At 34.7% G+C, this 56,430-nt stretch carries 67 protein-coding genes, 2 pseudogenes and 1 riboswitch (1 of these 70 running past the window's edge); of the genes and pseudogenes, 21 read left to right on the forward strand and 48 right to left on the reverse strand.

What is annotated here, in order from left to right; all coding sequences use genetic code 11:
- The first annotated feature begins 579 nt into the window (after positions 1–579).
- Positions 580–1,815 carry a dicarboxylate/amino acid:cation symporter gene (locus tag AC3WTI_RS11040; RefSeq protein ID WP_087958023.1) on the forward strand — a complete coding sequence of 412 codons (1,236 nt, stop codon included), beginning with the start codon at positions 580–582 and terminating at the stop codon, positions 1,813–1,815.
- Positions 1,816–1,837: 22 nt separating this feature from the next.
- On the opposite strand, the gene AC3WTI_RS11045 is transcribed toward AC3WTI_RS11040, so the two are convergent.
- Both AC3WTI_RS11045 and AC3WTI_RS11050 read right to left on the reverse strand, forming a co-directional pair.
- Positions 1,838–1,993: a hypothetical protein gene (locus AC3WTI_RS11045; protein WP_042982698.1), complete on the reverse strand. Its 156-nt coding sequence runs from the start codon at positions 1,991–1,993 to the stop codon at positions 1,838–1,840.
- A 136-nt stretch (positions 1,994–2,129) separates the two neighbouring features.
- Positions 2,130–2,549, reverse strand: coding sequence for a MarR family winged helix-turn-helix transcriptional regulator (locus AC3WTI_RS11050; protein ID WP_000081439.1), 420 nt, complete (start codon positions 2,547–2,549; stop codon positions 2,130–2,132).
- Between the two features lie 162 nt (positions 2,550–2,711).
- Here AC3WTI_RS11050 and AC3WTI_RS11055 point away from each other — a divergent pair, with 162 nt between their 5' ends.
- Both AC3WTI_RS11055 and AC3WTI_RS11060 read left to right on the forward strand, forming a co-directional pair.
- Positions 2,712–3,143 carry a YrvL family regulatory protein gene (locus AC3WTI_RS11055; protein ID WP_087958021.1) on the forward strand — a complete coding sequence of 144 codons (432 nt, stop codon included), beginning with the start codon at positions 2,712–2,714 and terminating at the stop codon, positions 3,141–3,143.
- A 33-nt stretch (positions 3,144–3,176) separates the two neighbouring features.
- Positions 3,177–3,764 (forward strand): thioredoxin family protein, encoded by a 588-nt coding sequence (locus AC3WTI_RS11060; RefSeq protein WP_142286626.1) that lies wholly within the window; start codon positions 3,177–3,179, stop codon positions 3,762–3,764.
- A 29-nt stretch (positions 3,765–3,793) separates the two neighbouring features.
- On the opposite strand, the gene uppP is transcribed toward AC3WTI_RS11060, so the two are convergent.
- Entirely contained in the window at positions 3,794–4,585 is a 792-nt protein-coding gene (gene uppP, locus AC3WTI_RS11065; RefSeq protein ID WP_087958019.1) for a bacitracin resistance undecaprenyl-diphosphatase, read from the reverse strand.
- Between the two features lie 180 nt (positions 4,586–4,765).
- On the opposite strand from uppP, the gene AC3WTI_RS11070 reads away from it, so the two are divergent.
- The 3 genes from AC3WTI_RS11070 to AC3WTI_RS11080 all read left to right on the forward strand — a co-directional run bounded on the left by AC3WTI_RS11070 (position 4,766) and on the right by AC3WTI_RS11080 (position 6,541).
- A complete protein-coding gene (locus AC3WTI_RS11070; protein WP_087958017.1) occupies positions 4,766–6,130 on the forward strand; it encodes an MATE family efflux transporter in 1,365 nt (454 codons plus the stop codon).
- A 69-nt stretch (positions 6,131–6,199) separates the two neighbouring features.
- Positions 6,200–6,373 (forward strand): 2-isopropylmalate synthase, encoded by a 174-nt coding sequence (locus tag AC3WTI_RS11075; protein WP_087958015.1) that lies wholly within the window; start codon positions 6,200–6,202, stop codon positions 6,371–6,373.
- Positions 6,374–6,391: 18 nt separating this feature from the next.
- Positions 6,392–6,541 carry a hypothetical protein gene (locus tag AC3WTI_RS11080; RefSeq protein WP_000743738.1) on the forward strand — a complete coding sequence of 50 codons (150 nt, stop codon included), beginning with the start codon at positions 6,392–6,394 and terminating at the stop codon, positions 6,539–6,541.
- A gap of 64 nt (positions 6,542–6,605) precedes the next feature.
- On the opposite strand, the pseudogene AC3WTI_RS11085 reads toward AC3WTI_RS11080, so the two are convergent.
- Positions 6,606–7,124, reverse strand: a pseudogene (locus tag AC3WTI_RS11085) (biotin transporter BioY).
- 83 nt (positions 7,125–7,207) lie between these two features.
- Here AC3WTI_RS11085 and AC3WTI_RS11090 point away from each other — a divergent pair.
- Positions 7,208–8,110 carry an aminoglycoside phosphotransferase family protein gene (locus AC3WTI_RS11090; RefSeq protein ID WP_087958013.1) on the forward strand — a complete coding sequence of 301 codons (903 nt, stop codon included), beginning with the start codon at positions 7,208–7,210 and terminating at the stop codon, positions 8,108–8,110.
- Positions 8,111–8,112: 2 nt separating this feature from the next.
- On the opposite strand, the gene AC3WTI_RS11095 is transcribed toward AC3WTI_RS11090, so the two are convergent.
- The 5 genes from AC3WTI_RS11095 to AC3WTI_RS11115 form a co-directional block, all read right to left on the reverse strand.
- A complete protein-coding gene (locus AC3WTI_RS11095; RefSeq protein ID WP_087958012.1) occupies positions 8,113–8,274 on the reverse strand; it encodes a hypothetical protein in 162 nt (53 codons plus the stop codon).
- Positions 8,275–8,372: 98 nt separating this feature from the next.
- A complete protein-coding gene (locus tag AC3WTI_RS11100; protein WP_087958011.1) occupies positions 8,373–9,146 on the reverse strand; it encodes a hypothetical protein in 774 nt (257 codons plus the stop codon).
- A 24-nt stretch (positions 9,147–9,170) separates the two neighbouring features.
- Entirely contained in the window at positions 9,171–9,617 is a 447-nt protein-coding gene (locus AC3WTI_RS11105) for a flavodoxin (protein WP_087958010.1), read from the reverse strand.
- Positions 9,610–9,786: a hypothetical protein gene (locus AC3WTI_RS11110; protein WP_000929012.1), complete on the reverse strand. Its 177-nt coding sequence runs from the start codon at positions 9,784–9,786 to the stop codon at positions 9,610–9,612. The genes AC3WTI_RS11105 and AC3WTI_RS11110 overlap by 8 nt, the downstream gene beginning before the upstream one ends.
- Positions 9,787–10,012: 226 nt before the next feature.
- Entirely contained in the window at positions 10,013–11,182 is a 1,170-nt protein-coding gene (locus tag AC3WTI_RS11115) for a M20 metallopeptidase family protein (protein ID WP_087958008.1), read from the reverse strand.
- A gap of 336 nt (positions 11,183–11,518) precedes the next feature.
- On the opposite strand from AC3WTI_RS11115, the gene AC3WTI_RS11120 reads away from it, so the two are divergent.
- From AC3WTI_RS11120 to dltD, 5 genes are all read left to right on the forward strand, one after another.
- Positions 11,519–11,665 carry a teichoic acid D-Ala incorporation-associated protein DltX gene (locus tag AC3WTI_RS11120; protein ID WP_000440293.1) on the forward strand — a complete coding sequence of 49 codons (147 nt, stop codon included), beginning with the start codon at positions 11,519–11,521 and terminating at the stop codon, positions 11,663–11,665.
- Between the two features lie 12 nt (positions 11,666–11,677).
- Positions 11,678–13,192 carry a D-alanine--poly(phosphoribitol) ligase subunit DltA gene (gene dltA, locus AC3WTI_RS11125; protein ID WP_087958006.1) on the forward strand — a complete coding sequence of 505 codons (1,515 nt, stop codon included), beginning with the start codon at positions 11,678–11,680 and terminating at the stop codon, positions 13,190–13,192.
- Entirely contained in the window at positions 13,189–14,355 is a 1,167-nt protein-coding gene (dltB, locus tag AC3WTI_RS11130) for a D-alanyl-lipoteichoic acid biosynthesis protein DltB (RefSeq protein WP_000127926.1), read from the forward strand. The genes dltA and dltB overlap by 4 nt, the downstream gene beginning before the upstream one ends.
- Positions 14,356–14,424: 69 nt before the next feature.
- Positions 14,425–14,664: a D-alanine--poly(phosphoribitol) ligase subunit DltC gene (dltC, locus tag AC3WTI_RS11135; protein ID WP_000807310.1), complete on the forward strand. Its 240-nt coding sequence runs from the start codon at positions 14,425–14,427 to the stop codon at positions 14,662–14,664.
- Complete coding sequence (dltD, locus tag AC3WTI_RS11140; RefSeq protein WP_048526833.1) at positions 14,661–15,836, forward strand: D-alanyl-lipoteichoic acid biosynthesis protein DltD; 1,176 nt, start codon at positions 14,661–14,663, stop codon at positions 15,834–15,836. The genes dltC and dltD overlap by 4 nt, the downstream gene beginning before the upstream one ends.
- A 17-nt stretch (positions 15,837–15,853) precedes the next feature.
- On the opposite strand, the gene AC3WTI_RS11145 is transcribed toward dltD, so the two are convergent.
- Entirely contained in the window at positions 15,854–16,948 is a 1,095-nt protein-coding gene (locus tag AC3WTI_RS11145) for an NAD(P)H-dependent flavin oxidoreductase (RefSeq protein ID WP_097840620.1), read from the reverse strand.
- A gap of 115 nt (positions 16,949–17,063) precedes the next feature.
- On the opposite strand from AC3WTI_RS11145, the gene AC3WTI_RS11150 reads away from it, so the two are divergent.
- A complete protein-coding gene (locus AC3WTI_RS11150) occupies positions 17,064–17,984 on the forward strand; it encodes a S66 peptidase family protein (protein ID WP_087958002.1) in 921 nt (306 codons plus the stop codon).
- Between the two features lie 27 nt (positions 17,985–18,011).
- Here AC3WTI_RS11150 and AC3WTI_RS11155 read toward each other — a convergent pair whose 3' ends face one another.
- Genes AC3WTI_RS11155 through AC3WTI_RS11165 form a run of 3 tightly spaced genes read right to left on the reverse strand, consistent with a single transcriptional unit; the run spans position 18,012 to position 19,534 of the window.
- Positions 18,012–18,410: an SseB family protein gene (locus AC3WTI_RS11155; RefSeq protein ID WP_087958001.1), complete on the reverse strand. Its 399-nt coding sequence runs from the start codon at positions 18,408–18,410 to the stop codon at positions 18,012–18,014.
- Positions 18,411–18,462: 52 nt separating this feature from the next.
- Complete coding sequence (locus AC3WTI_RS11160; protein ID WP_142305807.1) at positions 18,463–19,050, reverse strand: cysteine hydrolase family protein; 588 nt, start codon at positions 19,048–19,050, stop codon at positions 18,463–18,465.
- Positions 19,019–19,534, reverse strand: a complete 516-nt coding sequence (locus AC3WTI_RS11165; RefSeq protein WP_142305808.1) for a carboxymuconolactone decarboxylase family protein — start codon at positions 19,532–19,534, stop codon at positions 19,019–19,021. Before AC3WTI_RS11165 ends, AC3WTI_RS11160 begins: the two co-directional genes overlap by 32 nt.
- Positions 19,535–19,597: 63 nt before the next feature.
- Between AC3WTI_RS11165 and AC3WTI_RS11170 the strand changes: the two genes are divergently transcribed.
- Positions 19,598–20,050 (forward strand): Lrp/AsnC family transcriptional regulator, encoded by a 453-nt coding sequence (locus AC3WTI_RS11170; protein WP_087957996.1) that lies wholly within the window; start codon positions 19,598–19,600, stop codon positions 20,048–20,050.
- 100 nt (positions 20,051–20,150) lie between these two features.
- Positions 20,151–20,333: a DUF3913 family protein gene (locus tag AC3WTI_RS11175; RefSeq protein ID WP_030024226.1), complete on the forward strand. Its 183-nt coding sequence runs from the start codon at positions 20,151–20,153 to the stop codon at positions 20,331–20,333.
- A 29-nt stretch (positions 20,334–20,362) separates the two neighbouring features.
- Here AC3WTI_RS11175 and AC3WTI_RS11180 read toward each other — a convergent pair whose 3' ends face one another.
- From AC3WTI_RS11180 to ykzS, 12 genes and pseudogenes are all read right to left on the reverse strand, one after another.
- The gene (locus tag AC3WTI_RS11180; RefSeq protein ID WP_097840623.1) at positions 20,363–21,376 is read right to left on the reverse strand and encodes a CPBP family intramembrane glutamic endopeptidase; all 1,014 of its coding nucleotides are present in this window, start codon (positions 21,374–21,376) and stop codon (positions 20,363–20,365) included.
- Positions 21,377–21,577: 201 nt separating this feature from the next.
- Positions 21,578–22,354, reverse strand: a complete 777-nt coding sequence (locus tag AC3WTI_RS11185) for an ABC transporter permease (protein ID WP_087957992.1) — start codon at positions 22,352–22,354, stop codon at positions 21,578–21,580.
- Positions 22,354–23,256, reverse strand: a complete 903-nt coding sequence (locus AC3WTI_RS11190) for an ABC transporter ATP-binding protein (protein ID WP_087957991.1) — start codon at positions 23,254–23,256, stop codon at positions 22,354–22,356. The genes AC3WTI_RS11185 and AC3WTI_RS11190 overlap by 1 nt, the downstream gene beginning before the upstream one ends.
- Before the next feature lie 14 nt (positions 23,257–23,270).
- Positions 23,271–24,059, reverse strand: coding sequence for an ABC transporter permease (locus tag AC3WTI_RS11195; RefSeq protein ID WP_087957990.1), 789 nt, complete (start codon positions 24,057–24,059; stop codon positions 23,271–23,273).
- Positions 24,056–24,754 (reverse strand): ABC transporter ATP-binding protein, encoded by a 699-nt coding sequence (locus tag AC3WTI_RS11200; protein ID WP_087957989.1) that lies wholly within the window; start codon positions 24,752–24,754, stop codon positions 24,056–24,058. Before AC3WTI_RS11200 ends, AC3WTI_RS11195 begins: the two co-directional genes overlap by 4 nt.
- Complete coding sequence (locus AC3WTI_RS11205; protein ID WP_000687513.1) at positions 24,751–25,131, reverse strand: GntR family transcriptional regulator; 381 nt, start codon at positions 25,129–25,131, stop codon at positions 24,751–24,753. The genes AC3WTI_RS11200 and AC3WTI_RS11205 overlap by 4 nt, the downstream gene beginning before the upstream one ends.
- Positions 25,132–25,347: 216 nt before the next feature.
- Complete coding sequence (gene nrdF, locus AC3WTI_RS11210) at positions 25,348–26,316, reverse strand: class 1b ribonucleoside-diphosphate reductase subunit beta (protein ID WP_048526819.1); 969 nt, start codon at positions 26,314–26,316, stop codon at positions 25,348–25,350.
- A gap of 93 nt (positions 26,317–26,409) precedes the next feature.
- Positions 26,410–27,360, reverse strand: a complete 951-nt coding sequence (locus AC3WTI_RS11215; protein ID WP_306298338.1) for a ribonucleotide reductase barrel domain-containing protein — start codon at positions 27,358–27,360, stop codon at positions 26,410–26,412.
- 382 nt (positions 27,361–27,742) lie between these two features.
- Positions 27,743–28,870, reverse strand: a pseudogene (locus tag AC3WTI_RS11220) (ribonucleotide reductase barrel domain-containing protein); the annotation flags it as partial.
- Positions 28,857–29,216, reverse strand: coding sequence for a class Ib ribonucleoside-diphosphate reductase assembly flavoprotein NrdI (nrdI, locus tag AC3WTI_RS11225; protein ID WP_048526818.1), 360 nt, complete (start codon positions 29,214–29,216; stop codon positions 28,857–28,859). The pseudogene AC3WTI_RS11220 and the gene nrdI, both read right to left, overlap by 14 nt.
- 475 nt (positions 29,217–29,691) lie before the next feature.
- Positions 29,692–30,009 carry a hypothetical protein gene (locus AC3WTI_RS11230; protein ID WP_000502201.1) on the reverse strand — a complete coding sequence of 106 codons (318 nt, stop codon included), beginning with the start codon at positions 30,007–30,009 and terminating at the stop codon, positions 29,692–29,694.
- Between the two features lie 26 nt (positions 30,010–30,035).
- The gene (ykzS, locus tag AC3WTI_RS11235) at positions 30,036–30,230 is read right to left on the reverse strand and encodes a protein YkzS (RefSeq protein ID WP_087957986.1); all 195 of its coding nucleotides are present in this window, start codon (positions 30,228–30,230) and stop codon (positions 30,036–30,038) included.
- Positions 30,231–30,475: 245 nt separating this feature from the next.
- Here ykzS and AC3WTI_RS11240 point away from each other — a divergent pair, with 245 nt between their 5' ends.
- Entirely contained in the window at positions 30,476–31,054 is a 579-nt protein-coding gene (locus tag AC3WTI_RS11240; protein WP_087957984.1) for a GNAT family N-acetyltransferase, read from the forward strand.
- 35 nt (positions 31,055–31,089) lie between these two features.
- Here the strand turns inward: AC3WTI_RS11240 and AC3WTI_RS11245 are convergent, their stop codons facing one another.
- Entirely contained in the window at positions 31,090–31,692 is a 603-nt protein-coding gene (locus AC3WTI_RS11245) for a histidine phosphatase family protein (RefSeq protein ID WP_087957982.1), read from the reverse strand.
- A 90-nt stretch (positions 31,693–31,782) separates the two neighbouring features.
- The gene (locus AC3WTI_RS11250; protein ID WP_087957980.1) at positions 31,783–31,965 is read right to left on the reverse strand and encodes a hypothetical protein; all 183 of its coding nucleotides are present in this window, start codon (positions 31,963–31,965) and stop codon (positions 31,783–31,785) included.
- A 237-nt stretch (positions 31,966–32,202) separates the two neighbouring features.
- Between AC3WTI_RS11250 and AC3WTI_RS11255 the strand changes: the two genes are divergently transcribed.
- On the forward strand, positions 32,203–32,388 hold the full coding sequence (locus tag AC3WTI_RS11255; RefSeq protein ID WP_001165081.1) for a YkvS family protein: 186 nt from the start codon (positions 32,203–32,205) through the stop codon (positions 32,386–32,388).
- Positions 32,389–32,443: 55 nt separating this feature from the next.
- Here AC3WTI_RS11255 and queF read toward each other — a convergent pair whose 3' ends face one another.
- The 4 genes from queF to queC are packed head-to-tail and all read right to left on the reverse strand — an operon-like array spanning position 32,444 to position 34,822.
- Positions 32,444–32,941, reverse strand: a complete 498-nt coding sequence (queF, locus tag AC3WTI_RS11260; protein WP_000918895.1) for a preQ(1) synthase — start codon at positions 32,939–32,941, stop codon at positions 32,444–32,446.
- An 18-nt stretch (positions 32,942–32,959) separates the two neighbouring features.
- Positions 32,960–33,676, reverse strand: coding sequence for a 7-carboxy-7-deazaguanine synthase QueE (gene queE / locus AC3WTI_RS11265; RefSeq protein WP_097840624.1), 717 nt, complete (start codon positions 33,674–33,676; stop codon positions 32,960–32,962).
- Positions 33,669–34,160 carry a 6-carboxytetrahydropterin synthase QueD gene (queD, locus tag AC3WTI_RS11270; RefSeq protein ID WP_048526811.1) on the reverse strand — a complete coding sequence of 164 codons (492 nt, stop codon included), beginning with the start codon at positions 34,158–34,160 and terminating at the stop codon, positions 33,669–33,671. Before queD ends, queE begins: the two co-directional genes overlap by 8 nt.
- Entirely contained in the window at positions 34,160–34,822 is a 663-nt protein-coding gene (queC, locus tag AC3WTI_RS11275; protein ID WP_000711596.1) for a 7-cyano-7-deazaguanine synthase QueC, read from the reverse strand. Before queC ends, queD begins: the two co-directional genes overlap by 1 nt.
- A gap of 93 nt (positions 34,823–34,915) precedes the next feature.
- Positions 34,916–34,959, reverse strand: a riboswitch (PreQ1 riboswitch).
- Between the two features lie 207 nt (positions 34,960–35,166).
- On the opposite strand from queC, the gene kinB reads away from it, so the two are divergent.
- On the forward strand, positions 35,167–36,375 hold the full coding sequence (gene kinB / locus AC3WTI_RS11280; RefSeq protein WP_071722266.1) for a sporulation sensor histidine kinase KinB: 1,209 nt from the start codon (positions 35,167–35,169) through the stop codon (positions 36,373–36,375).
- Between the two features lie 11 nt (positions 36,376–36,386).
- On the opposite strand, the gene AC3WTI_RS11285 is transcribed toward kinB, so the two are convergent.
- The 4 genes from AC3WTI_RS11285 to AC3WTI_RS11300 form a co-directional block, all read right to left on the reverse strand.
- Positions 36,387–36,503, reverse strand: a complete 117-nt coding sequence (locus AC3WTI_RS11285) for a DUF6254 family protein (protein WP_000038254.1) — start codon at positions 36,501–36,503, stop codon at positions 36,387–36,389.
- A gap of 99 nt (positions 36,504–36,602) precedes the next feature.
- Positions 36,603–37,136 carry a DinB family protein gene (locus AC3WTI_RS11290; RefSeq protein ID WP_000941973.1) on the reverse strand — a complete coding sequence of 178 codons (534 nt, stop codon included), beginning with the start codon at positions 37,134–37,136 and terminating at the stop codon, positions 36,603–36,605.
- Positions 37,137–37,275: 139 nt separating this feature from the next.
- Positions 37,276–38,970: a M3 family oligoendopeptidase gene (locus AC3WTI_RS11295; protein ID WP_087957977.1), complete on the reverse strand. Its 1,695-nt coding sequence runs from the start codon at positions 38,968–38,970 to the stop codon at positions 37,276–37,278.
- 161 nt (positions 38,971–39,131) lie between these two features.
- A complete protein-coding gene (locus tag AC3WTI_RS11300; RefSeq protein ID WP_000203340.1) occupies positions 39,132–39,578 on the reverse strand; it encodes a MarR family winged helix-turn-helix transcriptional regulator in 447 nt (148 codons plus the stop codon).
- A 192-nt stretch (positions 39,579–39,770) separates the two neighbouring features.
- Here AC3WTI_RS11300 and AC3WTI_RS11305 point away from each other — a divergent pair, with 192 nt between their 5' ends.
- The gene (locus AC3WTI_RS11305; protein WP_097840625.1) at positions 39,771–41,267 is read left to right on the forward strand and encodes a DUF3149 domain-containing protein; all 1,497 of its coding nucleotides are present in this window, start codon (positions 39,771–39,773) and stop codon (positions 41,265–41,267) included.
- Between the two features lie 29 nt (positions 41,268–41,296).
- On the opposite strand, the gene AC3WTI_RS11310 is transcribed toward AC3WTI_RS11305, so the two are convergent.
- Positions 41,297–41,578: an aspartyl-phosphate phosphatase Spo0E family protein gene (locus AC3WTI_RS11310; protein WP_000495532.1), complete on the reverse strand. Its 282-nt coding sequence runs from the start codon at positions 41,576–41,578 to the stop codon at positions 41,297–41,299.
- Positions 41,579–41,975: 397 nt separating this feature from the next.
- On the opposite strand from AC3WTI_RS11310, the gene AC3WTI_RS11315 reads away from it, so the two are divergent.
- Positions 41,976–42,746: a divergent polysaccharide deacetylase family protein gene (locus AC3WTI_RS11315; protein WP_097840626.1), complete on the forward strand. Its 771-nt coding sequence runs from the start codon at positions 41,976–41,978 to the stop codon at positions 42,744–42,746.
- 69 nt (positions 42,747–42,815) lie between these two features.
- Here the strand turns inward: AC3WTI_RS11315 and cbpA are convergent, their stop codons facing one another.
- The 11 genes from cbpA to ykzP all read right to left on the reverse strand — a co-directional run bounded on the left by cbpA (position 42,816) and on the right by ykzP (position 55,392).
- Positions 42,816–43,439, reverse strand: a complete 624-nt coding sequence (gene cbpA / locus AC3WTI_RS11320; RefSeq protein WP_087957970.1) for a cyclic di-AMP binding protein CbpA — start codon at positions 43,437–43,439, stop codon at positions 42,816–42,818.
- Between the two features lie 125 nt (positions 43,440–43,564).
- Positions 43,565–44,194 carry a class II aldolase/adducin family protein gene (locus AC3WTI_RS11325; protein WP_048526804.1) on the reverse strand — a complete coding sequence of 210 codons (630 nt, stop codon included), beginning with the start codon at positions 44,192–44,194 and terminating at the stop codon, positions 43,565–43,567.
- A 247-nt stretch (positions 44,195–44,441) separates the two neighbouring features.
- On the reverse strand, positions 44,442–46,724 hold the full coding sequence (locus tag AC3WTI_RS11330; protein WP_142305809.1) for an NEAT domain-containing leucine-rich repeat protein: 2,283 nt from the start codon (positions 46,722–46,724) through the stop codon (positions 44,442–44,444).
- A gap of 430 nt (positions 46,725–47,154) precedes the next feature.
- Positions 47,155–47,937 carry a DeoR/GlpR family DNA-binding transcription regulator gene (locus AC3WTI_RS11335; RefSeq protein WP_087957966.1) on the reverse strand — a complete coding sequence of 261 codons (783 nt, stop codon included), beginning with the start codon at positions 47,935–47,937 and terminating at the stop codon, positions 47,155–47,157.
- Between the two features lie 40 nt (positions 47,938–47,977).
- Positions 47,978–49,162, reverse strand: coding sequence for a saccharopine dehydrogenase family protein (locus tag AC3WTI_RS11340; RefSeq protein ID WP_098903691.1), 1,185 nt, complete (start codon positions 49,160–49,162; stop codon positions 47,978–47,980).
- Positions 49,159–50,256, reverse strand: a complete 1,098-nt coding sequence (phnW, locus tag AC3WTI_RS11345) for a 2-aminoethylphosphonate--pyruvate transaminase (RefSeq protein ID WP_097840629.1) — start codon at positions 50,254–50,256, stop codon at positions 49,159–49,161. Before phnW ends, AC3WTI_RS11340 begins: the two co-directional genes overlap by 4 nt.
- A 15-nt stretch (positions 50,257–50,271) precedes the next feature.
- Positions 50,272–51,066, reverse strand: coding sequence for a phosphonoacetaldehyde hydrolase (gene phnX / locus AC3WTI_RS11350; protein WP_087957960.1), 795 nt, complete (start codon positions 51,064–51,066; stop codon positions 50,272–50,274).
- A gap of 88 nt (positions 51,067–51,154) precedes the next feature.
- Positions 51,155–52,912 carry a putative 2-aminoethylphosphonate ABC transporter permease subunit gene (locus AC3WTI_RS11355; RefSeq protein ID WP_142305810.1) on the reverse strand — a complete coding sequence of 586 codons (1,758 nt, stop codon included), beginning with the start codon at positions 52,910–52,912 and terminating at the stop codon, positions 51,155–51,157.
- Positions 52,913–53,914 (reverse strand): putative 2-aminoethylphosphonate ABC transporter ATP-binding protein, encoded by a 1,002-nt coding sequence (locus tag AC3WTI_RS11360; protein WP_071758931.1) that lies wholly within the window; start codon positions 53,912–53,914, stop codon positions 52,913–52,915.
- A gap of 20 nt (positions 53,915–53,934) precedes the next feature.
- The gene (locus AC3WTI_RS11365) at positions 53,935–55,011 is read right to left on the reverse strand and encodes a putative 2-aminoethylphosphonate ABC transporter substrate-binding protein (RefSeq protein ID WP_076536106.1); all 1,077 of its coding nucleotides are present in this window, start codon (positions 55,009–55,011) and stop codon (positions 53,935–53,937) included.
- A gap of 228 nt (positions 55,012–55,239) precedes the next feature.
- Positions 55,240–55,392: a protein YkzP gene (gene ykzP, locus AC3WTI_RS11370; RefSeq protein ID WP_000240799.1), complete on the reverse strand. Its 153-nt coding sequence runs from the start codon at positions 55,390–55,392 to the stop codon at positions 55,240–55,242.
- Positions 55,393–55,538: 146 nt separating this feature from the next.
- On the opposite strand from ykzP, the gene AC3WTI_RS11375 reads away from it, so the two are divergent.
- Entirely contained in the window at positions 55,539–55,874 is a 336-nt protein-coding gene (locus AC3WTI_RS11375; protein ID WP_142286621.1) for a DUF3905 domain-containing protein, read from the forward strand.
- A 38-nt stretch (positions 55,875–55,912) separates the two neighbouring features.
- On the opposite strand, the gene AC3WTI_RS11380 is transcribed toward AC3WTI_RS11375, so the two are convergent.
- Positions 55,913–56,430: the 3' end of a TrkH family potassium uptake protein gene (locus AC3WTI_RS11380; protein ID WP_097840630.1), read on the reverse strand. Its footprint extends 832 nt past the window's final position; only the last 518 of its 1,350 coding nucleotides appear in the window; its start codon lies off the right edge, out of view; the stop codon is at positions 55,913–55,915.

Here is a 56,430-nt window from a genome sequence, read left to right on the forward strand (position 1 = left end):
TACTCTACCATTCATTTAAAACTCCCTCTCTCTTTCACTCTATGTTCACATAAGGGTCACATCCACCTTTTATAGTAAATGTATCGGAGCTGTTCCTCCCTAATTTATAAGACATTCCCCAGTGTCTTGAACAGCTTCCATCCCTAATTAAATTGACATAAATTGTCCCCTTCCTTAGGCCATCATTTGCGATGGTCTTATTTTTTTGTTTACTCTACCATTCATTTAAAACTCCCTCTCTCTTTCACTCTATGTTCACATAAGGGTCACATCCACCTTTTATAGTATATATATCGAAGCTGTTCCTCCCTAATTTATAAGACATTCCCCAGTGTCTTGAATAGCTTCCATCCCTAATTAAATTGACATAAATTGTCCCCTTCCCTAGACCATCCTATGCGATGGTCTATTTTGTTTTCTAAATAGATTATTTAACTTTTTCTGCTTACTTTAGCAAAGGCAATCTATATTTAAATAGATATCTTTATGCTAAATATTCAGAAAATACTGTCAAAAAAGGTGGTTTTTCGGTACAATTAATTTAGAAAGTAATTTCATAAAAATAAGGAGGGGGTTTTATTGAAACAAACGAAAGCAATCTTAATTGCATTATTTCTCGGTTTAGTTGTCGGACTGACTTTAAATTTGGCTGCACCATCCATTTTTGAACCATTAAATCAATATGTGTTCAATCCACTTGGTCAATTGTTTATACGCCTCATTAAAATGCTAGTTGTTCCTGTTGTATTCATTTCTATCGTACTTGGAGCTGCTGGGCTTGGGGACCCGAAGCAACTTGGAAGAATTGGCTTAAAATCAATTTCATTCTTTCTTGTAACTACAGCCGTTGCCATCTCTATTGCAGTTACATTTGCACTTATTATACAACCAGGATCTGGTGGTAATTTTAAAACCGAAGGGCTTAAATATGAAGGTGCAAAAACCGAAACATCTTTCGTTGATACATTGCTAAATATCGTACCAGATAACCCAGCAAAAGCGATGGCTGATGGAAACATGTTACAAATTATTGCCTTTGCCGTATTAATTGGACTTGGTATAGCTATTTTAGGAAAGCGGGTCCAAGGTATTCATTCATTACTTGAACAGGGCAACGAATTAATGATGTACCTTGTTAATCTCGTTATGAAATTAGCTCCAATCGGAACATTTGGGTTGCTTGCTTCATCCGTTGGTAAAATGGGGCTTGCAGGCGTCGCTGCGATGTTCAAGTATATGATTGTCGTTATGCTAGTACTTATTATTCACGGCGTCTTCGTCTATGGCGGATTATTAAAGGTATTAGCAAAAGAAAGCATTGTCCGTTTCTTTAAACATTTCGGACCAGTAATGGCGATTGGATTTAGTACATCTAGCTCTAATGCATCTCTTCCGTTTGCAATGAAAACCGCACAAGAGAAACTTGGCGTTCCAAAAGCGATAAGTTCTTTTGTACAACCACTAGGTGCAACAATTAATATGGATGGTACTGCTATTATGCAAGGTGTAGCAACTGTATTTATCGCTCAAGTGTACGGCGTTGAACTTACACTGACACAATTAGCTGTCGTCGTATTAACTGCTGTACTAGCTAGTATCGGCACTGCGGGTGTACCAGGTGTTGGGCTTGTAATGCTGACGATGGTTTTAAATCAAGTAAATCTACCGGTAGAAGGTATTGCCTTAATTATCGGTATTGACCGAATTCTAGATATGTCACGAACAGCTGTAAATATTTCTGGTGATGCAATTTGCGCAATGATTGTCGCAAAATCAGAAGAAAAATATAATACAGATCAATCTGCAGCATCTTAAATCAAAAAAGGAGTGAAATGATTCACTCCTTTTTTGATTTACTTCCTTTTTTCGAACGATATTCTTTTCCTTTATTATCATTACCAGTCTCAAATTCAGAACTAAACTCTTGCTGAAATTGACCTGATTTCGGTGAGCCTTGATTTCCGCTCCCTTTACTACCATTACGATTTGTCATATTTCTGCCCCCTTTCTTTACTAGTAGTATGTTACATATTTTCTTTTTTATAATCTTTTACATACGAAAGAAGACCTTCCTCATATAAGGAAAGTCTTCACCTTTACTACGTAAGCGTTTTCTTACTAAAAATGACTTAAATAAGTTTTTTAGAAATAGATATCATTATATTCATTTCTTCTTCTGAAAGCGTAGAAAATCTTTCTTGTAAATATTGTTTTTTCGCACCTTCCATTTTCGCAACTAAATCTTTTCCTTGTTCTGTAATCTCCAAATATACAACTCGTCGATCTGACGTAGAACGTGAACGAGTTACAAAACCTTTATTAATTAATTTTTCTGTAACAGCTGTAATATGACTATTCGACACATTTAACTCATTCGCTACACGTGATACCATTTCTTTATTCGTACGATTCAATATTCTAAGGACGATGAACTCATTCCACGGTATGTAACCACCAAATATTTTTCCGATATCATTACGCAACGTGCGGAACATAGCAAATACATTTGTCGATAGTTCTTCCATTAATTGCTCTCGATTTTGAGACAACTTTGACAGCCCCTTTTATTTCATTTAGTTAAATAAAAACCTTATTAATAATTTTACATGAAATCTTACTTTTTGTCACCTTATTTTCCCGTAATTCGTAGTTTTTTAATATATATTTCATGATACAATAATGTTGAATTTCCAGAAAAAGGAGTTGGAATAATGGGGGAAGAAGACAAGTTTTCTAATCTTAATCTAAAAGGTAAGACTTTGATTATTGGTTTTGCTATTCTATTTCTCATTATATTTTTTGCATTTATATTTTTTGTATATGTAGGAATCTTTCATATTACTGGTGTAGAGTATAGGTCGCGCACTTCCTTACTTCTATTTTTTTTATTAATTACTTTCTTAGACGGTATTATATTTTTCATCTTCGGTTTCTTTAAGGCACTGCTATATCCAATGACACAAAACATGCCAAATTGGCTTTCTATTACTCTTTTCGCAATCATTGAAATTACGCTAGATTGGTTTGTCATACATACCGCCGACGAATGGATAGAAAGCGTACAACTGTCCAACATAGCTGAATTATGTGTCGTACTATTCTTTTTCCTATTAAATAAATTATTAAGCGCCAAGAAAGAGTAAGAATACAAGCTTTTCTATATAAAAATTGGTACAATGAAAACAAATTATACTAAAGAGGTGTTATTTATGAACTTACTACAATGGGCTGATAAAGGTATGTCCTTTGATACATATGTGAATGAAATGAAAGTAAATCAATACGAGCTACTGCACATTTACAATAACTTTTTAATTCCAAATGAGTTACTTCCTGTATTAGAAGAACGTCAAAATGATGGCTGGCGTGTTATCGTATTAACAGCTGATTGGTGTGGTGACGCTCTTTTATGCGTACCTGTTATGAAACGAATTTCTGAAGTTGCAAATATTGAAATGTCATTATTAATTCGCGATGAAAACTTAGAATTAATGGATCAATATTTAACAAATGGAACAGCTCGTGCGATTCCAATCTTTATTTTCATTGATAAAGATGGAAATGAACAAGCCGTTTGGGGACCACGCGCTCCAAAAGTACAAGAGTTAGTAACTTCAATGCGCGCTACATTGCCTGAAAAAGAAGATCCAACATTCGAAGAGAAACAAAAAGAAATGTACGCTAATTTCCGTGCTACATTAGCGGATGATACTTCTCTTTGGGAACATGTAATGGAAAGCATGATGGAAAAAGTAGTAAAATAAAAAAACTGCCGAACTCGGCAGTTTTTTTATTACATAATGAAGAAATAGAATACCGCAGCTAAAATGAAACGGTAGTAAGCAAACGGTGTTAGTTTTACACGAGATAATAATTTTAAGAATGAAACAATTGCAAGCATCGCAACAATGAATGCTGTAATAAATCCTGTTGCAAATAATGGTATATCAGTCGCACTTAATATATCCCAGCTTTTAATTAAATCTAAGCCACTTGCAGCTACCATCATTGGTACTGCTAAAATGAATGTATATTCAGCCGCCGCTGTATGTGACACGCGAGCTAATAAACCACCACTTATTGTAGAACCAGAACGAGAAAATCCTGGCCAAAGTGCTAAACATTGGAACATTCCGATTGTAAATGCTTGCTTATATGTGATTTCATCTAATGTTCTTGCTGTACTTGGCTTTGAAAACTTCTCAGCAACAATCATTAAAATACCACCAGCCACTAAGCTAATGACAACTGGGCCTGGCCCAAATAAAACCTCTTTAATTGTACTATGGAACAATACACCAAGTACGCCGGCAGGAATCATCCCGATAATAATATGTAATAAATTTAACGATGGTCCTTCTGTTACTTTTCCTACACCTACTAAAGACCATAGACGCTTCCAAAATATAACGACAACTGCTAAAATCGATCCCAATTGAATAACAACTTCGAAAACTTTCGCTCTCTCGTCGTCAAATCCAAGTAAATGACCTGTTAAAATCATATGTCCTGTTGATGATACTGGTAAAAACTCTGTTAAACCTTCAACAGCACCCATGATTATTCCAATTAACCAATCAGCCACGAGTAGTGCCTCCTTAATAACAAATATGTAATTTTTCACACCTTATCATAATACCTTATCCCCTTTTAAAGTGCATCTTTTTTTTATTGCTTGTACATGTTGTATACGCGTATTTCTTTTCTATTTTTTGATTAAATTGTATGATAATAAGAGTTTGTTTTTTAGCGGAAAGGGGATTTTATGAAAGAAACTAATTCATTCTCACAAAAATTAAAGCAATTTGTATTACTATTTTTCCCGATTTTCGTTACGCAAATGTCATTATTTGCAATGAGTTTTTTCGATACGACAATGTCAGGACATGCAAGCCCTATTGATTTAGCAGGTGTCGCGATTGGAACAAGTATATGGATTCCAGTTAGTACGGGATTAACAGGAATTTTGATGGCCACTACTCCAATTGTTGCGCAGCTCGTCGGATCTAAGAAAAAAGAGGATGTTCCTCACGTTGTTATACAAGCAGTATATTTAGCTATTTGTGCTAGTTTTGTTGTTATCCTTATCGGATTCTTCGCTGTTTCACCTATTTTAAACGGCATGCGATTAGAAGAGCCTGTGGAACGTATTGCAGCACAGTTTTTAAGTATTATTGCAATTGGAATTATTCCTTTATTTACTTACACTGTTTTACGCGGATTTATTGATGCATTAGGAAAAACTCGTACAACGATGATCATTACATTACTATCATTACCAATTAACGTAGTATTAAATTATGTATTAATTTTCGGTCATTTCGGTTTTCCAAAACTCGGTGGTGTCGGGGCAGCAATTGCTTCTGCAGCAACCTATTGGTGCATTTTAATTATTACCGTTATCATTATTCGTACGAAAGAGCCTTTCGCATCTTTCCATATCTTTAAACAATTATATCGTCCTTCTCTTTCGAGTTGGAAAGAATTCTTAAAACTTGGCGTCCCTATCGGATTCGCTATCTTTTTTGAAACGAGTATTTTCGCTGCGGTAACACTTATGATGAGTAATTTTAGTACGACAACAATTGCAGCTCACCAAGCAGCTATGAACTTCGCTTCCTTGTTATATATGACTCCTTTAAGTTTAGCAATGGCAATGACCATCGCTGTTGGATTCGAAGTTGGAGCAAAACGATATAATAACGCAAAACAATATGGATTTATTGGGATTGGCTTAGCACTTGCATTCGCCCTATTATATTCCATTCTTCTTTACTTCTTTGATGATGTAATTGCTTCTATTTATACGACAGATGTACAAGTTCATCATTTAGCAAAAGAATTTCTTATATTTGCGATTTTATTTCAAATTTCAGATGCAATTGCAACGCCTGTACAAGGGGCTCTACGTGGTTATAAAGACGTAAATGTTGCCTTAATTATGACATTAATCGCTTATTGGGTAATAGGTCTCCCTCTCGGTTACATATTAGCAACGTATACGGACTGGGCAGCAAAAGGATATTGGATCGGTCTTATTATCGGTCTAGCATTTGGCGCCATCTTCCTTCTTGTCCGCCTCTTTCAAGTGCAAAGACAATATACTACAGAAAACCACCGCTCGCGATAGAGGGTGGTTTTCTTTATGCATATTTTTTCTATGAACGTATAACATAATGAAAAAGAAAGGTGGATGTATATGGACGAAAAAGAAAAAAAGCAATCATTCGATGAAGAATTCGCCCCTGAAATTTCACCTGGATATCAGCAAGATGTACATAAGCCACCGAAATATAAAAACACTTCGTTTTTAATGGGTATTACCATCTTTGCTGCTGTATTACTCGTGCTTATCATTTTCGTTTATTTTTGATGGAAGGTGATTTATTATATGAAGAAACAAGATTCCAATCGTTCAAAAAGAACTGTAAAAACAGAAAAAGGGTATGCAGGTGATTCTGTTCTTACTCAGAAACAAGTCGAGCAAGGAAATTTATATATTGCTCAAAAAGAAATTGGTCAACAAAATGAAAACCTTTAGAATCCCTCAAAGAACTGGGGGGTTTTTTTATAACGCTATTTATGGTATTGGTTCATGTTTCCCTTTATTGTACGTACTGTTTTTGTTCTAACACTTTAAATATATTATTAACCTTTACAATTTTCATTTCATAATTCAATTTCATTTCGCTTCTCTTACCATTTTCAGTACCCGCAACGTATGCTACAGCTTTCTAGAGAAAACCTTCATCCATCACTTCACGTATATCCTCGTTTATAAATTTATACTCTAAATCCTGAAAACGATTTGGATAATAATTTTTCATTAATTGCTCATACCCTCTATTTACAAATATTTCTTCACCTTTTCGTTTCACATCTTCTTTATTATGAAACGAAAACACTGATAGTTGCTCTGTCACAAAATGTTCTCCTACCTTTTTCATTTCATTATGAGTTAAAGTTCCTATACTTTTGTTCTGTAACCCCTTATTTAATCCGTACTGATCAATCGGTTTATAGCTAGCGAAAACCGCCTCTTTATATGACCAAAACAATCCAAAAGCGATACATAGAGAAATGATTAATAGTCTTTTCTTCGTAATACTCCCACCCTCCTTTATAATGATAGTTATATTTTAACATATAGAAAGAAAATTCTGATATCATAAAGTGGAATAACTTAACTTTGAAATGAGGAACAATGATGGACTCTTACAAACAATATATAAAAGAAGCTTTGCCTAATCTTTCTATACACTCCTATAAGCAAAATGAAGAAGGGTGGGATAATGTAGCGATTATAGTAAATGATGAGCTACTGTTTCGTTTCCCGCGAAAACAAGAATATGCAATGCGCATTCCGTTAGAAAAAGAATTATGCACACGTCTCTCTTATTCACTACATGAAATTGAGGTTCCACAGTATCACCTATTCTATAGAAAAGATACTGATACTATTCCTTTTTGTAGTTACTATACTCTCATTCATGGTGAACCATTAAAAGCAGACATAGTAATTAAGCTTGAGGATAAAGAACTGAAAATAATTATTACACAATTAGCTACCTTCCTTGCGACCCTACATAGTATTCCTTTAAAACAAGGTACCACGTTAGGATTCCCAGTTGAAAAAACACTTACCTACTGGAAAGAGCTGCAAACTAAGTTAAATCAGTATGTTACTAACAGTCTTACTTCGTTCCAGCAATCATCTTTAAATCGTTTGTTCGAAAATTTCTTTACTTGTATCGATACAACCACTTTTCAAAACACAATTATTCACGCTGATTTTACACATCATCACATTTTATTTGATAACCAACATAAAGATATTTCAGGGATTATCGATTTCGGTGATGCTCAAATGGGAGATCCCGCCTTTGACTTTGCTGGGCTATATTATGATTTCGGGCATGAATTTACTGCATCAGTATATGAACAATACTGTACACTTACTTCACACCATGATCCATTACTCATTCACCGCATCACTACCTTTTATCAGTACAGCCCTTTACTACATAATATTATTTATAACTTTGAAACAAAGAATGAACTTGAATTCCTAGCGAGTATAGAACGACTGAAAGTAATACTACAGGGATGAGATTACATTCTCTCCCTAAGCTCTCTCTCCTCATACACCATTAACTTTTTATCCATTTCAACAATGACTTTATACAGTTGAAATGCCTGTAAAATTTGCAGTTGAATTCCAAAAGGAGCATTCTGTTCTTTTAACCATTGAAATACTTGTATTTCATCTTTCATTGATTATTCCTCCCTTTATTAAAATCTGCTATAAATATACGGTAAATGATGAAAAGCTTTTCATGTCAATAACAAAAAAGGATACAAACTTGTATCCTTTAATGTAAGATATTTTTCTTCTGCTTCGCTTCTTTCTGTACTTCTTCCCTTTGGCATTCACTACGAAACGCACAACTTATACACTCTGAACGAAAATGTCGCTCTGTATAATGCTCTGGTTGCTGCAACATTTCTTTCATTCTAGATAAATCAGCCATTCCAGTTATAATATCTTCCTGTTTTGGAATGTACTCATACTTAGTTCCTTCTATTAAATTAATTACTTCAATTTTTCCTGGAAGAATGCCGAAAGCTTTATAACTAAATACTGTCATTAACTTTTGACAAAGAGCAAGCATTTCCTCATCCGCATCGACAACATACTTTTTAATTACAAACGACTCAGTACTCCACTCACCAACTTCTAATGTCAATGACATGTGGACACCTAGCTCTTCCATATATGTTTGAAATTTTTCATATAAAAATAACGGCGGTATCTGACTATCATCTCTTTCAACAAATTGTAATAAGTGGTCTGTTAGCTTCGCTAACACAATATAATACTCCGTCTTCGAAGCAAACATATTAACCCTTACTTTTTTCCAATACTTTTCTATTAATATTAAAAGTACGATTTTCGTTTGTTGGCCCGCAGGTAGTGTGTAATATTCGTTAATAATTCGATTCACAATCATTTGTGCGATTTGTTGCCATTCAAACGAAGAAGGTTCTCTTCTTTTTATATGACGAAAATAAAATTTATGCGGACAACGCATAAAATCATACAAATGATAATCTGTCATCGTTTTGATTGCGATTTTCTCGTGCACTTGCTCTTCATCTCCCTTCTGCCATTAAGAAAGGTGTTTTACAAATTCAACTCCAAACTGTAAACATTTTTCTACATCTTCATCTTCTGGCGTTAATTCTACTTTTAGTCCTTCTAACACAACTGCGGCTCCGCGCTCTTGTAGCTTTTCTATTAAAATGTCCACCGCCACGCCGTACTTCGGATAAGCTGAATCACATGACCCGAATGCTGCCGCTTTTTTCCCAGTTAAATCAATAGAATCCATTGCGTCATAAAAATCTAAGAAATCATCAGGAAGGTCACCATCTCCCCAAGTGTATGCACCTAAAATAATTCCATCATACTGTTCTAGTATAGAAGCTTCTGGTGAATCCATAATATCAATAACTTCAATTTCATGTTCTGTTTCACGAATCACGCCGGCAATATGATCAGCCATTTCCTCTGTATTTCCACTCATACTTGCAAAAATCATTACTAACTTACTCAACTGAACCTCTCCCTTTACTTTGTATCTCTTTTTCTGTCTGAATGCTCTTCTTCTCATCTACATATTCTGAACGAATTACATTTCGTTGCCATTCCATATGCTGATCAACTTCTTTATTTTTATCTTTTAATCCCCTCCGCAGAAGGTGAAATTTTTTTCTCATTAACATGTCGCATCCATCCTATTGATAATAATTATCAATGTCAACTACTTTTAGATTAATTGACATTGATTATCACTGTCAACAACTATTTTTTAAAAAATGATGAAAATGTACAAGCTTGTCCGTTAGCTATTCATATACTATGAATGAGCATAGTTCTTTCTCAGCCCTCTCTGACGGAAAGAAATAAAAGCAACTGCGATAGAGCGCAGTTGCCTTTTTTTATATCTTTCTATGATTTTAGTAGCCTTATCGCTGTCTCTAAAAATAGTTCCACTCCATAAATTAGCGCTGATTCATCTACATCAAATTTTGGATGATGATGCGGGTAGCAAGTATCTATCTTTTTATTACCAGTCCCTAATTTAATGAAACAACCAGGTGCTTTTCTTAAATATGCTGAAAAATCTTCTCCTCCCATAGAAGGTTCAAGCTTCACAACACGCTCATTCCCAAACAAATGTAGTGCACTTTCTTCTACTACTTTCGTAATATATTCATCATTTATAACCGGATCATATCCATATCGATACGAATATGTATACTCCCCTCCATGTGCTTTTGTAATTCCTTCCACGATTTTCTCAATTTTCTCTTCCGCTTCCACCCTTAACGCTTGATTAAATGAACGAACAGTTCCCATTAAAGTTGCTGTGCTAGGAATGATATTATCAGCTATTCCCCCATGAAACTGCGTAACGGAAACGACTCTTTGCATGAAAGCACTTGTATTTCTTGATACGATATGTTGTAGATTTGTAATAATCTGCGCTCCGATAGCAATTGGATCTATCGTTTCTTCTGGCCTCGCTGCATGCCCTCCTTTCCCTTGAATTTCAACTGTAAATACGTCTGGTGCCGCCATCATCGGTCCATACGCAATTCCAATCTTCCCGCTCTCAAGTCCTGACATAACATGTAAACCTATTACATAATCAACACCATCCATCACACCTGCCTCAACCATTTCTTGACCGCCGCCAGGATACACCTCTTCTGCGTGCTGAAAGAATAGGCGGATTTCACCTGCAAAATCTGCCTTTATATTTGATAGTACTTCTGCTGTACTTAACAAAATAGCGGCGTGAGCATCATGTCCACATGCATGCATCACTCCTTTATTTACAGACATATAAGATTTACTTATCTCCTCTTGAATTGGCAAAGCATCTATATCAGCCCGAATCGCAACTACTTTCCCTTGTTCCGTTCCTCTTTTAATTGCTAGTACACTATACTTCGTCGGTCTCGTTACTTCAAAAGAAGAAAATGAGCATAATGTATCATATATAAATTGTGAAGTTTCTTTTTCATGAAATGATAATTCCGGATGTTTATGAAAATACCGTCTCCATTTCATAATGTTTTCTTCTGAAATAAGATCCTTCCACATCTTCTTCATCAGAAATTCCTCCTTTTACGAAACTTTAACAATTCATACATTAACTATGAAAAACTCAAAAATTCAAACAAATATTACATTCCTATCCATTCTCCCAGACCACTTTTATACATTCACACAATCCACTTCCTATTTACATATCAAACCCATTACAAATTGGTGCTGAATGTAATATAATTGCTAAGTTAGGGATTTTCTTTTTTAGTATTTAGTGCTAATATCAGAAAAGAGCCTTTTGACTTATTTTTACCTAAAATGTGGAATTTTGTTTTTTTCACAATAATGTAGGACATGATACCTACAAAGAGCTATTATTTCATTAAGAGAGGGAAAGACATGGAAAGATTAAAAGAGATATGGTCTCGACCACTCACACAATGGGTTGCAAAGACGGTTTATTACCTTGCAATTTTATTTGCATTACTTTGGTTGTATGGATTCCATGATACAAACACAAGTACATTTATTTACAATGAATTCTAGGGTGGGAACGTTATGAAGTTATTAGAACAAATTGAAAAGTGGGCTATTGAAACGCCTGATCAAACTGCTTTTGTTTGGCGAGATGCGAAAATTACGTACAAACAATTAAAGGAAGATTCTGATGCGTTAGCACATTGGATTTCTTCTGCGTATCCAGATGATCGTTCACCAATTATGGTGTATGGCCATATGCAACCTGAAATGATTATTAACTTTTTAGGATGTGTAAAAGCTGGACATGCTTATATTCCTGTAGATTTATCTATCCCAGCTGATCGTGTACAACGTATCGCTGAAAATTCTGGTGCGAAACTACTTTTATCAGGAACAGAAGTAACTGTAACTGATTTACCAGTTCGCATTGTAAGTGAAGACAACTTAAAAGATATTTTCTTTACTCATAAAGGGAACACTCCAAATCCTGAACATGCGGTAAAAGGTGATGAGAACTTCTACATTATTTACACATCAGGAAGCACAGGTAATCCGAAAGGGGTTCAGATTACTTATAACTGCCTTGTAAGCTTTACAAAATGGGCTGTAGAAGATTTCAACTTACAAACAGGGCAAGTATTCTTAAACCAAGCACCTTTCTCATTCGATTTATCTGTCATGGATATTTACCCATCATTAGTAACAGGTGGTACACTTTGGGCAATCGATAAAGATATGATTGCACGTCCAAAAGACTTGTTTGCTTCTTTAGAGCAATCGGATATACAAGTATGGACTTCAACACCATCTTTCGCAGAAATGTGTTTAATGGAAGCATCTTTCTCTGAGAGTATGCTACCGAACATGAAAACATTCTTATTCTGCGGTGAAGTGTTACCAAATGAAGTAGCTAGAAAATTAATTGAGCGTTTCCCGAATGCAACAATCATGAATACGTACGGTCCAACAGAAGCTACTGTCGCTGTAACAGGTATTCACGTTACAGAAGAAGTGCTTGATCAATACAAATCACTTCCAGTTGGCTACTGTAAATCAGACTGCCGCCTTCTTATTATGAAAGAAGATGGTACGCTTGCACCTGATGGTGAAAAAGGTGAAATCGTAATTGTCGGTCCAAGCGTAAGCGTTGGATATTTAGGAAGCCCTGAATTAACAGAAAAAGCATTTACTATGATTGACGGTGAGCGCGCCTATAAAACAGGCGATGCTGGCTATGTTGAAAATGGTCTTCTATTCTATAATGGTCGTCTTGATTTCCAAATTAAGCTGCATGGTTATCGAATGGAATTAGAAGAAATTGAGCATCACCTTCGTGCGTGTTCTTACGTAGAAGGAGCAGTTATCGTTCCAATTAAAAAAGGTGAGAAATACGATTATTTATTAGCGGTTGTTGTTCCTGGAGAACATTCATTTGAAAAAGAATTCAAATTAACATCTGCAATCAAAAAAGAACTCAATGAGCGATTACCAAACTACATGATTCCACGTAAATTCATGTATCAATCTTCTATTCCAATGACACCAAATGGAAAGGTAGATCGCAAAAAATTATTGAGTGAGGTTACAGCATGACCGCATATGGATCATTTTATTTTTTCGCTATAGTGGGCATTTTATTAATACCTACTATCATAGCTGGATTAAAAGGTAAAATGTTGCGTAAATATAATGCCGTATTAACATTAGTCATGATTGCTATTATCTTCTCGGATAAACCGAAGCAAGCAATTATGTTAGCCGCATTTATTATTTGGCAATATGCCCTGATTAAAGGCTATTTATTATTAAGAAAACAAAATAATAGTACATTCATGTTTTGTATAGCTGTTATTTTATCGATTTTGCCACTTATTTTGGCAAAAATCGCACCATTTGTACCTGAATTGCATTTTATTGTTTTCGCAGGTATGTCTTACGTAACATTTAGAGCTGTACAAATGGTCTTTGAAGTTCGTGATAATTTAATTAAAGAACTTTCCTTCTTTAATTTCTGGGAGTTTGTTTTATTCTTCCCTGCGATTTCAAGTGGACCTATTGATCGTTACCGTAGATTCCAAAAAGATATTCAAAAGCCACCTAGCGCTGAGGAATATCAAAAATTACTATATACAGGGCTTAACCGTATTTTCCAAGGTTTTCTGTATAAGTTTATAATCGCACACTTAATAACAACATATCTTGTTAAGGCCGTATTCGCCAATCAAGATACACTTTTATCTAATGTAATTTTTATGTACGCTACTAGTATGCAGTTATTCTTTGACTTTGCAGGTTATAGTGCGTTCGTAATTGGTATCAGTTACATGATGGGAATTAAAACTCCTGAAAACTTTAATAAGCCTTTCCTTAGTCGTAACATTAAAGACTTCTGGAACCGCTGGCACATGAGTTTATCATTCTGGTTCCGTGATTTTATCTACATGCGTTTCGTCTTTTTTGCAACGAAGAAAAAGTTAATTAAAAACCGTTACACAATTTCGTATATCGGGGCATTTTTAAACTTCTTCATTATGGGAATTTGGCACATCCAAGGAAGCGCTGTTGCACAATATGTTATTTATGGTCTCTATCATGCCGCACTGTTCATTTTATTCGATATTTTTGAACGAAAAAACAAGAAGCATAAGTTTTGGCCAAATAATAAATTTACACACGTCCTTGCGATTGTAATTACGTTCCACGTTGTATGTTTCGGTTTCCTAATTTTCTCTGGACACCTTAACAGATACTTTTAATGCACCCTTCTTATAATTAGTAAGAAGTTGCACATATAATATATTTCGGATATAAAGGAGATTTTAAAAATGGCAGAATTCAAAGAGCAAGTATTAGATATTTTAGAAGAAGTATGTGAAAACGATATTGTGAAAGAAAACTTAGATGTTCAATTATTTGAAGAAGGTATTCTTGATTCTTTCGCTGTAGTATCTTTATTAGTTGAATTCCAAGAGCGTTTAGATATTGAAGTTTCTATTTCTGATTTTGACCGTGACGAGTGGGCTACTCCAAACATGGTTATTAAGAAGTTGGAAGAAATCCGATGAACAAAGCAAAATTTGGTCCGATGCTTTTAGCATTGGCCCTTTTTGCTGTATTCTTACTTATTCCAACGCGCTTCCTACTTCCACTTTTAAGTGATGAAAAAGTAGAACAAGCTGCCACTTCTTTAAAAGAAGAAAAGATTCAAAGTATGATTTTACAGCAAAAGATGTTAGCAGACTCGAAATACCTTCCGATGTATGGATCATCGGAGTTCGCACGTATGGATGCTTACCATCCATCAAATTATTTCAAAGTAAAGCCTGAAGGATTCACACCATTCCTACTTGGACGCGGTGGAACACAAGACCTTGTACATGTATTAAACTTTGCATCTACAATGGATCAATTGAAGGATAAGAAAATGGTATTCGTTCTTTCTCCGCAATGGTTTGTTCCACAAGGGATTGATGAAACACACTTTGCACCTAACTTTTCAAAACAACAAGGTTACCACTTCATTTTCAACGATGATGTAAAACCTGAAATGAAAAAACAAATTGCAAAGCGCTTATTAAACTTTGAGATTGTTAAGAAAGAAACTTTACTTAAAATTTCGCTTGAAGGTATCGTTTACGATGATACAAAGCATAAAGTAAAAGCACTTGCTGCTAAACCTTTCGCTTATATTTATCGTAACATTTTAGATCGCAAAGATTTATTTACAGCAATGTTTGATATTAAACCGCATAAAGAAAAGCTTGACCCTTCATTAAAACAAATGAACTGGGATGAAGCTCGTAAACATGCAGATCAAACAGGTGCAGCAGAATCTGGATCTAATGAATATGGTATCGAAGATGGTTACTTCAATAGCAAAATCAAGAAGAAATTAAAGCAACGTGAAGGCTACTTAAAAAATGATGCTTATGATCAATCGCCAGAATATGAAGATTTACAAATTGTACTTGATTTATTAAAACAATCTGGTGCAAAACCACTCTTCATTTCTGTTCCTGTAAAAGGTCCTTGGTACGATTACGCTGGCTTCCCGAAAGAACGCCGCGAATTGTACTATAAGAAAGTTCATGAGCAAATTGAGAAAGCTGGCTATCCAATTGCCGACTTCTCAAATCATGAGTATGATAAATACTTCTTAAAAGATCATATGCACTTAGGTTGGAAAGGCTGGGTTTATATCGATGAAGCCGTCCAACAATTTTATAAAGCAAACTAATGAAAAGACCGCTTGAATTATTCAAGTGGTCTTTTTCTATATACATTTGGTAATTGTTCAATTACATTATCTGCTTCTTTCATCACTCGCTCCACAACATGCTGAGCTGATTCTATTCGTGCTAATGATGAAGCTTGTCCTGCCCAAAGTGACATATATTTTCCTTTATTATGTTTTGCTGCTTCTTGACGTATTTTAGAGGTTAATACATTTTGTACGGGATACATTGGAAGCCCTTCTTCTTTCCCTTCATGCTTCTCTATAAATTCATTACGAATACCCCGTGCATATTTCCCGGAAAACGCACGAGTCACAGTTGTACTTGTATCTGTACTACGTAAAACCGCTTGTTTATATACATCATGCGTAATACTTTCTTCACTCGTTAAAAAAGCAGATCCCATTTGAACAGCTTCTGCCCCCAGTGTAAATGCCGCAACAAGCCCTTGTCCGTTCATTACACCACCCGCTGCTACAATTGGGATATGCGGGACTGCTGCTACTAACTGCGGAATTAATGCGAACGTCCCAATCATAGCGTCCTGTTCTTTTCCGATAAATGTCCCTCTATGTCCTCCTGCTTCGCTACCTTGACCGACAATAATGTCTACTCCTAATTCAGCAAGCACTTTCGCCTCTGCCACATGAGTAGCTGTTCCGATGACTTTTATTCCTCTTCTTTTTAAGTCATTTATTTCTTCTTTTTCTAACGTTTGAAATGCAAAGCTAACGACTGGCACGTTTTCTTCTACTAACACTTGTAATTGATCTTTATAACTTTTTGGAAGCTTTAACTGCTCTTCTTCCTCTATACCGAATTCTCTATTCACTCCGCTAAGTAATCTTTTTGCCAAGATTACCTTCTCTTCTTCTATCTGTATCTCTTTCGTTAACAGTAAGTTAACACCGAAAGGCTTATCCGTTCGTTCCCTTATTTTATAAATTGCGTCACGAATTTGTTCAGGGCTCATATAGCCTGCTCCAAGCGTTCCTAATCCTCCGCTATTACTTACAGCTGCAACAAGTTCTGGCGTCGTAATCGCACCTGCCATACCTGCTTGAATGATTGGATACTTAATTTGTAATATATCTAATACTCGACTTGTAAACATCAATTCTCCTCCTATTCCCCTTATATCTTCTTTATTTGACAAACTTTCCCCTTCTTTTACAAGGGTTGAACTTCCTATGAAGCGAATATATTGAAAGTGAAGGAGGCTGAAAACAATGATATATCCAAAAGCGTTACAACAAGGTGATACAGTAATGATTATTGCACCGTCCGGCCCACCAACAATTGAAAATGTATTAAAAGGTGTAAACGTACTACAAGAAATGGGGTTATCTGTAGTAATCGGAAAAAGTGTTTATGAGAAATATGGATATTTAGCTGGAAGTGATCAAGTTCGGCTCGATGATATACATGAAGCTTTTTCAAATCATGAAGTAAAGGCCATTTTTTGTGCACGAGGTGGTTACGGAAGTGCCCGTCTCCTCCCTCACATTCAATATGAAATCATTAGGCAAAATCCAAAAATCTTTTGGGGATATAGCGATATTACAGCTTTACATACTGCCTTTTCACGTTATGCAAAGCTCGTTACTTTTCATGGCCCAATGGTGGAAGAGTTAGGTAAAGGGGTAGATTCTCTTTCTTTATCTTCTTTCAATCAACTATTTCATCCGTATTCCACCATCTTATCTGCTTCAGAATGTATCGTACCTACCTCTTCCTGTACTGTTACAAGCACGTTGACGGGAGGGAATTTAACTGTATTAACGAGTATAATTGGCTCACCCTATGAGACAAATACGGCTAATAAACTTTTGCTCCTTGAAGATATTGGAGAAGAACCATATCGCATTGACCGTATGTTAAATCAGCTACTTTTATCTGGAAAATTCAATGAATGTAGTGGTGTTATTTTTACAAGTTGTCACAACTGTACCCCTTCTAAACCATCTCAATCATTACAAACAATACTATATGAATATTTCGCACCATATCATATACCTGTTCTATTCGGTTTACCGATCGGTCATATAAGCCCAAACATCGGGATTCCTCTTGGAGCTACAGCGACAATAAATACAAATAATAAAACACTCTCTATTTCCGCTGGCATAGCCACTCCATTTTCAAATTAAAAAGGAAAAGCGATTCCGCTTTTCCTTTTATTTATAATAATTAAAAATTCGTCCAGATGCGATATCTGCAATTTCTTCTGGAATAAATGTTTTACTAATATCAGTGCCAACATTTAATACTGCTGTAGCATCTTTCTCAATGCTACCAAATAACTCTTTCCCACGTATCGTAATAAGGGGCGTTCCTTCTGGCAACACATCTTTTACAAATTCCATTTGTGTAAAGAACGGAACGATCCATCTATCCTCTCCTTGGAAATGACGCAAACGAAGTATTCCTTCTGTTGCCCCGTCCTCTGCTTCTAATGAACCAGCAACATAAAACTCAGTAGATAAGAGCAATTCATAAAATTCCTTTTGCTTCTGTTTATCGTTCCCTGCTACAACAAGTACTTCTTCTATTCTCTTTACCGGAATTTGCTCCATATGATGCCACCCCTATTTCTAAATGATTGTACTTAGATTATACGAAATATTCTTATTTTTTTCTACATAATTCGCAATTATTTTCGTAAAATAATTTTAACACTTCTTTTGTCATCATAATTGTAGCAAACTCTTCATGTAAATTTACAAGTGTCATATTGTGAATGTCTTCTGCACTATACTCTTTACCATCTTGACCTTTACGGTTAAAAGTAGCCGTTGCATCACTCACTACATACGTTGTAAATCCTAAATTTCCTGCCATTCGTGTCGTAGTCTCTACACAATGATTTGTCGTTAATCCTACAACCACTACTGCATTGCATTTGTTCTCTCTTAATCGCTTTTCTAAATTTGTCCCAATGAATGCGCTGTTAACAGATTTCTGAATAACCACTTCATCTGATAGTGGCTGCACTTCTTCTTTAAAGTTTACCGTTTCCGTTCCCTCATAAAACATCGACTGAGCATTTTCTTTATTTACATGTTGAATATGAAAAACTGGTCGTTTTCTTTTTCTCCATTCTTCTAATAAAATTCTCATGTTTTCTTCAGCAAAAAGGTTATTTCTCTCGCCCCAGTATGGTAATTGAAACGCTTTTTGTACATCAATTATAATAAGAGCTATTTGATTCATCATCATTTTCTCCTTCATTCGGCTGTAATTGAAACAGAAAACCAAGTTGTTGTGACGCAGTCATAAAACAAATATAAGCACAAAGCTCTACAATTTCTTTTTCCGTCCAGTATTGTTTCAATATATGAAACATATTATCATCTATCGCTTGCTTATTATGAACAAATGTATGTGCAAAAGTAACGGCTACACTTATTTCTTCTACCTTCTGCATATCATCAGGCCTTCCTTTTGCCATACAGTACGGACATTCATTCCCATAAGCTAATGTTCTTCTTACTTGCTCCTTCAGCTCTGCCGAGAGAGTTCCTTTACTATACAATGTATTCTCTACCATACTCCATGAATGTAATAACTCTGGATTATGCCCTAATAACTTTTGAAACTTTGTATCTCCTATATTTGATAATGAAATTCTCTCCATCATTTCCCCTCCTATTTCCTTCTGTTTTATTGTAAAATAAATAAAGTTCACTTCACATTTCATATGAATCTTAATTTATATTTTTCCTTTACAAAAATCATTATTTTACTGGAGGTATATTTACAAATGCAACTAGACCGTGTTGATCGAAAAATTTTAAATGAATTATATAATGATAGTCGCCTGTCCATGCGCGAATTGGCAAAGCGAGTAAACTTATCTGCTCCATCTACTGCAGAACGTGTTCGTAAACTGGAAAGTGAAGGCGTGATTCAAAAGTACACAATCGATATCGATTATAAAAAAGCAGGACTTGTTTTAGATTGTATTTTAGAAATCACTTTAAAAAATGGTGATACAACACGTATGCAACAGTTTATTCAGTCTTATCCATCTGCAAGTTTTTGTTACCGCGTAACAGGGAGCTTATGCTACATTGTAAAAATTTCTGTTCCTTCACTCGTTGAACTTGAAGAATTTATCAATAATGTTTCCTCATATGCAACGACAGTTTCTCATATCGTATTATCAGAAGTATCTCTTACTCCTGATATTGAACATATCTTCCCAGAAGATTAATTAATTTTTATTCATAAAATATAAAAAAACCCCTTACAATAAGAATAAAAATAATATATTATGTATTAAAATACATAAAGTTCTAGAAAGGGGCTTTACATTGAAAATCTGGTTTTATGAAAAAACGGCACAATTAGATGAATTGCTTGGTATTTGGGATAATGTTCCGACTATCCCTCGAATTGGTGAAAAAGTGGAGATTTTAAAAACAGTCCGCACTGTTACAGATATTAAATATGTAAAGAACGGTAATAATTTTCGTGTAGAAATTATTACAAATTAAAAAGTAGCTCCTAAGGAGCTACTTTTTAATTATCTATCAAGCACTTTCTTTATCACAATTTTATCTCCTTCTACAGATACTGTTACATAATCATTTTCCTCTAACCGAAGCTTATTCACAGCCTCATCTGGCAGCTCTACAGCCATCAACCTATCTGTTACGAACACTTGACTATACTCTTCATTTTCTTGTAATGCACTCACTACTTTTTCCTCATTTATAAAGCGCATCGGCGGCACACCAACTTCTTTTACTGTACGCCATTGTTTCCAAACGTAAGGAATTAACCAAAGTAATCCAACACCTGTAAGACCGATACCGATCCATAAATTACTTTGCGCTTGTAATTCAGGAATTGAAATGGCACTACTCTCTTCGCCACCGACAAATTGCATACTTGTTGCAATGAAATTATTTAGAGCGTGCACAGCGATATTCGTCCATATATTTTTCGTCTTTATGTATAAAAGACACATTACAACACCAAACATGAACGCGCCAATCACATCAAAATGTCCTAGACCAAAAATAAGTGAAGATATGATTACAGCTTTTTTAATTCCCCATTTGTAAGCCATTCGCTGTAAAAAGAATCCCCTAAAAATAACCTCTTCCATAATAGGTGCTAACACACACGCTGAAATAAAAGTAAATATCGTCATATATACGTTACTCGTGTTAATAACATTTCCGTCTTCTAACATAGTAACTAAGAAATTCGGTAACGTATGTGCTAATATGTAAAATTGAATATGAGATATACCAACTGAAAAAATCATTCCCATTATCGTTGCTAATACAATTAATCCCCACGGTAAACGTCCTGGCTTATCAAAAAAACTATTGAATACAACATTATTTTTATTGGTTTTTACGTATAACCAAAATAACGGAAATACAAAAAATATAGTTATTTGTGAAATAACTTCCATCGTATTCTCAGAAACATTTGCTAGACTTAATGGGATCATCGTAAGGAACAATCCTATAATCATCCATCCAAAAAAGCTGCGTAGTCTTATGCGTGAAAATGCATAGTACATATAGAACACCTCCAAAGATAGTAAAAATAATTGGTGTGATAATTAAATTATAATATGAATATAGTTGAAATTCTTCCTATTTTTCTCAAACACTTTCAGACAACATAAATAGTAATTTATTTTACACTTTTCTTTCAGGCGAAATATACGAGAAAGTTATGTAATAAAAATCCCCGTTTTTACAAGCGGGGATTTCTTTTATTATAATACGTCACGTTTTTGGAATAATGCACTTGATGCTACAAGTAATACAACAAAGTATGCAGCTACAAGTAAGAATGAAGTTGTAAATGTAAACTCTGAAAATGTTGGTTCCGCTCCGCCGCTTACTAGTTTATCGCTATCGTACACACTTAAATTTAAATGGAAAAACACTACAAACTTTGCTACACCTTTTGCAAACATCATCAGTACCATATTAATTGGTCCTTGTAAAAAGAAAAGGAACATCGTAATAATTAATGGTAAGACAGACTTTCTAAATACGTTCGCTAAGAAAAATGCAAGCGTCGCAAAGAAGAACGGTGAAAGTACTTGATATAACGTAGATTTCATTACGATTCCTATCGTTAATTCTGTTTTATTACCATCCATTACAATTCCGCCAATTATCATTGAAATGATCGTGTTAGCAAATATGATAAATACTATAGTAAGTAATACTGTAATATATTTAGAGAATAAAACGGTAATTCTTTTTCTTGGACGGATTAATAATTGCTTAATTGTACCTTTTTGGAACTCATCCGTAATCATACGAGTAGCAATCGTAATACCAAAAATTGTTGCAAGTAAAGTAATTAAACCAATATCTGAACTTGCAAAATTTAAATACGATCCTTTAAATTCACTTCCGTCTCCCCATTTCAGCATTGCTAAAACTCCCAAAATCTCCAATACTGCAATAACACCAATTAAAATATACATACCTTTTTTCGCATGCAACTTTAAAAATTCATTTTGAATTAATTTAAACATTACGCTTTCACTCCCCCTGTAATCGCTAAGAACTCATCCTCTAACGTTTTATTTTGAACAGTAACTCCGTATACAAGCACATCGTCATTCACAAGTCTTTTTACAAGTTGCGGGATTTCCTCTTTCGTTACAGATACTGCAATTACATTTCCTTGCGACTTACCTTTAATGATCTCATTTGCTTTCTGTACTTGATCTACTTCAAACGCTACGACGACTGTCTCATCATGTTTCGCTTGTTCATGTAAGTTGTACTCTTGTACAAACTCACCTTGCTTAATAATAACAACGCGATCACACATAAGTTCAATTTCACTTAATAAGTGACTTGATACAATTACAGCAATATTCTCTTCTTTCGCTAAACGTTGTAAATAATCACGAATTTGGCGAATACCAGCTGGATCTAATCCATTTGTCGGCTCATCTAAAATTAAAATTTTCGGCTGATGAAGTAATGCCTGCGCAATTCCTAAACGTTGTTTCATACCAAGTGAATATGTTTTCACTTTTTTATGAATCGCATGCTCTAACTCAACAAGCTTTACAATCTCAGCAATGCGCTCTTTGCTAATTGGTGTAATTGCCATATTCGCAAAATGCTTTAAGTTTTGCATTCCAGTCATATAATCATATAGTTCAGGATTTTCTACGATCGCTCCAATTTGCTCTAACGCCTTTTCACGCTCCGTGCGAATACTATGACCGCAAATTGTAATATCGCCCTCTGTCATTGATATAAGACCTGTCATCATACGAATTGTCGTTGTTTTACCACTACCGTTCGGTCCAAGAAACCCGTACACTTCCCCTTCACGAACTTCAAATGATAAACCGCGAATAATTTCCGTTCCACCAATCTTTTTTCGAACATTCTCTAACTTTACTACTACGTTTCCCAATGTTCATTCCTCCTTTAGACTTCTAGTTTTTTGTCGATTATGCGACCGGTTATATAAACAAGTAGAATAAATATTCCTATAGAAAAACTAAGGCTATATAAATTCATAAGTTTTTCTGGAAATAACATTATATCTGCATCTGGTGATTCATCTATATAAACTAAATTTCTTATTAAGGGTGCTATAGGAGCAAGCCCACCCAACATTTCATATATAATGCTCATAACTTTTGTTACTAATAAAAACAAGAAAAATATAATCGTATATTCAAGCTTCTTCTTTTTCAAAGAAAACATTTTAACGCTAGCTACTGCAAAAAGTAATACTAGCAATATGCTAGATAATTTAAATACATATAACATAGTACTAAAGAGGTGTTTTAGTGGATTGAATACACTTTGGGTAAATAACACTTCATAGAGCTCTGTACCTTTTATTATTTTCATAGAAATACCATATAAAAAAATAGAACCTATTACTTCGAAAATAAGGAGATAAATTACAGCATATAACACTATTGCTAAAACAATCTTTTTACCAGGTGTCGGTGTTAACCGAAATAATGTACTTTCAGTCATTTTCCCAAATGCAGACACTGCTTGAATATATATCATTGCTAAAAAGGTTATATATACTAGAATAACCAAGCTAATTATAATTATTTGCCTTACCTCTCCTGATTCTTGCTTAATGTAATTCCCCAAACTTACGAAAGCTACAGCGACAACAAATATAAATGATAACAAAGAAATAATAATTTGCTTTTTATTTATATTGTATATATATATTAAGCTCGATTTCACTTACTAAACACCTCCTTAAACACATCTGTAACAGCTTTTCCTCGCTGGAAGCGTAATTCTTCTACATTTTCATACAATACAATTTCCCCATCTTTTAAAAAGATTACTTCATCAAAAATATTTTCAACTTCATTTATTAAATGAGTCGCGATTAGTATCGTACAATCTTCGCGATAAAACTGTAATATAAGTTCCAGTACGTGTTCTCTAGAAACGAGATCAATTCCGCCAAGCGGTTCATCTAGTACGTATAACTTCGCTTTCCTCGAAAACGTTAAAATAATTTGTAACTTTTCAACCATACCCTTTGATAAAGCTGTAATTCTTTCTTCTAACGGTATTTTAAATTCCGCAATCGTATCTACCGCTTTTTGAATGTCGAAGTCTTTATAAAAATCTCGATAGAAAAATAAAGAGTCTTTTACCGTCATCCAATCATCAAATACTGGTTTATCCGACATAAAAGAAACAATTTCTTTCGTTTCCAATCCGACCTTTTTACCAGCGATTGTAATACTCCCTTCGGAAGGATGTTGCAGACCGGCAATTATTTTCAATAACGTCGTTTTCCCGCTTCCGTTATCTCCAACGAGTCCTATAATTTTCCCTTCCGTAATCTCTATGTTTAATTCACGAATCACTGCTTTTAATCCGTATCTCTTCCATAAGTTTTCTATTTTTAATAGCTCTGTCATTCGCTCTCCTCCCTCTTCTCATGTAATGAAGAACGAAGGATTGTAAGAATTTCTTCTTCTGAAAAACCTAAATTGTCCATTCCATCTATAAAAGAATGAAGTAATTCTTTGGCCATCTCTTTTCGCAGCTCCATAATTTTCTCCCCTTCATTCGTTACATATCGTCCCATTCCTCTACGTGTTACAACAACTCCGTCCCGTTCTAGCTCTTGAAATGTACGCTGAATCGTATTTGGATTTACTTGTAATTCACTCGCTAATTCACGCACAGAGGGAATTTTATCACCAGGCAACAAATGTCCTGTTACGATTTCTTTTTTTATGTATTCCATTACCTGAATGTAAATTGGTGTATTTGGAGAAAACTCTATTTTCATTTCTTCCCTCCTTTTGTATCGGTGTACTAGTTAAATAATACACTGATACAAAAAGATTGTAAATACCCATTTAATTACAAAAAAGTGCTATCCATTAGCCGAATAGCACTTTTCAAACAAAAATCGTTATACAAAAATAATAGTGTTATGTAAACAAAATCATAAAGAAAAGCTGTCTTATTAATGAATAAGACAGCTTTTCTTTATGATCATATATTAAAAATTAAACACGAAGTCATCATCAGATAACTTTTCAACGTTCGTCGCTTTTACGTAACCATTTCCTTTTACAGAGAAGAAATCATGGTTTTTCGTATCTGTACGTAAACCATTTAAAACGATTGGGTTAATTTCTTCTTCTTCAAACTTCGGCTCAAGTCCTAAGTTCATAAGTCCTTTATTCGCATTATAACGAACGAAACGATTTACATCCTCTACAAGACCGATAGAAGTGTAAATTTCTTCTGTGTATGCCATTTCAATTTCATATAGTTCCATTAATAACTCTTGCGTTTCTTTTTGCACTTCTTGTTGATCTTCTGCAGAAAGTTCCGCGAAGATTTGTTGTGCTAAAATACCGACGAATACGCCGTGAATTGACTCATCACGAATTATTAAGTTGATAATCTCACCACTTGCCGTTAGTTTTCCTTGACCAGCTAAGTAAAGTGGGTAGAAGAATCCACTATAGAATAGGTAACTCTCTAAGAACACACTTGCTACCATTGCCATGTATAACTCTTTTTTCGTTACTTCAGGCTTTAATAAACGACGATAGTAACTTGTAATAATACCAGCCTTTTTCTCAAGTAATGGATGATTGTCTACCCAGTCAAAAATATCATCGATTTCTTCTTCAGTAGCTAACGTTGTGAAAATATGACTGTAACTCTTCGCATGTACTTCTTCCATAGCACCCATGAAAGCTAATACACTTTTCGCTTGTAAATTTTCAAGATGAACAAGTACAAGAGGCATCCCTTCGCCGCCTTGCTTCGTATCTAACAGTGTTAAACCACCTAATACACGCTTATAAGCAATTTGTTCTTCTTTCGATAATTGCACCCAAGTATTTTTGTCAGAAGACACTGCAATTTCTTCCTCTGTCCAAAACTGAGCGATGTTTTGCTTCCAAAACATTAAACTAAAATCATCTTCTTTTTTGTTCCAGTTTACCGCACGCATTCAATCGCCCCTTCTCTAAATAAACATGAAAAATTGATAACTAAGCATGAGCAGGGTTCAGAAAACCCTGCTCATCATGTATCAATTTTTATATTAAACTGTACAAGCCACGCACTCTTCCACGCTTAACTTACGTGTTCTCGTATAATACAGACTCTTTAAGCCTTTTTTATGTGCATAGATGTAGTAACGTGCTAATTCACGTGTTGAAATATCACTATTAACGTAAAGAATTGTACTAATTCCTTGGTCAATATGTTCTTGAATTTCTGCGATTAAATCAATTAATTTAAACTGATTCATATCGTAAGAAGATTTATAGTACCAGAACGTATCTTTTGATAAATACGGCATTGGATAATATGTTGTCGCATTCGCATACGTTCTTGATTCGATTTGACTTACGATTGGCATTACGCTTGAAGTTGCATTTTGAACGTAACTGATCGATTGCGTAGGAGCGATGGCAAGACGATATGAGTTGTATAAACCATTCTTCTGCACTTGCTCTTTTAAACTTGTCCAATCTTCTTTTGTTGGAATATAAATTCCTTCAAATAATTGCTGAACTTTTTCAGTTACTGGACTATAATCAGTCGCTTCATACTTTTCAAAGTATGTGCCGTTCGCATAATCAGACTTATCGAAGTCTTTAAATGTTTCGCCTTTTTCTTTAGCGATTTCCATACTTTTCTCAATAGAGTAGTAATTTAACATCATAAAGAATGTACGAGCGAACTCTTTCGCTTCTGCACTTTCATAAGCGAGTTTATTTTTAGCTAAATATCCGTGTAAGTTCATGGCACCAAGTCCAACTGAATGAAGCTCATCATTAGCTTTTTTCACAGTTGGTGCATTCGGAATGATTGTCATATCAGAAACAGCTGTTAAAGCTTCCATTCCAGCATGAACCGCTTCACGAATTTCTTTATTTTCCATTACATTTACGATATTTAACGATCCTAAGTTACAGTTAATATCACGACGGATAATGTCATCTGTACCGTAATCATTTATTTCAGAAGTTTCTTGAAGCTGGAAGATTTCTGTCTCGAATGTTCAACCGAGTTCGCTATTCCTCAGTCCGTTGCTCATGCAACTGCTGTATGTCACCATACAGGACAGACTATATCACCACCTACAGCATTACCTGATTAGGTGCTCCGCTTTTCGAACGCCAATCGCTTGCGCTCTACTCCCATAAGGGATAGTCGTTAGGCTTTTACTTATCTTATTACTTCAGAAAGTCTCTTATTACTTTATGTTGTCCCATAACTCTGCTATACAAAATAATAAGATACATTCTGAACTTTTATATTTTCATTCTAAGATAAGATTTAGCACGGTAGGTTACCTCAAATTTGAGGCTTTCCCCGTTTAACGGAGTTTTCGACTAGCATTTCTACTAGAAGGTGCTACATATTTAACACAAGTTCGACATCTTCACAGTTCCAATATCCTTCAGTGGATGTTGGTTATTTGCATTTGATTTAAACATTAAGTACGGATAACCTGACTCAAGCTGAATCATAGCAATTTTAATAAGCATATCACGTGCACTAATATCTAGCGGTTTCTTCTTCACTTTAGGATTGCTCATTAATTCATCGTACATTTCATCGATATCAATATCATCTAAGTGCTTTCCGTATTCTTTATACACCGTATAAGGCGCGAAAACATGGAAAGGTTCGTTTTTCTCAGCAAGCTCAAAGAACTTACTTGGAACGATAATTCCGATTGATAGAGACTGAATACGGCTCTTCTCATCGGCATTTATTTTTTTTGTATCAAGGAATTCAATAATATCCCAATGGAAAATGTTTAAGTATACTGCGCCGGCACCTTTTCGTTGGCCAAGCTGATTTGCATATGAAAACGAATCTTCAAGTAATTTCATAACAGGTACTACACCACTTGCTGCGTTTTCGATACCTTTAATTTGCTCACCGCGTGCGCGTAGCTTAGATAAGTTTAAAGCTACTCCTCCGCCGATTTTCGATAATTGCATTGCAGTATTAATGTTAAAGCCGATTGAATTTAAGCTATCATCCATCTCTAACAAGAAACAAGACACCATTTCTCCTCTTCTGCTTCGTCCCGCATTTAAAAAGGTTGGTGTCGCTGGTTGGTAGTTTTGTTTTACAATCATGCTTGCGAAGTGTTTTGCCTTCGCAACATCACCGCGTCCTAAGTATAATGAAACAATTGCTACACGATCTTCATAGCTTTCTAAGTATTGTTTTTGATCATTTGTTTTTAACGCATAATCTTTGTAGAACTTAGATGCTGCCATATAAGATTGGAACTCGAAGTTTTCACCATAAGCGATGTTATATACCTCTTCTACTTCCTCCAAGCTATACTCGTCCAGAACGTTGTAATAGTAATCATGTTCTTTCATATACTCCATTCGCTCTGCCACGCTATTAAAATGAACGGTATTCTCTCTAGCTTCTTCCATAAAGACTTCTAATGCCTCTTTATCTTTATGAAGCTGATAAAAACCGTCCTGCATTTGCGTGATTTCATTATTCAGTTCAATGTGTCGCAATCTCCCGCACCCTTTCCTTAAAATATTCTACATCGTTATTTGTTCCTGATAACTCAAATTTTGATACAATAGGCACTTCATATTTAGCAGAAATTTTGTCAGCACTTGCACCGAACATGTCTCCCCAGTTACGATTGCCGCTTGCAGATACGCCTTTTAATTTTTCATTATTGCGCTCTAAAAATTCTAAAACACGTTCTGGTACATTGCCAAAACCTGTTGTATACGTAATTAAAACAAAGTCTTCATCTATTACTAGATCTTCACCAATTTGAACGGCCGGCATATTTAATTTGTGAATGAAACGCTTCACGTTTCCTGTCATAGAATCATATGCAACTAACATTTCCGACCCTCCCTCTCCAATCTATACTCTCTGTATGTTGTTCTTGATTTCTCTATATATTGTATTACGTTTCAAAATAAGACACAAGATATATGTATAAATTCTTTCTTTTTTTAACTTTTACTTTTCGACAAGACAGTCGATTTTTTTCAATACAATGACTATGAAACAACATTCTAAAACTCATGTCAATAAAGTGCTTTTCAAAAAAGTTGTCAACGAATTTAACCTTATTTTTAAAAAAGTTACCAATATATTTTGTCATAAAACGGCAAATGCTGGAGGAATATATTTCTCCAGCATCACGCAAAAAAGAACAGACATGAAACGATAATCTGTTCTAAAAAACGATTACATTTATCAATTTTACTTTATTAAATATTATACATATACTTTCGGTTCGCGTTACATACTAAAAGATAACTATTATAGAAAAAGATTATTATTATGGAAATTCAATGTATGCATGAAAAGATTATTCAGAGTGCTCAATGCGCAAAATATCTTTTACAAATATATGATGTGGATTTTCATCTTTATCAATCATTGTACATACAGGAGCTTCTTCATCAAAGTACACAATCATTCCTTCTACGTACTGATATGTATGTTGAACTTGTACAGTTACTTTAATTTCTACAGCCTCTTCATATGCTCTTTTTATTTTCTGAAGCATTTTTGCCGAACACTTACGTTTCTCTGGATACATGACCATCCCCATAAACCTATTGCCGGCTCTATCTTTCCACATATAATCCCAATGCGGTAATATGCCTTGTTTAAAATCGCCCATAATTCTCCTCCCCTATATTCTTCTAGTTACGAACGTGGCGTTTCTGAATATGTATAAATGACTTTTCCGCCGCGCTGCGCGTTCCCAATAATATGTTTAAAATCTTCTCTACTTACTACAACTTCCCTGAACGTATAAAATACATCTTTCGTAACAACGTACTCCTTTATTTCACCATTTTTCAGCTGATCTAAAATTGCATTTGCTAATTCTTTATCCATGTATTTCACCTCTATGCAATATTTTATTTTATCGTATATTCTATAGGTCAACAACTGTAAATTTATCCAGGTGCTATACCTTTATCTCATTTTCATTATTTTTCAAAAAAGATCTCTTTAGTATATGTCCACTAAATATCATATACTAACATAGCTACTTCTCTATATCAATCATTTCGACATTCAATTATGCAAAGTTCCATACCACTATGCTACAATATATAAATAGAACTAGGAGGGATACTATGATTCGGAAAGCAAAAAAGACAGATGCGAAACTGGTAGCACCTTTATTGTATAACGCTCTGCACGAAATTGCTGAAAAAATCACAGGTAGCACAGTTGAGACAGAAGTATTACTAGGACTTGAAACATGGTTCTCAAAAGAGAGAAATCGACTGAGCTATGAAAACTGTTTTGTATATGAGCAAGACGGAGATGCAGTTGGAGTTATTGTCGCTTATCACGGTAGTGAAGCAACAACGCTTGATGCCCCAATTGTACATCACTTAAGAGAATTACATAAAGATGAATCGATTACGTTAGAAAAAGAAGCTGAGCTTGATGAATATTACATTGACACATTATCAGTTTCAAGTGCATTTGGCGGAAAAGGAATCGGTTCTAAATTAATTGAAGCTGCTGAAATCCATGCAACTGAAAAGGAGCATGAAAAAATCGCATTACTTGTTAATTTAGAAAACAAACGTGCCTATTCACTATACGAAAAACTAGGTTACAAAAAAGATCAAATCGTTATGCTCGTAGGCGAACCTTATGCGCATCTCGTAAAACCATTAAATATCAAAATTTCTATATCTTAAAAAGAAAGCACACGATTTATATAAATCGTGTGCTTTTATGTTAAATTCGTATTTAATACATTTCCATTCATCGCCTCGTGAAACGTATATGTTGTACATCCCCATGGCTCTCTGTGCAAAATAGGCGTACCAGACCACCCCATCGCTCTCAGTTCCGCACCAATCATTACATTCACATAATTATGACCTATAAGAGCAATACTTCCATGTACGAGAGCGTAACGGTGTAATACGTAAGCCGCTTGCTTTGCCCTCTCTCTTACTTCCTTATAAGACTCCACATTTTTATGGTAACCAAGTATCCATAATGTTCGTCCGATAAACATCCATACGTTCGGTTTACACTTCAACCATTTTGGAGCATAAAAACCCGTCGGAATTTCAGCTTCCCTAAAAAGAGAATTTTGGATAAAAGATAAAGAATCCACTAGTTCAGCTGCTGACTGTACAGCACATGTTTGATCACTCGTTACAATCAATTTTGCTCCCTCAACCGCTTCCTTTGTTTCCATTGGTATAGGTGCTTTTTCTGTTATACTATGTAAGTCATATCCTTTCATCCATTCATGAAAGGATGTAACCGTCATTGGTTCTATAGTACGATCTAAGCGACCATGACGAATAAAAGAAATCTTCATTCTTTCCACTCTCCATTCATCACTTACGAACTCTATTATGTACTATTTTTACATATCATACCACGCAAAAAAAAAGAAAGTTATACAGCTTTACATATCCCCGCTACTCTCATACGAAATTGAAGCATGTACTCCATCAATCCCATCAAAATATGTAGTCGTTTCATGATGACGAATCTTTTTTAAATTTATATAAGAAAATACAAATAAAGTTAACGCTATAACACTCCCCACAAACTCAAACATCATTTTACCGCCTCTAATTTCTCCCACTTTAGTAGGTTATTGTCTATTTTTTTATTATACCCCCATATAACGATGTATGCATTTAAACCTTTCTTTTTTTTCTAACAACATGACATTCTTGCATATTTTCTTACAAAAAGTGAATATTTTTCGAATTTTTACTTTGAAAACATTTACAAAACAGGAAACATAGTTCAAAATAAAGGAAAATAAAAAATCCCAAATTATTCTTTTTTGGGAAAACTGTAACAAGGAGAGTTGCTTATGCAGATCGCAGAAACTGGAGATATCATTGAATTTAAAGGTGGAATGCAAGGCCGTGTTCAAAAAGTAAATCAAAACTCCGTTATTGTAGACATAACAATTATGGAAAATTTTAGAGAACTAGATATGGAACCTCTTACAGTTGTAAGTCATAAAAACTATACTGTCATTAATCAAAATGCATAATATAATAGAAAGAAAGGATCTGTATGGCATACAGATCCTTTCTTTCTATTATATATTAACGATTATCAATTGTTTCTGGATATAGATCATGGTTCATCATGCGATAGTCTGCCATTTGTTCATACTTCGTTCCTGGGCGACCGTAGTTGCAGTAAGGATCAATTGAAATCCCTCCACGTGGTGTGAATTTACCCCATACCTCAATGTAACGTGGATCCATTAATTTAATTAAGTCATTCATAATAACGTTCATGCAATCTTCATGGAAGTCACCGTGATTGCGGAAACTAAATAAATATAGCTTTAAAGATTTACTCTCTACCATTCTTTGTTCTGGAATGTAGCTAATATAAATTGTTGCAAAATCTGGTTGACCTGTTTTCGGACATAAGCTTGTAAATTCAGGACAATTAAATTTAACAAAGTAATCACGGTTTGGATGATTGTTATCAAATACCTCTAAAATTTCTGGGCTATATTCAAATAAGTATTTTGTATTTTGATTTCCTAATAATGTTACATCTTTTAAATCTTCATCTAATCTTCCTGCCATTTTAAACATCCCTTCTCATTATACTCCGCGTTTATTTCCCCATACTAACGCATGAAGCTGCGGCAATACTTTTGCATTATTCATTTCTTTACAGTTAACAGCTTTTTCAATAAGCCACTCATACTTATCTAATAGCTTTTTAATTAACATTGCATCATCCACAGTTTTTGTATCATCATTCCCTACTTGTAAGAAGAATGGTACATCTGGATAACGTTCATGCATCTTAACTGCATAATCGAAGTCATAATCGTCAAATACTACTACCTTTAAACTAATATCTTTTCCTGCTAGTTTCTGAATTACATCATCTAACTTCTGAAAATCAGTATTCATTGTCGAACTTGGTGGTTTTGGAGAAATCGTTATCTCATCAATTTGAAGTAACCAATCTTGCCATTTACTCCCTTGCGTTTCGATTGCCGTTTGCATTCCATTTTCTTTTAATATAGAAAGGAGAAACTCAATATTTTTCAGCAATGCCGGATTTCCACCTGAAATCGTAACATGAGAAAAATTTTCCCCACCAATTTCTACAAGCTCATTCCAAACGTCCTCTGCTGTCATCTGTCTAATTTGATCTTTAGCCGATCCATCCCACGTAAAAGCAGAATCGCACCAAGCACAACTATAATCACAGCCAGCTGTACGGATAAACATCGTCTTTTGTCCTACAACCATTCCTTCACCTTGAATAGTCGGACCAAATATTTCTAAGACAGGGATTTTACTCATCGAGCATCCACTCCCGTCTTACTTCCGCATAACTAGTTGGCGTCTCAAATAGACGAACAAATTCAACACGAGCTCCTTTATATTCGTTCACACGATTATCTTTTATTAATGCTTCTGCCATCTTCTCGTAAATCCAAACGACCATATTTTCAGCAGTCGTATTCATCGCTGGTAACGTTTCGTTTAAATAACGATGGTCTAAATAAATTTCTATTTCATTCTTCCAAATTTCTTTTATATCTCCAAAGTCAATCGCAAGTCCTATTTCATTTACATATCCACTAATCCCAAATACAACTTTATATGTGTGACCATGTAAGTTTTTACATTTCCCTTCATAACAGTGTAAATGGTGTGCTGCATCAAATGTAAATTCCTTGCTGACCATTACTCTTTTATTATGATATTTAAGCTGTTTACGCTGAATATCCTTGTCCATTTTTTGCAAATTTTCTACGATGCGAAATCCAAAGAAATTATCCATTAGTTACTCGCTCCTTCGCGTTCTTGTAGGTACGTATCTAATCCTGCTTTACGAAGTTGACATGCTGGACATTCACCGCAACCATCACCAATGATTCCGTTATAACATGTTAATGTTTTTTCTCGAACAAACTCGAATGCTCCAAGTTCATCTGATAATTTCCATGTTTCCGCTTTATCAATCCACATAAGTGGTGTATGAATTACGAACGGATAATCCATGGATAAATTTAAAGTAACGTTTAACGATTTCACAAACACGTCACGGCAATCTGGATAACCACTAAAATCAGTTTCACATACACCCGTTACAATATGACGTGCTCCCACTTGTTTTGCTAATACAGCAGCAAATGATAAGAATAGTAAATTTCGTCCATCTACAAACGTCGATGGCAATTCACCTTCTTCATGTGTAATCTCCATATCCGTTCTCGTTAACGCATTTGGAGCAAGTTGATTTAATAGACTCATATCTAGTACTGTATGTTTAATTCCTAGCTCTTTTGCAATTTCCGCTGCACAATCAATTTCTAGTTTATGACGTTGATTGTAATTAAACGTTACAGCTTCTACTTCTGCAAACTGCTCTATTGCCCAAAATAAACATGTCGTACTATCTTGTCCTCCACTAAAAACAACAACTGCCTTTTCTTTTTTCATTTCACTCATTCTCCTTCTCTACTACGAATAAGAAGAAAGAACGTTCTTGAACTGTCACAATAAAAAAACAAAACAATACCTAAAGATATTGTTGTTTCCATAGTTTTTTATAGAGGGAGTTCGCGAACCTCTCCCGCGCATCGCACGGAATTCCTTCTTTCATTGACAAAGCTTATTGTAACATATTGTATACAACCAGAAAAAATTTCTGATTTTTCCGCTATTTCTCATTTCATTTCTTTCATTTTATAGTATGATTAATTTAATATGAGAAGAGAGGAGGCATCCCACTGAAATCCTTTATTATTTATCTCTTTCTAAATATATTATTCATCCTTGTTACAATGCTCGTATACCATTTATTTTGGAATCAAAAAGGGAAACGCTCTCCTAAATTAAATTCAGCTATATTTATTGTATTATGTTGCCTCGTTACTATACTATGTATCACTTTCGCAGCAAAAACAAATTATGGATTTCAATTTGATATGCGTCATATCGTATTAGTTGTCGGTACATTAACTGGAGGTCCTATTGCTGGTGGATCAATATTAGTTGTATTAAATATATATCGCTTCTTATTAGGAGGAATAGGTGTTTTCCCATCGCTTATCGGTTCTATCCTTCTATTTATTGTTCTACTATTTACATACAAATTTTTCAATCGAACTTCTAATCGTATAAAAATAATACTTGCTATTATCTACAGTCTCACATACGGATTTAGTTGGATACCTTTCTTCCTTTCAAAGGTTACAAATAAGGCTGATTATATACCACATATTATTGTGTATGAGTTATGTACGATACTTGGTACTATCCTTATTTTATATTTATTACACATATTACAAACTCAAGTTCGTCTACAAAACGAACTTATGAATGCTGAAAAATTTCATTTAATTGGTGAAATGGCAGCATCCATCTCTCATGAAATTCGCAACCCATTAACTTCAACAAAAGGATTTTTACAACTTTTACAGTCAGATACATGCACTGAGCAAGAGCGAAAACTATATATCGACATAGCCATCAACGGAATCGAACAAGCAAACCATGTTCTTACAGATTATTTAACCTTTGCAAAACCAAGTATTGAAAAAGAACAAAGATTACAGTTAGAAGAAGAACTATTACATGCATTATCGCTAATTACACCGCTTGCTAATTTAGCAAATGTGCGTACTCATTATATAAAGCAAAGTACTTCTTTTTTTATCGCGGGAGAAAAACAAAAACTAAATCAATGTTTGTTAAATATTTTAAAAAACTGCATTGAGGCCATGCCAAAAGGCGGTGATCTTTATTTCACATTAGTTCCAGATCATAAACATATTCAATTATATATAAAAGATACAGGAGTTGGCATGGATCAAGAACAAGTAAAACGCCTCGGATCCCCTTTCTACTCAACGAAAGAGAAAGGTACTGGTCTTGGAATGATGGTCGTATTCAGTGTAGTTCAAGCTATGAACGGAAAAATTGATATTATAAGTGAAAAAGGTACTGGTACAACCTTCTTATTAACTTTCCCACTCATACAAAAAACGTGATGAAATACTCATCACGTTTTTTCTGTTCCTTCAACTAATTCAGCAAAAGCTTTCACTTTTCCATGTGGCTTTTGATTTTCTTTACGTGCTTTCCAAGCGCGCTCTTCTTCTTTCTTTTTCTTGGACATACTTTTCAACTCCTTTTTTTCTTTCTCCATGTAGTATTCCAAAATAAGAAAGAAAACTATGCACGTATGAAAAAGAAGTGGTCTCCCACTTCTTCCTAACTATCTCTGTAAAATTGCATGTTTCGCCTCTTTTAACTGCGTAAGGTGTCTTTGTTCATGCAAATCAAGAAATTGAACCCACTGATACAAATTCAAATCATTAAAAACAGGATGCTTTAATCCATTTTCAAATAAATCTTTTTCATCTATCACACTATGAAGCGCGTGTAATAGTTCTTGTCGTGAATGTTCTAGTAATTGGATTCCTTGCTGTTTTTTCATTAACGTTTCTGTTGGTTTCATCTGCTGAGGAGCTTCTCGTTTATGTGTGCGATCAAGCGTAAGTTGGAGGTCTTTAAATGGAGTCGTATTTCTTTCGTTTTTTTGTAAAGCATATACAAGGGCAGACGTGACAGATTGTTCAACTAAATGCAAGTGATGCAAAATTTGAATAATACTCCATTTATCACGGCGTGGCTTTACATTCACTTCTGTATCATTTAACATTTCAATTTCTGATAATAGCGTGCTTCGGGTAGACTGTAATGAGTTCACCAAACTTTCTAAACTCACATCCATATTAGATTGAAGCATACTTCTTTCCCCCCTTTTTGTTGGTGAAAAGAGGTGCTCCTTATTAGAAACACCTCTTTATTATTCTGAATTTTCTTTTATTATCTCATCATTTTCTCTTTATGTCGATGTTAAACATGTGAAAAAAAGCGCATGTTTTTTACAATTTTGTGTCGTCAATTGCCTGTAGCCACGCTTCAATTTCTGTAATAACACTTTTCACACAACCTTCAGCAAATGGAGATGTTAAATTTGCAACCTCTACTAATTCTAAGAATGATTTACTTCCACCTTGTTGGCATAGATTCACATAATCTTCCCACGCCTCTTGTCTATTATCTCTTGCACGTTTCCAAAATTGCAGTGCGCAAATTTGTGCTAACGTGTAGTCGATATAGTAGAACGGCGAGCTATAAATATGACCTTGACGTTGCCAGAATCCACCGCGCTCTAAATAATCATTATCTTCATAATCACGATGTGGCAAATACTTTTTCTCTATATTACGCCATGCTGTCTTACGCTCTTCTGGTGATGCTTCAGGATTTTCATATACATAATGTTGATACTCATCAACAGATACACCATACGGTAAAAACAGAAGTGCTGAACTTAAGTGAGAGAAGTAATATTTATCTGCATCTTCTTCAAAGAATAACTTCATCCATGGCCATGTGAAGAATTCCATACTCATAGAGTGAATTTCACACGCTTCATATGTTGGCCAATTGTATTCTGGAATTTCAAATTTACGACTTTCGTATACTTGGAAAGCATGGCCCGCTTCATGTGTTAACACGTCAATGTCGCCAGATGTTCCGTTAAAGTTTGAGAAAATAAACGGCGCTTTATAATTCTCAATATATGTACAATATCCACCGCCAGCTTTTCCTTTTTTCGCAACTAAATCTACTAAATCATTATCTAACATGAAATTGAAAAATTCATCTGTTTCAGCCGATAACTCTTTATACATCGTTTTCCCATGATTAACAATCCAATCCGCATCTCCTTTTGGAGTTGGGTTACCTGTAGGGAATTCAAAGTTTTCGTCGTAATACGCTAACTTCTCTACACCGATACGTGCTTGTTGTCGTTTTCTTAATTCCGTCGTAACAGGAACGATATAATCTAGCACTTGCTGACGATAATTCGCCACCATTTCCGCATTATAATCTGTACGGTACATTCTTGCATATCCAAGTTCAACAAAGTTTTTGAAACCTAAAGATTTTGCGATTTTCGTTCTTACTTTAACAAGCTCGTCATAAATACGATCTAACTCTTCCTCATTTTCAGCTAAAAATCCGTAATATGCTTCACTTGCTGCTTTACGTTCACTTCTTTCTTTCCCTTGCATAAATGGAATAAGCTGCGATAACGTTCTTTCTTCTCCCGCAAAGTCAATTTTTGCAGATGCTAATAACTGCGTATATTGTGAAGACAATTTATTCTCTAATTGTAAATCTTTCACGACTTCATCAGAATATGTTTTTAAATCACACTCCGCAAGAGCAAATAATTGCTTCCCATAATACGCTTCTAATTCTTCACGGAATGGCGAATGAATTAACGCATTATAATACTTTGTACCATATCCTTGTACAACTGGAGAGTACTCATCAAAGAAATCTTGCTCTTCCTTATAAAATACATCTGTCGTATCAACAGAATGACGAATGTAACAAAGATTCCCCATTGTACCGAAGTCATTGCGAATTTCGTTAATTGAATTGATGACTTGTTTTTGTTCTTCTACAGTTTTTGCGTTATCAAACTTCTCTAAAGCAACCGTAAACTTCTCTTTTAATTCTTCAATATTTGGCCGTTTATATTCATAGTCTTTAAATGACATGAACGAGCCTCCTCTCCATTATGTGTATCCTTACTATAATTCAATGCTTACTTACAAATCTCCTCTTATTCTACAGCAAAATACGGCATATACTAACATCATTACATGTAAACAAAAAAGCTTTGGATTTCTTTATCCAAAGCTTTTTTTGGAACATATTATTACTTTTCATACTTTCCAATCTTTTTTAATAGATCAAGTAATTCATCCTTTTCCTCTTTCGTTAACATTTCAAACGACTGATGTATAACTTGCTCATGCCCTGGAAAAATAGAAGCAATAAAGTTCTCTCCAGACTCAGTTAATTGTGCATAAATAACACGTCTGTCATTCGGGCACGGAATTCTCTTTACTAGTCCCTTTTTCTCTAGCTTATCTACAACATATGTAATGCTGCCACTAGCTATTAAAATACGCTCACCAATTTGCTGAAGTGGTTGACCGCCTTTATGATATAGCAGTTCTAATACAGCAAATTCAGTTGGATTTAACCCGTTACTTTGTATAGATTTATTTGTAGTATCCATAACAGAACGATGTACACGAGATAATGCAATAAATACTTTTAGAGATTGAGAAATATCTTCTCGTTCATTATTTGATGTCATACAACTTTCAACCCTTCACTTAAATTCTCAGTAATAAAAAGAAAACAGCTTCGTACTTCATGTAAACTCCGAATGAGTGTTCACTCATTCAATACCTCTCCCCAAATATATTATGAATGATTCTTGAATAAAAACATGACAATTTTAACACAGTTTATATATAATGATAATAAAAAAGAAGGAGTACCAAATTTGAAAGTCAAATTCCACAGCATAGTTTTATATATATTGCTAGTTATCCTACCAACGATAGGGATTGGCGCTACATTTTATTCCTATCATTCGTATAAAATGAAACAGGAAAACAAACTATCTGCTCACACGGTTCTCTTTTTATATAGAGACTATTTAGATCATCACCTTGGCGAAGCAATTTCTGCATTAGAAATGCTCGCAAAGGTCGTAGGCACCGAGACCGGAAATATAAATGGAGTTAAAGAAATTGTACATGATACAGATGGAAACGATGCACGCTTTTCTGGGTTATATTATGCTACACCAGGAGGCATCATTACAATCGCATCCGAAGGCGACCGACCACCTGTTGATGTCTCAGATCGTAAGTATATACAAGACGCATTACAAACGAAGAAAACAACTGTATCATCAGTCATTACAGATCGTGTTCTTGGACATCAAGCTATTATGATTGCTTCACCCATTTTCAATAAACAGAAGGAACTCTCAGGCTTACTGTTAGCAAGTTTACGCTTTGACTACATTTCATCATCTTTAAATGCCATTAAACCGCAATACCATTTTGAAGTAACTGATAAATATGATGTAGTTTTTCTAACTGATGATAATAACGAAACAAGTGATGCACATTCTAATATGCTTACTACCCCACTCCAAAGATTAAATTGGAAGGTCTCTGTTTCTCCATTACTTATCCATCAAAAAACTTTATACCAGTGGGTTGCAATTGAGTGTATAGCTACTTTATTTTTAATGTCTATTTTATTTTTACTTACTCAATATATGTTGTTAAAACGGCAAACAAAACTTGAAAGACAACAAAATGAACTACAAAAAATTGAATTAGTTGGAACTTTTGCAGCTAGTACAGCACACGAAATCCGTAATCCTCTTACTGGAATTAAAGGACTCGTCGCTCTATTAAAAGAGAAATATAAAGATGAACAAGATCAGTTCTATTTTTCCATCATCGAACAAGAGATAGAACGGATTAATGAAATTGTAAGCGAATTTCTTATTCTTGGAAAGCCAACTGCTATCATTGAACAAACATATGATGTGAGAACTATTCTAAATGAGGTAACATTAATTATTCAATCTGAGGCGAATCTACATAACATTATATTCCATTTACATTTGCCAGACCATCCTGTTCATATTCGTTGCTCAAAAGACCATATGAAACAAGTGGTTTTAAATATTACAAAAAATGCAATTGAAGCCATGACTTCTGGTGATACACTAACTATTTCCGTAACAAATAATGACACACACGCACAATTGCAAATTATAGATACTGGAAAAGGGATTCCAAAACATATTCAAAAACACCTCTTTCATCCGTTCTTTACTAATAAAGATACTGGAACAGGTCTTGGACTTGTCATATGTAAACGAATTGTAGAGATGTACAATGGGCATATTTTTATTGATAGTATAGAAAACGAAGGAACGACAGTTCATATCGAAATTCCGTTACACATAGTATAATTATCCTTATCCCTAAAGGATAATTATACTTATTTCATAAAACCAGCAACAAGCATTCGCCAAAAATTACTCGATTTCCCTTCATACCCAATTTGAAAAATAGGTACCTTTATAATGGATAACCATTTTGGTGTTTGTTTTTCTTTATAACACTGGTACTGTAAAATAAGCTTGTCCAATTCTTGACTTACTTGAATTGTCTCCATACTATTTAACCCACTCGTTAAACCTAATTGAATCATCTCTTCACGTTTCATATGAATATCACGTGAAAGCTTTTCTAATGTGTACTTCCTTTTTACAGTAAACATTCATATCCCCCTTATTATACTTCCATGCTCTCTACTTCACTTCTCCATTGGCCTTTTAACTACTTAATCATATTTGAATTTGAAGAATCAGAAAATTTAACATTTTCTCCCTGTAATTTACAAATCTTTACCCTCACTTTGAGAATTATTACAAATTATTCTATCTTTGTAAATACATTCGCAATAATAGACATTTTTTTCATCTTCTTTTTTTACAAATACCAATTAAATAGCGGATTCTCTATTTTACATATACTTTTCTTCGACATTTTTTGTTTAATTTATATAAAAAAGCAAAACATAATGAAGATTGATAAAGTGAAATTTAATCATTGGGAATTTTGTTTATTCCTCATTGCTCCCAAAAAGCGGGATAAAATAGAAAGGAAATATTTATATGCGCAAATATACGATTGCATTGCTTATTTTTATGATGTTCTTACCATCCTTCTTGTTTCCTGTTCAAGCGAAGGCTCATACAAACAAAGTAGCTATTGTCATTGATGACTTCGGCAATAATATGAAGGGGACTGATAAAATGTTATCACTTCCTATTCCACTTACCGTTGCCGTTATGCCTTTCCTTCCTTCCACAAAGGAAGATGCGATAGCAGCTCATAAGAAAGGCCACGAAGTTATTATACATATGCCAATGGAACCTATTAAAGGTAAAAAAGAATGGCTTGGACCAAAAGCAATTACAACCGATTTAAGCGACGAAGAAATAAATAACCGACTAGAACAAGCGATTCAAGAAGTACCACATGCAATTGGGATGAACAATCATATGGGATCAAAAGTGACCGCGGACGAAAGAATTGTACGACTTATACTTACGGCTTGTAAAAAACACGGTTTATTTTATTTAGATAGCAAAACAAATCCTAAGAGTGTTGTCCCAAAAATCGGGAAAGAATTAGGAGTACCAATTATTGAAAACCAATTATTTTTTGATGATGTGTACACAGCGGCACACATTTCAAAACAAGCCCAATTACTTATTAAAAAAATCCAAGAGAAACCGATTATGGTAGCTATCGGACATGTTGGGCCTCCAGGTGAAATCACATCACGTGTTATAGAAACTTCTATTCCTAACATTCGTGAACATGCAGATTTTATTTTTTTATCCGATTTAGCATTATCTCCGCCTCCTGTTTCAAAATAAGATTCATGACTCAAAGTAAAAAAGAGAGCCATTTGCATTTAGCAAATGGCTCTCTTTTTCGTTTTCATCTTAAATATAATCTACATGACTGACCCTGAATCCTTTTTTCTCTATTTTTTCGATTAATTGCTTTAATCTTTTTTCATTTAACTCATCTGTTATATTTACGATAACGCGGCGAATATATTGATCACCGTTATCTAGCGTAAATAGTCCACCGATATGAAATGCTTTCAGCAATGTCCCAAGTTCTTTAATCGTTCCCTTACAATCTTGTGTTGCAATTGTTAATATATAACCACCCGTCCGCATACCGAATGAATCTTCAATAACATCAAATATATTGGAATGCGTTAAGATACCGACAAATTCATTATAATCATTTAGTACAGCTAAAAACGGAAGACGACGAATAACATAAAATGCCCTGAAAAAAGAGTCCTTTTCAAAAATAAATGCAGCGGAATCTTCCAGCATATGTTCCGTACTTAATTCCTCTAATCCGCTATTACACTTCTTTTCTAAAAGATCTACTTTATAAATAATCCCCAGGAATTTCTTTTCATCTTCTGCTAATACAGGGATTGCTCGAAATCCCGTTTCATTCATAATTTGCAGAGCCTTTTCACCTGAATCGTTCAATTTACAAAATGTTACTTGCTGTTTTGGCAGAAAATGATATTTAACTCGCAAAATATGTTCCTCCTTACATGTCAACATGTAATCTATATATAATAAGGAGACCTATATTTTATGAGTAAATTTATTTTTAAAACGCTTTCATTTATTTATTAACTCATAATAGCGTCACAAACATTTTATATAACAGAGCTCTTTGCACCTTTTATCATTAACAACTTTACATGATAATTCATTAAATATTCTATACCCTCTAGCCATTTTTTTGCGTATTCTGGAGTTTTCCCCCACACGATCATGCCATAATTATGAACGAGAACTACTCCTCCACCTTCAATAAAATTCGGCACTTTATTTTCTAATAAATCAGCGAATTTTTTCTCATCTTCTACAATAGGAATTGTCATTTCTGTTATACCTTCTTTTCCAAAAACACGTTCCACGCTACGTTTATCGAATGTTACTTCTCCTATTTCTCCATACAACTCTGATATTAAATGACTATCTACAGTTTGCACCTGTAAAATACATTCTGCACTACTTTTTTTATAAATATCGGCATGCATAAATGATTCGACAGCTGGTTTTTCTTCATTTTCAAATACTGGCTCACACATACAATTTACAACAATAAAATCCTCTTCTGAAAATAACCCTTTATCTCTTCCCTCAACGTTTACTAAAAAAGTTAACGGCTCTTTTGACGTACAAAGTGATAAACTAATCTTTGTACCATAAAACCAATCACGAAGTGCCAACTCAGATTTCACATCTTTTAATTCATTCCATTTCTTTAGAAAAAATAACATTTCGTCACCCCCGGCGTAATATTTATATAATGTTCGAATCCTTTCTATGTAAAAGGAATATTTTTTGATTATTCTAAAAATTTAATTGAATTATCACATGAGAACGCTTTTTTGTCAATATAGTTTCACAGCTCTTCTATAAAATGGGCCATTCATATGTCTATACTTCTGTCTATTGACTATTTCATTTTTACATAAAAAATACGCTATTCTTTTTACATGAAAGAATAGCGTATTTTCTCATCTTTTATTTCATTATTGCGTTATATAAGAACTGTGCATATTGTTCACGTGTTACGAAATCATCACCTAAAAAGTTTCCGTTTCCATCACCTTTTGATATATGATTATCCGCTAACGCTTTCACATACCCTTCTGCCCAATGACCAGTTGGTACATCTTTAAAGCTCTCTTTATTATTTCCATCTTCTTTTAATTGAAATACTTTATGTAATACTACAGACATTTCGTATCGAGTTAATACTCCATCTGGACGAAACTCCCCAGTACCATCACCTTGCATAATGCCAGCTTGCGCAACTGCAGCAATATCTTGCTCAAACATATGCCCTTTGGTATCTTTAAATCTCTCTTTCTGCTCTACTTTATTTTCTAATTTCAAGTACCTTTGTACTAAAGACGCAACTTGTCCGCGCGTAATATTGTCACCAAATCCAAATTTTCCATTTCCATATCCCTTGAAAATATTCTCTTTCGCTAAATAATGAATTGCTTCTTCTGACCAATGTCCTTTTGGTACATCTTTAAATTCCACTACTTCTAATTTTTCATCTTCTTTAGAAGTGTTATCCCCTTTACTTTCTACCACATTTTGAATGACAGATCCCGTAAAGAAGATTCCTGTATCCGCAAATGGATCTTTCACACCAAATTCATATACTTTCTCACCTGGTGTACTCCACTTAACTGCATCGTTACTATACGTACCACCTTCGCTCTTCAAACGAATTTTTGTAGAGATTTTACCATCTTTTTCGTATACAGGTACTTTTACTTCTTTATTTACTTCTGTACCCTCTAAAAATACTTTTTGGTTTTGAACATTGATATAAGCTGTTTTACTTAGTTCTATAACTGGTCGAACATCATGGATTTCATTTGCAACAAAACTTAGAAATACTAACTTTTTCAAATTGCTAACTGGTGTTAAGTCTGAAATATAATTTGCTTCTAAATCAAGCTTTTGTAAGTTTACTAGACTTGATAATGGAGTAATATCCTTTAACTCATTGTTAGGTAAATCTAATTCTGTAAGTTGAGTCATTTTAGTAAGTGGTGTCACATCTTCAATTTGATTCTTCCCGATAAATAATTTACTTAATTGATTCATTTGATCAATACCCGATAAATCTTTAACTTTATTACGTGTTAATACTAAGTCTTTTAAAGGTAATGAATATAACGGTTTAATATCTTCAATTTGATTACCAGCTAAAGTTAAGTATGTTACATTTTTTAACGCACTTAATGGAGCAACATTAGTAATTTTATTATTTGCTAAATTCAAGTAACCTAGTTGTTCCATTTTCGCTAATGCTGTTACATCTTCTATTTGGTTGCCCGATAGATATAAACTTTTTACATTTTTCATTTCAACTAATGGTGCAACGTTTGTAATTTTATTATTACTTAAATCAAGAGATTCTAAATTATTCATTTTAACAAGTGGCGTTACATCTGAAAATTCATTACCACGCAAAGCTAAATGATTTAATTGCTTTAAGTTCGCAAAGAACGACGGATCTGTTATCTTCGCATTCGCAAGTGTTAAAGATTTTAAATTCGGCATATATTTTAATGCACTATAATCAAGAATCTCATTCGTATTTAAAAACAAATCCTTTACTTGTAATAACTCTTCTTTCGTAATCGGTGTATTTAAATCTTTTCTATTAAATACTTTTTTATTAACAAGCTCTCTTAATTTATTATCTGTTATCATATTTTGACTATCAACTGGATGATCCGTTTCCGTATTGCCTGAATTAGAGTTATCATCTGGTTTCTCTGTTTCTTTGTCACCTACAGTTGGATCTTTAATTTCAAATTGAACTTGATATTTGTGATCATATCCAATGGCCGGAATAAGTATATGCATTTGCATATTATGCTTCTTCTCAAATTCGCCAATTTCAAATTGGACTACTTTCGTTCCATTTTTCCTCTTATCTTCTGATAAAACTTTCACATCTTGAAATACACCAGGTTGGTTTTTATCCTCTATTCTAAGATATTGAAAATAATCGCTATCTTGTATTGTTACAGTAACAATTTTTTTCCCATCCTCAATTACTACTTTAGGATTTTTTATGTACTGAGAAACCATAGATGGCTCATCTTTTTGATCCTTATATATTTTAATCTCAGTATCGTATATACGTTCACTAGCTGCTGCCACCGACTGGTTTGCTTCAGCTTTTAGTGCTGCTAATGCTGGAGTAGAGTATGTAGCAAATGGAATTGCTAATGTTGTGGCTACTACTAGCGCCTTAATATAACTTTTTTTCAAAATAATATCCCCTATCATGTATAATTTTTACAATTGATAATACTTATCAATTACCTACAAATAAATGATAATGAATATCATTATCATTGTCAACGAGAATATTACATTAAATTTATATTTTCATAGATAAAAAATAAAAAGCCCTTTATTCAAAGGGCCTTCTTACTGATTGTATGAAGGATTTCACTTTTTTCTTTTTCATTAATAACACCAATTTTTTGCAAAATATTTGCATACAATACAAGTTTATTATATATCCGTTCTGACATGATTCTCCCTTCTTTCCTTCGACCAACTTTTTTTGTATTGGTAAATTATATGAAAGAGATGAGAAAATGTGTCCACTTTTTGCATAAATACAAATCTTTTATCCACGCTATTTACAAGCAGTAAAACTCCCACCTCAAAATCCGGTGGGAGTTCAATTTATTTAACAAATTGTCCATTGAATATTATGCTTTCTAACTTCCTCTTCAAAACTATAAGACATTTTCTTATCACAAATCACATGTTGAATACGTGAGAACGCTGCTATTCGGTAATTTCCTTTTACCCCTACTTTTGTATGATCACATAAAATATATGTTTTCTCCGCTAATTTCATCATCGCTTCTGACAGTTTTGCCTTTTCTAATTCAAAACTAGAAACCCCAAAACCAGGTAACAATCCATCAATCGAAACGAATGCTTTATGAAAATGAAATTGCTGGATTACTTGCTGCGAAATAGACCCTGACACACGTGAATGCTTTGGAGATACTTTTCCTCCAATAAATAAAACTTCACCGTGAAACATCTTTTTATTAATAGAAGAAATTAATTGTGTCGCTACTGGAAATGAACTTGTTACAATCGTTAAATTTTTACGATGGACAAGATATGGCACCATTTGAAGAGGTGTACTCCCGTCATCAATCGCAATAACATCTCCATCTTCCACAAACGTTGCTGCTTTATACCCAATTCTCTTCTTCTCTTCTATATGCAGCATCTCTCGTTCTAACATCGGCGCCTCTATTCCAGCTCCCGGAAGTTGTACAGCCCCACCATACACTTTCTTCAACTTCTTTTCACGATCCAATTCTTCTAAATAACGGCGAATGGTCTCTGTTGATACAGCAAATTCTCTAGCTAACTCTGAAACTTTTACCTTCCCTTTAAACTCTACCTTTTCAAGAATGGTTCGCTTTCTTTCTTCACCTACTACAGACATAGCCTCACCCCATTGATTTCTACCTCATAAACTGCCTTACTTATACAAAGTTATAATTTTCTTTTTCAGTAAAAACTTCTTCATGAATATGAATACCACGCTTTTTTAGTTCATCAAAAATAATTAGTGGATTTACAAAAGCTTCCTCAGGTGTCACAACACCAGCTTGATTTACATTCCCTTTTGCGATTAACTCTGTAGCTATCCCAAATGGAATACCAACGTTTCTCGTATAAGCCCTTAATTTTTCCCATCCTACAACAGACCCATCAGATAGCGGGTGTGTATGATATAATGCGTGCCTTTGTTTCTCATTATTTTTCATACCTATTACTTCTACATGAAGTGCGTAACCGTAAATTTCCGTTTCTTGTCCTTCTTTCGATTGCAATAAATACTTCGAGATACAATCCATAATGCCGATCGCTTCCCCATTTATTTCAACTTGATCATTACGTAATATGCCATAATCATATAAAGCGTGTACGAGTTGCATATTTTGCTTTGGCCAAGTTCCTCTCGTCTCTATCAGTTTAACGCCTTTACTTTCTAGTGCTCTCGCTAACGTAATCGTTTCAGAATGCGGGATTATATACTGCGTTGCCTTACCATAAGGCGCCGGTAATTCAATTTCTCTCGGACGTGCAAACGGAGGTACTTGCTTAAATTCACCATCTTCATACACTGTACGCGATGGTAAATGTGGATCATATTCATATGTCGTCGTTTCTGTAATTGATGCAGAAAAAGCAATTGGACGATACGAACCGTGACTGACACGAACTGACTCTACAGTATCAAGCTGATTTGCTGCATGCATTGCCATCATTTGCGTTACACCTGGCGTCATACCAAAACCAGGTAAACACGTTTTTCCATTTTGAACAAACATAGAATGTGAATCATTTTCTTCACCAAATCCATTCAAATTCACACCGTGACAACCTGCTTCTGCAATACATCGAGTAGACAAGCCATTTAGCTTAATTGTCGTACCGTCCATTACAATGTCGTAACCTTTCATTTTTGCAACCGTATCCTCGTGATTCGCTACGTCTACTTTCACAAAATCTACGCGCGGATCGTTGAGCCATTCTACTACTTTCAGGCCCTCTTCTTCATTAAAATCCGCTACTGTAATCGTCTCAAAAGATGAAAATTGTACTAAATCTAAAATTGCTTCACGACAAATTTTACCTGCTCCACCTAAGCAAAATACTTTCAACCTATAACAACCCCTTTAGAAATACTATCAACTAAGCGATTAATGTCTGCCTCATGCACATCACCGATATTTCCAATGCGGAATGTATCTACTTTTGAAATCTTACCTGGATAAATTACAAAGCCATCACGCTTTAATTCATTATATAATTGCTCAAAATCGAACCACTCTTCTGGATAAATAAAGGATGTGATAATAGGCGACTGATATTTTTCACCTACTAGTGGCTTAAATCCGATTTCTCTCATTCTACTGACTAATAATTTTTGATTGTTATCATATCGATTGTAACGTGCTTTTACTCCGCCCTCTTTTTCTAATTCAAGTAATGCTTGATAAAAAGCGTGTACAACATGTGTAGGTGACGTAAAACGCCATTTCCCATTTTGATTTTCCATCGTTTCCCACTGATCGTATAAATCTAGTGATAATGAACGTGCCTGTCCTTTACATTTCAACAATTCAGCGCGCTTTGCAATAACAAAGCCGAACCCAGGAACACCTTGAATACATTTATTCGCACTACTAATTAAAAAGTCAATTTGCAACTCATCGATATCTATTTCAATACCACCAAAACTACTCATTGCATCAACTAGTGTTACTTTTCCGTATTGCTTCCCTAATTTACATACATCTACAATTGGATTGATAATACCTGTTGTTGTTTCACAATGAACAACTGCTATATGTGTAATCTCTTTATCTTGTTGCAATATCTTTTCTACTTCTACAATATTAGTAGGCTCCCACTCTTCTGTTTGACTGACCACCACATCTATATGTAACATCTCTGCCATTTGTACAATTCGTTTACCATACGCACCATTTGTACAAACGAGCAGCTTACCATTTTTAGGAATGACAGAACCAATGACTGCTTCAACTGAAAATGTACCGCTTCCTTGCATTAAAACAGTTGTATATTTCTCTTCTTCCTTCGTTGCTAACGATACAAGTTTAGCTCTTACTTCTTGTACCATTGTGTTATATTCAGCATCCCACGTACACCAATCGTATAACATAACTTCTTTTACCGTTTTTGTTGTCGTTAATGGTCCTGGTGTTAATAATAAGTAGTGATTTTCAGTCATGATCCTATTCCCCTTTTATGAAATAATAAGTTCTTGTTTCTCGATATGTTCCATTACGCTTTCGAGTTCCTGCATCGTTTCTATCGTAAAGTGCGCCCCATTTTCAACGAAACGATTACGAACGACTTCAATTTTTTTACGAAGTTCTGCTGGATCCATATTCTCCACTTCCGCTTCCGTTAAGCCGAGCTCGCTGCTGCCAAGAATTACACCAACTGTCCACATTCCAGCATTTCTTCCCTCTTTCATATCTGATACTGTGTCCCCAACTTTTATCATATGATGCATTGGATATACGCCTAGTTCCATCGCATTTTTATAGCACATCCACGGATATGGACGACCGGCTGGAACATCATCTGGCGTTACAAGAAAATCAGGTTTATACCCTTGAATCGCTGCTTCTTTTTCTACAATGTCCATCATTTCTCTCGTATAACCAGTCGTTGAACCAATTTTAATTCCGCGTTCACGTAAAGAAGCAATCACTTCTTTTACTCCATTAATTGGCGTCGCATAGCGTGGTAAGATAGCTAAGAGAATCTCTTCAAATTCTTCATACATCTCATGAATATCTGCTTCTGTTGGTAATTGTCCGAAAACACGATTCCACTCACTCGCGATACGAGGCATTTCTGTAAGTGCTCTTACATGATCAATTTTTAATAATCCCATTGGCTTACGGGCTTCTTCTACTGTAATTTCAACACCGCGTTTATGAAAAATCTCCATAAATACTTCAAGTGGTGCAAAACACCCATAATCTACTGTCGTACCTGCCCAATCAAAAATAACTGCTTCTATTTTCATTCAATCCATCTCCTTCTTATTTATCCCGCTTGGTGCAGGCTAATAATCAGTGGAAAGCAACAAAACTTCCACTGATTAAAGTTTCACTTTATCTTTTTTGCCATTGTGACGTTCGGTTACGAAGTGCTTTCGTTCCCCATTCATATACAACTCTTACTACAATATTTGTAACAACAATCAGTACACTCATTGCAGCTGCTGGTGCTACATTTCCTGCATCATCCATATTTACAATTGATACAGCAGCTAGTTTAAAATCAGCTGCGTATAGGAATACAACTGCTGAAACTGTTACCATTGAATTTACGAAGTAGTACATTACCATTTCTAAAATGGCTGGTAAACACATCGGGACCGTAACTCGAAAGAATGTTTTATAAAATGGAACACCCATTGATTGTGAAACCAGTTCAAATTCTCGATCTAATTTCTTTAAAGCCGTCGTTGCCGTAACAAATGTTACAGAATAAAAATGAATGATATTGACTAGTACTAGCACAATGATTGTTCCGTATAGAGAATGAAACGGGTTCGTTACGGAAAGTCCAAAGATTTGTATTGTTGGTTGACTAAAGAAGAAGACATAGCCTAACCCAAGTACTAAACCTGGTATCGCTAAAGGAACGATAGAGAAAAAGTAACCTGCTTTTCGGAAAAATTGTAGCTGATTTATTTTCTCAATCGCATAAGCAAACATAAATGTTAAAACCGCTCCAATAACCGCTGTAATTGCTGAAACAATTACACTATTTTTAAACGCTTCAAGTCCATCTCCTGTTAAACTAGAAAAATTAAAATGCTCAAAAGTAAAACTCATATTATATGGCCATACTTTCACACTTGCAGCAATACCAACTGCCACAAATAATAGAATAATCATAAGCGTTACTACGCTACAATATACGAATGAAATAACATCTCGTTTCTTATTATTTATTATTCTGTAAGGTACTGATTTAGAAGACAAGAGATTTGCCTGCTTTCTTTGCGTAATGCGATCAACTGCAAACGCAAATATAGCTGGGATTAATAAAATCATTCCGACAGTTGCACCCATCGGCATATTTTGCTGTCCAATTACTTGCTTATATACGTCAGTAGCAAGTACATTATATTGCCCACCAACAATTTTGGGTGCCCCAAAGTCAGTGAAACTAAGTGTAAACACAACGAACATTGCACTAATTAATCCGTACTTTACACTAGGTAAAGTAACAGTGAAAAATTGCTTTGTTTTACTCGCCCCTAACATATTAGAAGCTTCATATAAACGATAATCAGATCCTTGAAAAGCAATTAATAATATAAGAAATGCTTGCGGAAATGTATACATGACTTCAGCCATGACAATTCCTACTGGGCCATATAAAGGGATTTGTATCCCTTCAAACAAACCAAACATTCCTTTCGTTACTAACCCTTGGTTACCAAATAAATATGTCAGTGCGATACCGTGCATCATCGTTGGTGCGAATAATGGTAACAATGCGACATATTGAAATACACGCTTCCCAAACACATTCGTACGAGCGATCGCATAGGCGTAAGCAAAAGCGAGTGTCACTGCAATAATTGTTGTCGCACCCGAAATCCATATCGTATTTTGCAATGATTGAACTAACGTTGGAGTTGTGAAATATTTACTGAAATTCGCAACTCCAATAAAAGCTCCATCTTTATCGTAAAAAGCTTGTGTAAACAATTGTAATAGCGGTAATACAAGCATGATCAGAAAAGCAAGAAGCATACCAATAATTAATAGTCTTTGTATCCACTCTTCTTTACCGATACGTCTCTTAATCTTTTTTTTCGTATTTTCTATCTTGAAATTTTCTAACATCTCCATCTATACAATGACCTTCTTTCCATATGACAACATATGATTTTCTGAGAAAGAGATTTGAATCGACTTTCCTTTTCTAATAGCGGTTTTTTCTACTTCTGATGCCAATATATCCACTACAATTTTCTCGTTATAAAGATGTGTTTTTTCTTCTACGACTCGCACTTCTGTCCGATATACAGATCCTCGGAATTCCATGCTTTCCACAACTGTTTTAATACCATCGTTTTGTACAATTGTTACATGTTCAGGACGAATTGCATGTTCTTCATTATTTTTCGAAAAGAAATTAATAGAACCAATAAAATCTGCCACAAACGGATTGGCTGGTCTTTGATAAATCTCCTCTGGTGTTCCAATCTGCATAATTTCCGCATGATTCATTACAACAATTTTATCAGCCATCGTTAATGCCTCTTCTTGATCATGCGTGACCATAATAGTTGTTACTCCTACTTTTTCTTGCAAATCACGCATTTCTCTTCGCAACTTTTCTCGCACTTTTGCATCTAAAGCAGATAACGGCTCATCGAGTAACAAAATATCTGGAGACAGAGCGAGCGCACGTGCAAGTGCCACTCGCTGCTGTTGTCCACCAGACATTTGAGCAGGATATTTATCTTTTACATTCAGCAAATCTACAAGTTCTAACGCCTCTAGCGCTTTCTCTTTTACTTCTGCTTTTCCATATTTTTTTGTCTTTAAGCCATATTCAATATTTTCAAGTGCTGTTAAATTCGGAAATAATGCATACGATTGAAACACCATCCCGAAGTTTCTCTTTCCAGGAGGTAATGCTGTAATATCTTTTCCATCCACAGCTATACTACCTGTTGTCGCCTCTTCTAGCCCTGCTAAAATTCGAAGCAATGTTGTTTTCCCACAACCACTTGGGCCTAATAAACATACAAACTCATTTTTTTTCACAGTAAAAGAAATATCTTTTAACGCTGTAAATGCATCAAACTGTTTTTGAATGTGTTGAATTGATAAATATTCGCTCATTTTTTCTCTCTCCCACTCACTTACTTTTTCGGTTCTGCTTTTTGACCAAACTCTTTTTCCCATTTTTCTAAAATTTTGTCGCGATTTTCTGCTGCCCACTTAAAGTCATTCTTTTTGTATAACTTTTCTGTTACGTCTTTAGGGAATCCATCTGGAAGTTTATAATCATTTTTAATTGTCGCAAATCCATTTTTCTCGAAGTATAACTTCATTACATCATCAGTAATTGCCCAATCTAAAAATGCTTGCGCTAATTTTTCATTTTTTGCGTTATCTTTTTTAATAAGTGCGTTCGCTTCTACTTCCCAACCTAATCCTTCTTTCGGTAACACTACTTCAACTGGTGCACCTTTTTGTTTCTCTTTTAAAGCACTATAAACCATTGATACACCAACTGGATATTCACCTGCACCTGCTAATTTCGCTGGTTTTGAACCTGAATGAGTATAAGTTGCCATATTCTCATGAAGTTTCTTCATGTAATCCCAGCCTTTATCTTCACCCATAATTTGTAACCATGCAGAAACTGTTAAAAATCCTGTTCCAGAAGAAGCCGGATGTGGCATAACAAGCGTTCCTTTATATTCTGGTTTCGTTAAGTCTTCGTATGATTCTGGCATCGGTAAATTTTTCTTCTTTAATTCTTCTTTATTTATAGCAATCCCCGTCATAAATGCCGTATTACCTACCCATTTTTCTGGTTGCTTATCATCTTTAAATTGTGGAAGAACACGATCTGCTCCTTTTGGAGAGTATCCTTTTAACATATCTTTTTTATCTAAAGCTAATAGACTAGACGCTGCTGTTCCCCATACAACATCTGCTTGTGTATTTTTTCCTTCAGCTAGCAATTTCGCTGTAATAACTCCAGTTGAATCACGAACAATGTTCAGTTTTACATCTGGATACTTCTGTTTAAAAGAATCAAGATAAATTGGTACAAGTTCTTCTTCGATCGCTGTGTAAACAGTTAATGATCCAGATAATTTATCATCTTTCACTTTCGCCCCAGCACTTTCTTCTTTCTTTGCACCACACCCCATTAATAACGAAAATACCATTCCAGTTGCTACAGCTTTAAAGATTGTTTTTTTCACTGTCTCTCTCTCCTTTTACAAATCTTATGTACAATTCAAATATAAACAACTAGTGTAAAAGCAGTATTAAACCAACATTAATCTTTTGTTTGTTGTTTGTTTTTGTGTAATACGTTGCTACTTCTATGTTTTTTCGCATTTTTCTGCTAATAACGAACCCTAAATTTACAAATAATTAAAAAAACCTTTATAATCCCACAAAAAAATGAGGCGTTTGTAAAAAACGCCTCATTTTTGTTTACCTTTTTTTGAATTACGATTTGCATACTTCGCGCTATTCTCTCCTTCATACTCTAATGCAAATTCAGCATCTGGTAAGCTTTCTTTCGGAGTTTTATTATTATTGATTGCTGCATTTTGTTTCACTTTTCTTTTTACCAATACATTCACCTGCTCTCAAGAATTCACTTTCTACTCTAGTTTGAAGCAAGCTGAAATAATTATTACTGGCAAGTGTTAACAAGTACATAAGAGCGCTAGATGGAAATACTACTTATGAAGAAAACATTAGAAAAGGAGCGATTATTTTGAAGAAAAAAGATAAAATGCAGTCACCTATTTTAGATGAAACGCTCCCGCATCAAATGAATTTCCCATCTTTTAAAGGAACAGGAAAGAAGATGCAACAACCTTTCATCAATCAATATGACGTCGTAATCGGAGACAGTAAATATGATTCCGAGAACAGTCCACTTCACAATTGGAGTGATGAAGTAGATCCTGCTATTATGGCTGGAGAAGAATGGATTCATCCTACAAATGATATTGGGTGGATTTCAGAAGAAAATCAAGAGTTACTAAAAAAAGAGGTAGATCATAAGAATGATGCTTTTATGCATCCGCAATTTGGCATTAACGACTAAAAAACCATTCTACCTCACATAGGTAGAATGGTTTCATACTATCCAATAATAATTCTCTCTTTCGGGTATTTATAACGAGGTGGCTGTTCTCTTCCGCCACTAGCTAGTATAAATGTTAAAATACCGACACGCCCGATAAACATAAGTACAATGAGCACAAGTTTACCAACAGTTGTTAAATCTGGCGTAATACCTGTCGATAGTCCTGTCGTTCCGAAAGCAGAACACACTTCAACAATTAAACTCATAAGCGGTACATTTTCCGTAATAGATAGGATAAATAGTGCTGTAGCACATAATAAAATCCCCATCGTCATAACAACAGATGCTTTCAGCACGTCCTCTTCATGTAGCTGACGTTTGAAGACTCTAACCGTTCTCCCGCCTCTTGCAAAAGTGTATAGCGATAATATACTAACAGCAAATGTTGTTGTACGTATTCCGCCCCCAACCGAACTTGGAGATGCCCCTATAAACATTAATATACTCATAAATAAAAGCGTCGGTTGTGACAATTCACGTATATCCATTGTAGCAAGTCCACCACTTCGCGTCG

Source organism: Bacillus sp. EB106-02-03-XG38 (assembly GCF_058792175.1).

Excerpts from the sequence above, each read along its gene's own strand:
- AC3WTI_RS11045 (WP_042982698.1), bottom strand. The coding sequence starts at position 1,993 with ATGACAAATCGTAATGGTAGTAAAGGGAGCGGAAATCAAGGCTCACCG.
- AC3WTI_RS11165 (WP_142305808.1), bottom strand. The coding sequence starts at position 19,534 with ATGAAATGTGAAGTGAACTTTATTTATTTTACAATAAAACAGAAGGAA.
- AC3WTI_RS11315 (WP_097840626.1), top strand. The coding sequence starts at position 41,976 with ATGCGCAAATATACGATTGCATTGCTTATTTTTATGATGTTCTTACCA.
- AC3WTI_RS11160 (WP_142305807.1), bottom strand. The coding sequence starts at position 19,050 with ATGATGAATCAAATAGCTCTTATTATAATTGATGTACAAAAAGCGTTT.
- phnW (WP_097840629.1), bottom strand. The coding sequence starts at position 50,256 with ATGACTGAAAATCACTACTTATTATTAACACCAGGACCATTAACGACA.
- queF (WP_000918895.1), bottom strand. The coding sequence starts at position 32,941 with ATGGCAGGAAGATTAGATGAAGATTTAAAAGATGTAACATTATTAGGA.
- nrdI (WP_048526818.1), bottom strand. The coding sequence starts at position 29,216 with ATGTTAGTTGCATATGATTCTATGACAGGAAACGTGAAGCGTTTCATT.
- queE (WP_097840624.1), bottom strand. The coding sequence starts at position 33,676 with ATGAGTAAAATCCCTGTCTTAGAAATATTTGGTCCGACTATTCAAGGT.
- queD (WP_048526811.1), bottom strand. The coding sequence starts at position 34,160 with ATGGATAATTTCTTTGGATTTCGCATCGTAGAAAATTTGCAAAAAATG.
- queC (WP_000711596.1), bottom strand. The coding sequence starts at position 34,822 with ATGAAAAAAGAAAAGGCAGTTGTTGTTTTTAGTGGAGGACAAGATAGT.
- AC3WTI_RS11120 (WP_000440293.1), top strand. The coding sequence starts at position 11,519 with ATGGAAAGATTAAAAGAGATATGGTCTCGACCACTCACACAATGGGTT.
- AC3WTI_RS11290 (WP_000941973.1), bottom strand. The coding sequence starts at position 37,136 with ATGCTTCAATCTAATATGGATGTGAGTTTAGAAAGTTTGGTGAACTCA.
- ykzS (WP_087957986.1), bottom strand. The coding sequence starts at position 30,230 with ATGGATAAAGAATTAGCAAATGCAATTTTAGATCAGCTGAAAAATGGT.
- AC3WTI_RS11060 (WP_142286626.1), top strand. The coding sequence starts at position 3,177 with ATGAAAACAAATTATACTAAAGAGGTGTTATTTATGAACTTACTACAA.
- AC3WTI_RS11145 (WP_097840620.1), bottom strand. The coding sequence starts at position 16,948 with ATGTTTACAAGTCGAGTATTAGATATATTACAAATTAAGTATCCAATC.
- AC3WTI_RS11055 (WP_087958021.1), top strand. The coding sequence starts at position 2,712 with ATGGGGGAAGAAGACAAGTTTTCTAATCTTAATCTAAAAGGTAAGACT.
- AC3WTI_RS11245 (WP_087957982.1), bottom strand. The coding sequence starts at position 31,692 with ATGAAGATTTCTTTTATTCGTCATGGTCGCTTAGATCGTACTATAGAA.
- AC3WTI_RS11180 (WP_097840623.1), bottom strand. The coding sequence starts at position 21,376 with ATGTACTATGCATTTTCACGCATAAGACTACGCAGCTTTTTTGGATGG.
- AC3WTI_RS11325 (WP_048526804.1), bottom strand. The coding sequence starts at position 44,194 with ATGTTATTTTTTCTAAAGAAATGGAATGAATTAAAAGATGTGAAATCT.
- AC3WTI_RS11095 (WP_087958012.1), bottom strand. The coding sequence starts at position 8,274 with ATGAAAGATGAAATACAAGTATTTCAATGGTTAAAAGAACAGAATGCT.
- kinB (WP_071722266.1), top strand. The coding sequence starts at position 35,167 with ATGCTCGTATACCATTTATTTTGGAATCAAAAAGGGAAACGCTCTCCT.
- AC3WTI_RS11360 (WP_071758931.1), bottom strand. The coding sequence starts at position 53,914 with ATGAGCGAATATTTATCAATTCAACACATTCAAAAACAGTTTGATGCA.
- AC3WTI_RS11170 (WP_087957996.1), top strand. The coding sequence starts at position 19,598 with ATGCAACTAGACCGTGTTGATCGAAAAATTTTAAATGAATTATATAAT.
- dltA (WP_087958006.1), top strand. The coding sequence starts at position 11,678 with ATGAAGTTATTAGAACAAATTGAAAAGTGGGCTATTGAAACGCCTGAT.
- AC3WTI_RS11230 (WP_000502201.1), bottom strand. The coding sequence starts at position 30,009 with ATGGGCGATTTTAAACAAGGCATATTACCGCATTGGGATTATATGTGG.
- AC3WTI_RS11090 (WP_087958013.1), top strand. The coding sequence starts at position 7,208 with ATGGACTCTTACAAACAATATATAAAAGAAGCTTTGCCTAATCTTTCT.
- AC3WTI_RS11240 (WP_087957984.1), top strand. The coding sequence starts at position 30,476 with ATGATTCGGAAAGCAAAAAAGACAGATGCGAAACTGGTAGCACCTTTA.
- AC3WTI_RS11070 (WP_087958017.1), top strand. The coding sequence starts at position 4,766 with ATGAAAGAAACTAATTCATTCTCACAAAAATTAAAGCAATTTGTATTA.
- AC3WTI_RS11185 (WP_087957992.1), bottom strand. The coding sequence starts at position 22,354 with ATGTTTAAATTAATTCAAAATGAATTTTTAAAGTTGCATGCGAAAAAA.
- AC3WTI_RS11295 (WP_087957977.1), bottom strand. The coding sequence starts at position 38,970 with ATGTCATTTAAAGACTATGAATATAAACGGCCAAATATTGAAGAATTA.
- dltB (WP_000127926.1), top strand. The coding sequence starts at position 13,189 with ATGACCGCATATGGATCATTTTATTTTTTCGCTATAGTGGGCATTTTA.
- dltC (WP_000807310.1), top strand. The coding sequence starts at position 14,425 with ATGGCAGAATTCAAAGAGCAAGTATTAGATATTTTAGAAGAAGTATGT.
- AC3WTI_RS11075 (WP_087958015.1), top strand. The coding sequence starts at position 6,200 with ATGGACGAAAAAGAAAAAAAGCAATCATTCGATGAAGAATTCGCCCCT.
- AC3WTI_RS11200 (WP_087957989.1), bottom strand. The coding sequence starts at position 24,754 with ATGACAGAGCTATTAAAAATAGAAAACTTATGGAAGAGATACGGATTA.
- AC3WTI_RS11110 (WP_000929012.1), bottom strand. The coding sequence starts at position 9,786 with ATGTTAATGAGAAAAAAATTTCACCTTCTGCGGAGGGGATTAAAAGAT.
- phnX (WP_087957960.1), bottom strand. The coding sequence starts at position 51,066 with ATGAAAATAGAAGCAGTTATTTTTGATTGGGCAGGTACGACAGTAGAT.
- AC3WTI_RS11300 (WP_000203340.1), bottom strand. The coding sequence starts at position 39,578 with ATGACATCAAATAATGAACGAGAAGATATTTCTCAATCTCTAAAAGTA.
- nrdF (WP_048526819.1), bottom strand. The coding sequence starts at position 26,316 with ATGCGTGCGGTAAACTGGAACAAAAAAGAAGATGATTTTAGTTTAATG.
- AC3WTI_RS11285 (WP_000038254.1), bottom strand. The coding sequence starts at position 36,503 with ATGTCCAAGAAAAAGAAAGAAGAAGAGCGCGCTTGGAAAGCACGTAAA.
- dltD (WP_048526833.1), top strand. The coding sequence starts at position 14,661 with ATGAACAAAGCAAAATTTGGTCCGATGCTTTTAGCATTGGCCCTTTTT.
- AC3WTI_RS11115 (WP_087958008.1), bottom strand. The coding sequence starts at position 11,182 with ATGAAGAAGATGTGGAAGGATCTTATTTCAGAAGAAAACATTATGAAA.
- AC3WTI_RS11155 (WP_087958001.1), bottom strand. The coding sequence starts at position 18,410 with ATGGAGCAAATTCCGGTAAAGAGAATAGAAGAAGTACTTGTTGTAGCA.
- AC3WTI_RS11255 (WP_001165081.1), top strand. The coding sequence starts at position 32,203 with ATGCAGATCGCAGAAACTGGAGATATCATTGAATTTAAAGGTGGAATG.
- AC3WTI_RS11355 (WP_142305810.1), bottom strand. The coding sequence starts at position 52,912 with ATGGAGATGTTAGAAAATTTCAAGATAGAAAATACGAAAAAAAAGATT.
- AC3WTI_RS11205 (WP_000687513.1), bottom strand. The coding sequence starts at position 25,131 with ATGAAAATAGAGTTTTCTCCAAATACACCAATTTACATTCAGGTAATG.
- AC3WTI_RS11310 (WP_000495532.1), bottom strand. The coding sequence starts at position 41,578 with ATGTTTACTGTAAAAAGGAAGTACACATTAGAAAAGCTTTCACGTGAT.
- AC3WTI_RS11335 (WP_087957966.1), bottom strand. The coding sequence starts at position 47,937 with ATGTCTGTAGTAGGTGAAGAAAGAAAGCGAACCATTCTTGAAAAGGTA.
- AC3WTI_RS11080 (WP_000743738.1), top strand. The coding sequence starts at position 6,392 with ATGAAGAAACAAGATTCCAATCGTTCAAAAAGAACTGTAAAAACAGAA.
- AC3WTI_RS11150 (WP_087958002.1), top strand. The coding sequence starts at position 17,064 with ATGATATATCCAAAAGCGTTACAACAAGGTGATACAGTAATGATTATT.